This is a genomic window from Paraburkholderia diazotrophica, from assembly GCF_038900755.1.
Classification (GTDB): Bacteria; Pseudomonadota; Gammaproteobacteria; order Burkholderiales; family Burkholderiaceae; genus Paraburkholderia; species Paraburkholderia diazotrophica_A.
Window position 1 is genome coordinate 1 of sequence record NZ_JBBPEN010000013.1, and the last position, 57,671, is coordinate 57,671.

The following is a 57,671-nucleotide window of genomic DNA, read 5'->3' on the forward strand; positions in this document are numbered from 1 at the left end:
CATGACGTTCCATTTCATGCCGGGCCTGTGGCTCGACGACTGGGGACTCGAAATCACGGAGAGCATCCTGATTACGGAGTCGGGTGTCGAGACGTTCTGCAATACGCCGCGCAAGCTGTTCATCAAGCCATAAGGCCGTAGCCCGGATGCCGGCGCGTTTGCGCCGCGCATCCGCCAACGCCAAGAGGAGAACCATGCTTCCAAAGACAATGAAGGCGATCGTGCTGACCGCTCATGGCGGACTCGACAAGCTTGTCTATCGCGACGACGTGCCCGTTCCCGCCTGCAACGCGGGCGAAGTGCTGCTCGAAGTCACTGCTTGCGGGCTCAACAATACTGACGTGTGGGTTCGACAGGGCGCGTATGGCACGGATGACGATCCGCAGGCCGTCTCCACCTGGCGTCGCGGCCGCTCGACGCTGACGTTCCCGCGCATTCAGGGCGCAGACATCGTCGGCCGGGTGGTTGCGGTCGGAAGCGGAGTCAGCGACGCGCGCATCGGTGAACGTGTGATCGTCGATGCGTCGATCTATAACCGCGACGACGACAGCCTCGCCGATATCGACTACATCGGCCACGGCCGCGACGGCGGCTACGCCGAATACGCAGCGGTGCCCGCAGAGAACGCGCATCGCGTCGACTCGCACTACACCGATGCCGAACTCGCGACGTTCTGGTGCGCGTACCACACGGGCGAACAGATGATCGAGCGGGCCGCGGTCAAGAGCGGCGAAACAGTGCTGATTACGGGCGCTTCGGGCGGCGTCGGCTCGGGCATCATTCAACTGTGCCGCGCGCGCGGAGCGATTCCGTATGCCGTCGTCAGCAAGGGCAAGGAAGAGGCCGTGCTCAAGCTCGGCGCAGAAGGCGCGATGCTTCGCGACACCGGGGACTTCGCCGCAGACGTCGCGCGAATGACAGGCGGCCGGCCCATCGATGTAGTGGCCGATCTCGTCGGCGGTGAGCTATTCGGAAAACTGCTGAACGTGCTGCGTCCGGAAGGACGTTACACCACGGCGGGCGCGATTGCGGGGCCCGTCGTGCAACTCGACTTGCGCACGATGTATCTGAAGCAGCTTCAGTTGAACGGCTCTTCGCAAGGCACGCGCGGCGCGTTCAAACGCGTGCTCGACTATATCGAGGCCGGCACGGTCAAGCCGGTTCTGGCCGCGACGTATCCGCTGTCGCAGTTTCATGAAGCGCAAACGCAATTCATGTCGAAGCGTTTCGTGGGCAACATCGTCGTGATTCCCGACACGCACTACGCAAAAGGCGCGTCATAACGCGTGGACGCCGGATAAAAAAGAGGAAGGGCCGCAGCCCCTCCTCTTTCTCGGAACGCACTACTCGAACGCGTTACCGCCGCGCATCAGTCATACAGCACTGCGGAAATCTTCGGGTCGTTCATATTGCTCTTGTCGTACCAGTAGTACCCCGTGTCGACTTTCTTCGGCAGCTTCTCGCCTTTCAGCGCCTTCACCGCCGAGTCGACGACGCATTTGCCGATCCCGATCGGGTTCTGCGTGATCGCGCCCGCCATCAAGCCCGATGTGATGTCCTCTTTCTGCTCCTTGCCCGAGTCGTAGCCGATCAACACGAGCTTCTTGCCCGATTCCTTGACGCCGATTGCCGCGCCTTCCGCCGAGCCTTCGTTCGCGCCGAAAATGCCCTTGATATTCGGGTTGGCCTGAATCATCGCCTTGGCGATTTCCGCCGACTTCAAGTGGTCGCCGCCGCCATACTGGACCGAGACGATCTTGATGCCCGGATGCTTCGTCTTCATCTCGTTGAGAAAGCCGTCGCGGCGATCGATGCCCGTTCGGCTCGTCTGATCGTGCACGATCACGCCGACCTCGCCCGAGTTGCCGATCATCTCGGCCATCTTGTCGGCGGCGAGCGCGGCGGCCGCAAGGTTGTCTGTCGCGCAGGTCGTCAGCGGGATGTTGCTGTCGACGCCCGAGTCGAATGCGATAACGGGGATCTTGCTCGCCTGCGCGCGCTTGAGCAGCGGAATCGCCGCCTTGCTGTCGAGCGCGGCAATGCCGAGCGCCTGTGGTTTCTTCGCGAGCGCGGCCGAGAGCATGTCGATCTGCTTGTCGACCATTGCTTCCGTTTCCGGACCCTCGAAGGTGATCCTGACGTTCTGCTCCTTCGCAGCCTGTTCCGCGCCGGATTTCACGGCCTGCCAGAACTGGTGCTGAAAGCCCTTCGAGATGAGCGGAATATACGGCTCGTCCGCATACGCAAGACTGGTCACGCCAGCCAGCGCTCCGACACCAACCACGATACTGATAAGTCTTCTTTTCAACATGGGGTTTCTCCTCCTAAGGTAGGCCATCAACCTCCAGCCGTTGAGGGAGCCTTTACGTGCTACGTGCTGCGTGCTCCCCTTCTTGATCTTGTTCTGTACTGTGTCAGCCGCCCTTCTTGCGTCGCAGGATATCAGCGTAGACCGCGAGAATGATAATGAGCCCCGTCACCACGATCTGCCATTCCTGGGCAACCGACATGATGCGCAGCCCGTTGGTCAGCACACTCATGATGAACGCGCCGATGATCGTGCCCAGTATCGTGCCCGAGCCGCCGCTAAGCGAAGTGCCGCCGATGACGACAGCCGCAATCGCCTCCAGCTCGTAGCCCTGGCCCAGCGCCGGTTGCGCCGAGTTCAAACGCGACGCGATGAGCAGTCCGGCCACGCCGCAAATCGCGCCGCCCACGCCGTAAATCGCGATCTTCCAGCGGTCCACGTTCACGCCGGAAAGCCGCACGGCTTCTTCATTGCTGCCGAGCGCGAACGTATAGCGGCCGAGCGCCGTGCGATTGAGCGCAATGGAACTCACGATCGCAAGAGCAAAGAGAATCAGCACCGCATTCGGCACGGGCACGCTGGGCAGGAAATAGCCGATCAGCGAGTCCTGCGAGATCATGTAGAAGTTCTCGGTGTCGGTGAAATAGATTGGTTGATCGGAGGACACAACGAGTGACAGGCCTTTCAGCAGCAGCATCATGCCGAGCGTCGCGATGAATGGCGGAATCTTCATTTTCGCCGTCAGCGTGCCCGATACGGTTCCGCAGACGGCACCCGTTGCAATCGCAGCGACCACGCCAATCCACATCGGCAAATGCCAGTACGTGAGAAACACGCCGCAAATGACGGCGGTAAAAGTCATCAACGTGCCGACGGATAGATCGATGCCCCCTGTGATGATGACGAACGTGCTCGCGATCGCCAGCACGCCGTTGACGGCCGTCGCCTGCAAAATGCCGAGGATGTTGTCCATCTGCATGAATGCGGGCGACGCGAAGCTGAAGAAGATCAGCAACAGGATCAAGCTCGTGAAGGCGAGCAGCTTTTGCAGGGCCGTCGGCGAAAAGACACGGGCTCTCAGCCCCGAGGTTCGTCTTTCGTTGGACAGCGCTGCAGTATCCGATGGCTGTGTCATGTACTTGACCTCTTGGGGCTCAGGCTACTTTCAGGGTTTCGCGCTGCGTCGCGAGATGCATGATGCGCTCTTGCGTGGCGTCGCTCGCGGAGAGTTCGCCCGTGATACGGCCTTCGCACATCACCACGATGCGATCGCTCATGCGCAGGATTTCCGGCAATTCCGACGAGATCATGACGATCGCCTTGCCTTGCCCGGCAAGCGAGCGCAGCAGCTTGTAGATTTCGCTCTTGGCGCCGACGTCGATGCCGCGCGTCGGCTCGTCGAAGAAGAGCACGTCGCAGTCCCGTTCGAGCCATTTCGCAATGACGATCTTCTGCTGGTTGCCGCCGGACAGAAGCCGCACGGGTTGGGTCGGCGAAGGCGTGCGGATTGCAAGCAGACTGATGAAGCGGGATGCCGCCTTGCGCATCTGCGCGCGACGCAGGAAAAAGTTGAGCGACAGAAATTTGCCCAGGTCGGACATCACGATGTTCGATTCGACGTCCATCCCGGTTGCAAGGCCGAAACGCTTGCGATCCTCGGACAGATAGCCGATTCCGCGCGCCACGGCATCGCTGGGCCTTTTGATCACCGCCTTCACGCCGTTCACGAAGATATCGCCGGATTCGATCGGATCGGCGCCGAACACGGCGCGCGCGACCTCGGTGCGGCCCGCGCCCATCAGGCCGGCAAAGCCCAATATCTCGCCTTTGCGCAGCGTGAAGCTCACGTCCCTGACGAGCGGGCCGGCGTTCAGGTGTTTCACTTCGAGCGCGACGTCGCCCGTTTCCGTGGTGCCGTGCGTCGGCGTCACGTCGGCGAGCGTGCGGCCCACCATCATGCCGATGATCGCCTGGACGCTGGTGTCGGCCGTGGCCACCGTCGCGACGTATTCGCCGTCGCGAAGCACGGTGACGCGATCGGAAATCTGCTTCAGCTCATCCATCTTGTGCGAGATGTAGATGATGCCCACGCCTCTGTCCTTCAACTGGCGGATGATGCGAAAGAGCTCGGCGATCTCCGTGTCGTTAAGCGCGGAGGTGGGCTCATCCATGATCAGCACGCGCGAATCGAACGACAACGCTTTCGCGATCTCAACCATTTGCTGGCTCGCTACCGTCAGCGTGCCGACCACGGTGCGCGGATCGAGCCGCACATGCATGCGAGCGAGAATATCGGCGGCTTGCGCGTTGAGCCTGTCTTCGTCGAGGAAAAGTCCGAGCCGTCCGCGCGGCTCGCGTCCGATGAAGATGTTCTGCGCGACGGTCAAATGATTCATCAGTTGCAGTTCCTGATGAATGATGCCGACACCCACGGTCTGCGCATCGCGCGGACTCGTGAACTCGACAGGCTTGCCGTCATAGAGAATCTCGCCCGAATCGCGCGTATAGACGCCCGCGAGAATTTTCATCAGCGTCGACTTGCCGGCGCCGTTCTCGCCCATCAGCGCGTGGACTTCCCCCGCCATGAGTTCGAACTGCACCTCGTGCAGCGCCCTTACACCCGGAAAGCTCTTGCTAAGCTTATTGACGGCAATGAGCGGTGTCATGACGCGGACCTGCCGACAAATGGCTGACGGCCGCCGGCTCCGACACGGCAGCCGCTGGCCTCTTCGTGGGAAGCGGATTGCAGAAGCGCTGGTCGTCGTTGTCTTTCAGGACTGGAAACAAAACGAAAAGCCAGACACATTACCGGGACCCCCTTGATCCCATGCAGAGCTTTCGCGCTGCATAAAAGTCGTTCAGGTGCGCGGATTCATTATCGTGTGAGTCGTTACGGCCCGAAAAGATCCGGCCTTTCCTTCGCAGACCGGCGCAATTCGGCAACCACCTGATCGAGATGACCGTGCATCGCTTTCGCCGCCGCGTCGGCCTTTCCGCTACGAATCGCTTCGAAAATGATCTCGTGCTCATCGAGCGTATGCACGAGCCGCTCGGGACTTGCCAGCAATTGCCTCGCGCGATCGAGTGCATTGCGCGACACCGCGACGATTTCCTTCACTCGCGGCAGATTGACTGCATCGAGGAGGACTTCGTGAAAAGCCAGATCGAGTACATGAAACGCGAGGCGCTCGCCACTTTTAACTGCTTTGCGCTGCTCGTCGAGATTGATTGCGAGTGCATCGAGCGTCGCCTTGTCGTGCATCAGCGCGACATCGCGCACGGTCTCGACTTCGAGCGCGCTACGAATGAACAGATGCTGACGGATGTCCTCGAGCGCGATCGGCTTGACGCGCGTGCCGCGCTGCGGAAGGACTTCGACAAGGCCCGCATGCGCGAGCCTCGCCAATGCAGCGGAAACCGGAAAGCGCGACACGCCCATCCGATCGCAGACGGCCATCTTGTCGATCATCATCCCCGGTTCCAGCACCAGCGTCACGATCGCTTCTCTCAGCGCCTGTTCGACTGCGTCGGTCAGGCTGCCCCGCTCGCCGCCCCTGATCTTCGGCAATGCGTCATACGGATTACTGACGGCACTCGCTGCATCGGATGAAGTGCTCACGGCGCGCTTGATTTCGTTAAGACATGCTAGCATGCTAGGAAGTGAATGAAGTGTTGTCAACGCGTGCAAACGCCTAGTAAATGCGCTCGGTGATTTCCCTTATCGGGGCTTACGCCGCGCTTGCACGCACGAGCCGGTCCGTCTTTCTTCGCAGACGGAAGCCGATAGCCATCGCCCCCGGAGGTTGCTCAGATGACCACGATCACCAGGCTGTCCGTTCGAGACATCCGCTTTCCCACTTCGCGTTCTCTCGATGGCTCCGACGCAATGAACGCCGCGCCGGACTACTCCGCCACTTACGTCGCGCTCGAAACCGATTCGCCGAACACGCTCGCGGGTCATGGCCTCACGTTCACGATCGGACGCGGCAATGAAATCTGCGTGGCGGCCGTCAATGCATTGGCGCCGCTCGTGATCGGCAAGCGTCTCGAAGACATCGCCGCGAACATGGGCGCTTTCTGGCGCGAGGTGACATCGGATAGTCAACTGCGCTGGATCGGCCCTGACAAAGGCGCGATTCATCTGGCGACGGCGGCTGTCGTGAACGCGGTGTGGGACCTGTGGGCGAAAGCGGAAGGCAAGCCCGTGTGGAAGCTGCTCGTCGACATGAGCCCGGAAGAACTCGTGCGCTGTCTCGACTTCCGCTATGTGACGGACGCGATCACGCCGCACGAAGCCATTGCGCTGCTGCATCGTCACGCGAGCACGAAAAACGAGCGAGAAAAGGAAATGCTCGCGCACGGCTATCCGGCGTACACGACGTCGGCCGGCTGGCTCGGCTACGACGACGACAAGATTCGCCGGCTCGCGCGCGAAGGCGTCGCGCAGGGTTGGACCCACTTCAAGCAGAAAGTAGGCGGCAATCTCGAAGAGGACGTGCGGCGCGCGAGAATATTGCGCGAGGAGATCGGCGAAAACCTGAAGCTGATGATGGACGCTAACCAGGTGTGGGACGTCGACGAAGCCGTCGCGAACATGCGCCGTCTCGCGGAGTTCGATCCGTGGTGGATCGAGGAGCCGACGAGCCCCGACGACATTCTCGGCCACGCGGCGATCCGCAAGCGCCTTCATCCCATCGGCGTCGCGACGGGCGAGCACTGCCACAATCGCGTGATGTTCAAGCAGTTGCTGCAGGCGCAGGCCATCGACTTCTGTCAGGTGGACAGCTGCCGCCTCGGCGGATTGAACGAGGTCATCGTCGTGCTGCTGATGGCGGCGAAATTCGGCGTGCCCGTGTGTCCGCATGCGGGCGGCGTCGGATTGTGCGAGTACGTCCAGCATATTTCGCTGTTCGACTATGTCTGCGTGTCGGCTTCGCTGGAAAACCGCGTGCTCGAATACGTCGATCATCTGCACGAGCACTTCGTCGATCCCGTCGTGATTCGCAACGGACGCTACATGCCGCCGCAACGCCCGGGCTACAGCATCGAGATGAAGGCCGCGTCGATCGACAAGCACGGCTTTCCTGAAGGCGAGGCGTGGCGCATCTGAGAAAGCGCGTTGACCGAAGCGCGCCGCTCACTGCCGCGGCGCTTCGGCGTGCCCTTTCATGCGCGCGACGACCGCATCGGCGACCTGCCCCGCAACCTCTTTGATGTTCGCCTTTTCGTCGCTGCCCGCCATCACATACCTGGCGGCGGCCACATAGGGATTGAGCTTGACCATCGCACCCGGCGCGTGCTTGCCCGATTGGCCTTCAATCTCCTGATAAAGCGGTTGCGGCGCCGGATTGGGCAACGCATCGATGGCGATCGCGAGTTCGATCTTGCCTTGTCCCGCGCCGAAACCCACCACGGCGCGCCGCACCCGATTGCCCTCGTCCACGCTCAGGAAAACGCCGCGGACCAGCCAGCCTTGCGCAGGCACTTCGGCGCCGCCGGAAAGATGGCGCGCATCGACGCCTTTGCTCCGGAGATCGGCGATCAGCGTATCGGACATCTCGCCTACGAGCTGCTGGGACTTCGCTTGCGGGTCCTGCTGTGCCAGGTGCAGCGGGGACACGCTGCCGGCAAGGCGACGCGCCCTGCTCAGCCGGCTTTGATCCGGTGTCACGTTGGCCGCATCGAGTTCGAAGTCGGAGACATAAACGGCCGTCGCTCCGGATATCACGCGCGCTTCCTGCGCGATTCCCGTCGACGCGAACGCAAAGAGCCACACGGCCGCGAGCGGGCACTTCCACGATCGATTGTTCATCGGCGGCTCTCCTGATCGTCGGGATCGTGACGGAATCGACGCGCCACACGGCGAATATACGCCTCCTGCATCGCGCCGGCCGGCGAGCGGTCCCGCAGGATTAGGCAAGACTTCCAGAGTTTCCGAATAACAGAAAGCGCCCGCTTTGAGCCACACTCCACAGGTTCGCATTGCTTCGCCAGCGCCTACGCGGCGTGGCCGTGAAAGCACGGGCAGCCGCGGCGCGCGCTTCGTCGCAGTGCTCTGGCCGCGCAGTGCTCGCGCCTGATGGCACCGGCCGCGAAACGTCGCGAGCACGAACGATCAGAACCCGACCCACACTCGGAGTCATCGATGTCCACCACTTTGATTCTCAACGGCAAATCCACCACGCTGGACGCCGATCCCAACATGCCGCTGCTATGGGCGATCCGCGAGGTCGCGGGCCTGCATGGAACGAAGTTCGGCTGCGGCATGGCGCAATGCGGCGCATGCACGGTCCATCTCGAAGGGCAGCCGATACGCTCGTGCGTCACGCCGCTGTCGGCTGTCGAAGGCCGCCATGTCACGACGATCGAAGGGCTGCAGGGCAAGCCGGCCAAGGCCGTGCAGGCCGCATGGGTCAAGTTGCAGGTGCCGCAGTGCGGCTACTGCCAGTCGGGGCAGATCATGTCCGCGGCTGCGTTGCTTGCGCAAAACCCGAAGCCCACCGACGCCGACATCGACGCCGCGATGAGCGGCAACATCTGCCGCTGCGCGACGTACACGCGCATACGCGCGGCGATTCACGATGCGGCCGGGGCGATTGGCGGTCAGGTTGCGTCGGACGGGAGCGAGGCGCTGAGTGTGGCCGGACGCGCTGAAGCGCTGACTCTGGTCGACCGCCGCGTGGGGCATGGGACCAAACCAAGCAGTGAAGCGCTAACTCCGGTCGACCGCCGCGTGGGGCATGGGACCAAACCAAGCAGTGAAGCGCTAACTCTGGTCGACCGCCGCGTGGGGCATGGGACCAGAGTAAGCGCTGAAGCGCTAACTCTGGTCGACAGGGGATAAAAGGATGACGACCGATATCGTTGATGTTCAGCGTCCGTCGCGACGCACGTTCCTCAAAGGCGCCGGCGCAGCGGCGGCACTGGCGCTGACCGTCGGCTTCGAATGGGCCGGCACGTCACGGCGCGCGCTCGCCGCTCAAACGGCGAGCGGCACGTTCGCGCCGAACGCGTTTCTGCGCGTCGGCACTGACGACAGCGTGACCGTGATCGCCAAGCACGTCGAGATGGGCCAAGGCGCGTACACGGGCCTCGCGACGATCCTCGCCGACGAGCTCGACGCGGACTGGACCCACGTCCGCGTCGAAAGCGCGCCCGCCGATGCGAAACGCTATGCGAATCTCGCGTTCGGCACGATACAGGGGACGGGCGGCAGCTCGGCAATGGCCAATTCGTGGATGCAACTGCGCGAAGCGGGCGCCAAGGCTCGCGTGATGCTCGTCACAGCGGCCGCGCAGCAATGGAAGGTGCCCGCGTCCGAGTTGCGTACCGAGCGCGGCGTCGTCTATCACGACGCGAGCGGCAAGCACGCGACCTATGGATCGCTGTCGACGGCTGCGGCAAAGCTGCCCGTGCCGGACCAGGTCACGCTCAAGGACCCAAAAGACTTCAAGCTGATCGGCAGCCAGTCGCCGCGCGTCGACGTGCCGCCGAAAACCGACGGCACCGCGCAATTCACGATCGACGTCACGTTCCCCGGCATGCTCGTCGCCGTGATGCAGCGTCCGCCGCAATTCGGCGCGACGGTGAAATCGTTCGATGCATCGGCGGCCAAGGCGGTGTCGGGCGTCGTCGATGTGGTGCAGGTGCCGCGCGGCGTCGCCGTCGTCGGCAAGAGCTTCTGGGCCGCGAAGCAGGGCCGCGATGCGCTGAAGGTCGAATGGGACGACTCGCACGCGGAGAAGCGCAGCTCGGCCGACATCATGGCCGAGTATCGGAAGATTGCCGAGAAGCAGGGCCTGCCCGCGCGCACCGAAGGCGACGCGTCGAAGGCAATCCAGGGCGCGGCACGCAAGATTTCCGCGAGTTACGAGTTCCCGTATCTCGCCCACGCGCCGATGGAGCCGCTCGATGCCGTCGTCAAGCTCACGGCCGATAGCTGCGAAATCTGGGCGGGCGATCAGTTCCAGACCATCGATCAGGCGAACGCCGCGCGCGCGGCGGGCCTGCAGCCGCAGCAGGTCAGCATTCACACGCTGTACGCGGGCGGCAGCTTCGGCCGGCGCGCGAATCCGGGCTCGGACTATATCTCCGAGGCCGTGTCGATCGCGAAGGCGCTCGGCGCGAACGGCACGCCCGTCAAGCTTCAGTGGACGCGCGAGGACGACATCCACGGCGGCCTCTATCGGCCGATGTATTTCCACAAGCTCGAAGCGGGACTCACGCGCGACGGCAAGCTCGTCGGCTGGCAGCACCGGATCGTCGGGCAGTCGATCGTGGCCGACACGCCGTTTGCAGCGATGGTGAAGAACGGCATCGACGCAACATCGGTGGAAGGCGCCGCGAACATCGCGTACGCGATTCCGAACATCTCGGTGCAACTGTCGACGACGCGCACGGGCGTGCCCGTGTTGTGGTGGCGCGTGGTCGGCAGTTCGCATACGGCGTTTGCCGTCGAGGCGTTCATGGACGAAGCGGCGCATGCGGCCGGCAAGGACCCCTACACGTTCCGGCGCGATCTGCTCGAACATCAGCCGCGCATGCGCGCGGTGCTCGATCTCGCCGCGCAGAAGGCGGGCTGGAGCGACAAGCCTTTGCCGCACGGCAAGGGACGCGGAATTGCAGTGGCCGAAGCGTTCCACACGTTCGTCGCGCAAGTCGCCGAAGTCTCGATCGACAAGGACGGCAAGGTCAAGGTGGATCGCGTCGTCTGCGCGGTGGATTGCGGCACGGCGATCAACCCGGACGTGATCGCGGCGCAGATCGAAGGCGGCATCGGCTTCGGTCTGGGCGCGGTGCTGTATGGCGCGATCACGTTGAAGGACGGCCGCATCGAGCAGAACAACTTCGACGGCTACCGTGTGCTGCGCATCGACGCGATGCCGCAAGTCGAAGTGCACATCGTCCCTTCGACGGAAGCGCCGACGGGCATCGGCGAGCCGGGCGTGGCGCCTGTGGGGCCCGCAGTGGCGAATGCGATTTTCGCGGCCACGGGCAAGCGCGTTCATGCGCTGCCGTTGACGACGCAAAGCCTCGCGTGAAGAAAGTGAAGTACGCATATGCGTAAAGAGATCAGCCGGGGCCAGGCATATGCAAATGGCCCCGGCTCTCTCGATGCGTCACGCTGTCATCTGCGCGCCGCCGGCATGAGCGTTAGCGTTGCGAACGCACGCCGTCACGCATGCCCGCGAAACATCGCGCATGTCCTGAATGCCTGCTCCGACAGCGGAATCTGTTTCGCGCGGCAATAGCGCGTGGTCAGCTTCAGCAGTTCCTTGATGTCTCGTCCGCTCGCTCTCGGATAAGCGCACGTCAGCGTTTCGATCAGACCGTCGTCGATGTCCGCGCCCAACTGCTCGGCGAGCAGCTTCCATAGACGGACGGCATCGCGCATCGGCGGCGTCTCGTAGTGGATCTTCGCGATGCAGCGCGACAGGATCGCGTCGTCGACATCGTCGATCCGGTTCGTCGTCATGAACAGCAAGCCGTTGAAGTACTCGAGCGTGCGCAGGAACTCCGCGACGATCGCGTTGTGTTCGAGGTCGTTGTCGCGGCGGCGGATATAGACGTCGGCTTCGTCGAGCAGCAGGATCGCGTCCCAGCGCGTCGCGCGCTGCAAGATGCCGGACAGCGTCGCGCCGACGGATGCCGCCGTCGTGCCGAGCTGCCCCGAATGCACGCGGTACAGCGGCTTGCCGACCACTTCCGAATAGATCTCCGCGGTCAGCGTCTTGCCGAGTCCGGGCGCGCCCTGGCAGAGAATCGTCGTGCCGCCCGACTTGCCCGGCACGAAGTCCTGCACGAACACGTTCAGTTTCGACGTCAGAATGTCGATCAGATCGCGATGATGCTCGGGCAGAACCAGCTTGTCGCGCAGTTCCGGCTGGTACTGGTACTCGGCCATGTTCTGCACATGCACCCAGATGTTCCGGTGCCATTCAAGGTGATACAGGCACACGTAGCAATGCAGCGGAACCGTGTCGAAGCCACCTGTGACATTCGCGCCGCGCCAGAAATCGGCGTCGGCGGTCATCTGAAAGCGCCGCTCCAGCGTCTCCTCATCGTTGACGCACTTCGCGCTCACGCCATCGACAATACGTGTCAATTCCGTGGCGCCCTTCGCATCGACGGTAAAGGCCGCCTTCGACACGACGAACTGCGCACCGAAGCGCGGTTGAAACTCCAGAAAGCGCCGCGCGTACTGCTCGTATTCGCGCTTGAATTCCGGGCACTCCTTGTAAAAGCCGAACTCGGCGAGCAGCTCGGGAATCGTGCGATTCGCGATGTCGAGACGGTTGAACATGAGCGATGTCGTCATGCCGGAGAGGCGCATATGCGGGTCGGCGCGCTCCGAGTTCGCCGATTGCATCGTGTTCGCCAGCATATCGACGACGACGTACGGCATGCCCTGCTCCGGTTCGACGTAACGCATGCGGCGCACGAGCCACGGCAGCAGCGTGCCGTCCTTCGCGCGCTTATAGAGCCAGCCATCGATCGCATCGCGCGACAGATACGCGATCAAGCCCGGCACCAGTTGATCGAGGCCCGGAATCGTGCGTGCCTGCGGCGCGTTGTAGATGTTGTCGAGCGCGAGCATCTGGAACATCAGCGCGCGCTCGTTGTTCGCCTTGCTCAGCGAATACAGCGTATTCAGCGACTTCGAATCGAACAGCTTGCTCGACACCAGCATGTTGCCGTGACACGCACTGTGCTGATTGAGCTGTCGCGCCAGCGGCGATTCGGATTCGATCATCGCGAGCAGGGGATTCACCAGTGATTCCGGAATTTCAAAGTCCATAAACGCACTCGTATCGGTTGGGGTCCGGTGGCGCGGCGCTCGACTTCGCGCAAGCTAACCGAGAAAGAACTGGATTGCCGTGGCGACGACGGCAGGCTGGATCGCGTGCAAGCCGTTGAATTCGACGTATTGCACGTCATAGCCGGCGGACTTCAGTTTCGTTGCGTTCGCGCGGCCGCTGGTTTCGATGGGAAGCTGTTCGTCGCGCAGGCCGTGCGCGATGAATACCTTGGGCACGCCCTCCTGCATGAAGACCGACATGAAGCCACCGGAAAACGCGATCACGTGGCTCGCGATATCGCCGTTCGTGATGCCGATCGACAGCGCATAGCTCGCGCCGTCCGAGAAGCCTGCGAACGCGAGGCGGCCACGGTCGATGTGATAGCGCGTGGTCACTTCGACGAGCGCCCGATTGAGCCGCTCGAGATCTGGACCGCTGCCGCCGATCACGATATCCCAGGTCGGATACATCGAGTGCGGCGCGAGCACGAGGAATTTCTCGCGCTCGGCGTGCTCTTCGATGAACGGCAGCACCTTCTCCGGGAAGCCACCCGCGCCATGAAACATCACGAAGAGCGGCACGGGGCGTTGCGTGCCTTTCGTATCGTATGTATCGAGGTCCGTCGGCACGAACAGAACCGCATCGCGCTCATCGGCGATTCCCAGACGATGACGACCGGGCGGCAACGGGCCCTTGCCCGGCTCGGCGTGGGTGAACGAAAAGCGGCCAAACAGCGAAGGATCGAACATTGCGGGACCTGGCGTGACGATCAACGCGCGTTGCGCGTGGTGAATGTTCCAGGGGACGAAAGCCTCTAGATATTCAATATATCATGATTGATTTGAGTGGGCGGATCGAGCGCCGCCAGATACTCACGCACTGCACGGCTGGGCCCTTCGCCATGACCCCAGTCGATCGCTTCAGTCCCGGCGATGCCTCGAGTGCGATTGGCATCGGCTTCGATGATACGGGCATCGATCGCGAACCCTTCACCACCGGGAGGCCTTCGCTCATGCAGCGGCGTAAAACTGATTCGAATACATGGCGCAGCATATCGCTGTCACGAAACCGGCCGTGGCGATTCTTTGAAAACGTGCAGTGATTGGGAAGCGTATCCTCAAGGCCGAGGCAGCAAAACCAGCGATACACCAGGTTCAGATGGAGCGGATGTCGAAGCAGTAGCCGACGATCAACATGCGAATCATCAACTCTGGATCGATCGAAGGGCGTCCCGTACGACTGCAAAACGACGCCAAGTGGCTGACGGATGTCTCCCGCATCGAAGAACTGATCTATGCCGCGTAGCAGATGGCCCTTCGGAACGTGATCGTCAAGCTTGAGCGCATAAAACAGCTGCTCCTTATCGCGGCTTCGCTGACCCATCATGACGATGCACTCCCATCGATTGATGGATTCCAGGATAGCCAAGAACCAGGCTCTCAGGGGAGTTTTTCAACAAAATAGACCCGTTGCGGACGATCGGGAGATTTGCATCTCGACGTCCCTTTTCGCACGGCGAGCAGTCGTTCGTATCAGGACCGCGGTAGCAGATGATCGTCATCGGCTGTCCGTTATGCGTAACTGGCCAGGCAACTCATCCTGACTTTCGTTAAAGCGCCTGGCGGTCTCGTGTCCATCTAACGAATAAACTGCGCCCGTATAAGCGGACACGTGGAACAACAGCGAAAAAGGAGCATTGCCGGTACCTCACAGCAAGTGATTCACGCCGACAGTCATGCGCGGTGACTGAGACGGACAGCATATCCGTGTCTATCAGGTTGCGCATGACGTCAATCACGCGGGCTGTGCTCGCCGGCTTTTGCCGGACAGCGCACGCCCGCGCATCGGACGAACATGCTCACGTCAAGGTCGTTTTACGACTAATATCCGACGGCCGCCTAGATCACTTACGCCCCTCAACGGTGATCGACACATACCGATCCCGTTGCAGGCACGCGATCAGCGCGCGAGCGCCGCCATCCGGACAGTGCGTTCTCGGCTGGCTCGAACCCACGCCTTCTGCGTGAATGATGCTGCCGTCCAGTCCTTGAGCAACGAGATAATCGCGCACCGTGTTGGCCCGCGCGAGCGACAACGGCTCGTTGATTGATTCTGGACCGAGCCTGTCGGTATGGCCCACGACCGTGATTGCGCTGACCTGCTTATGCTTGCGGATGCGCGCGGCTATTTCGTCGAGTTCGGCTTTCGCAGGCGGCAACATGCTTTCGGGCGCCGACTTGCCGAACGGAAATAGCGCATCGCTTTCCACTGCGAAGTTCTCCAGCGTGGTGGCTTCGCTCGCGACCGCACCGGTTCCGGCCGACGCGAGACTGCCGGCCTCCTGGCCGCAGCTGAACAGCAGAACACGGGGATCATTGCGGTTGTCGTCGGCAGCGCGAACGCGGTCGATTCTGTCGATCGCCTGCACAGCCTTGTCGCCGCAGATGCGTTGCGCCACCTCCATGCAGGTCGACGCGCTCTCGAACAGTCCGTGGCACTCGGCCCGGTATGTCCTGACGCCGTTGCTCGCGTCGACCGAATAGGCGTTGAAGGTTGGACCACTCGCCGCCGTGCATCCCGCCACGACAAGCACGGCGGTAGATAAAAGGCTTGCAAAAAAGAGTCGGTTCATCATGTACTCCATAGACTGTATGTGGCGAAGAACGCGGGACGCGCCGCTGCGGCCCCGCCTTCGTGACTTACCATTGCATGGCCGCGCCGACGCCGACCGTCGTGCCTCCAGGGCTCATGCCCACGCCGGCTTTCATCTTCACGTTTTCCGTCAGGCGCGCCGTGCCGCCGATCGCCACCGCCTGATAACCCCTAAAGCCCGCGGTGCCGATACCGAGTGACAACGTCTTGTCCTTGTCGACTTCCGGGATCATCGTGAGCGCGGTCGCCGCCGCGATGCCTGAATACGCATTGCGCGCGGTCGAATTGATGCCGTTTTGCAGCTCATTCATGCGGGCGTCGGTGTATGCGTTTGCCTCTGATAGCGCGGCGTTCAACTGCTGGACGTTGACTGCATCCGTCGGCGCCGTGCCGGCTGCTACATTGATGACCTGCCGGTTCGCTGCAACCGAGCCGACTGCCACCACATTCGCGCGACCGCCGTCGTTACTGTCCGCGCCGAGGGCCGTCGAGCCGCTACCCGTCGACGTTGCGCCGGCACCCACGGCAGTCGAACCATTGCCCGACGCCGTCGAGCCGTTACCCACCGCCGAGCTGTTATTGCCGGAGGCCACGGCCCCCTGGCCGCCCGCCGACGAATTCGATCCGGAGGTTGTCGGCGGCGTCGGCGTGCCGGGCGAGGACGAGAAGCTGCCGCCGTTATTGGTGGTCTGCTGGTTGATCAGTGTCGTGAGCCGGCTTGCCACCGCATCGAGCTGCGATACGTTCACCGCGTCAGTGCCAGCCTTGCCGGCGGCCAGGCCCGTGATCTGCCGGTTGCCGACGTTGACCTCACCCGCCGACGATTGCGGACTGCTCAATCCGTACGCGATGTAGTTGCTCAACGCGCCGACCGTCGTTACCGATCCGGCGCCTAGCGCGACGCTGTTTGCAGATGTTGCGCTCGCGCCGGCGCCCAACGCGAGCGCATCGATTGCGCTGCTGTGCGAACCCGAGCCGATGGCAATCGACCCGGCATTGGCCGCGCTGGCATTCGCGCCCTGGGCGATCGACTGGGCGCCGCTGGCGACAGAACCGCTGCCCACCGCGATCGCATCCGCCTGTGCCGAACTCGCAGCCTGCCCGATCGCGACGCCACCCGGCGCTGTCGAGTCGACGATTGCGCCATTGCCGACGCCCACGCCGTTGTCGCCGTTGACCACCGTCGTCGGCCCGACCGCGATCGACTCGGCGCCGACCGCCAGCGAATCCGCCGCCGTCGAGTTCGCGTGGAAGTACATCTGCCCGGTCACGGCAAACGACGACAGCGCGCCCGCCAGTTGCCGGATCGTCACGGCATCATGTGCCTGCGTGCCGTCGGCGACATTCGTCAACTGGCGATACGTGTTGCCGCTCGCGCTGCCGAACGACACGGCGCCGAGCAGCGTCTGATCGGCCGTGTTGAATGGAATCGAGTGCGTGCCGTTGGCAATCGAGCCGATACCCGACAGCACGGCGCGGTCGGACACCGAACCCGAGCCGATCGCGACGCCGCCCGCCACCGATGCACTCGACAGCGCGCCAAGCGCCACCGCGTTGTCCGCCAGCGCGGAAGCGCCATTGCCGCCGGCAAAGCTGCTCGCGCCGCTGGCCGCGGCCGCCACGCCCGCCGCCAGCGCGTTGAGGCCCGTCGCACCGTCGTTGTTGTAGTTGCCGCCTTGCGTGCCGCCGTCGTTGACGCTGTAGTAGTGAGTCTTGTCGGCGGCGACGGTCGTCGCCAGGCTGTCGATCGCCTGATTGGTCTGGTAGAGCTGCGAGCCATTCACGGCGTCCGTGCTGCTCGCGCTCAGGCTGCCCGCTGCCACATTCTGGATCTGCCGCTCCGCACCTGCCGCGCCCACGCTCACGACACTCGTCGGATTGCCGCCCGCAAAGCTGTACACCGTCCCGTTGATTGTCGCGCTCGCGGTGGGCGTTGCGGTGCCCGTCTGCGAACCGGAACCCAGCGCGACATCGCCCGTATTGTTGGCGACCGCGTTCGGGCCGATCGCAACGCTATCGGTCCCCAGCGCCTGGCTGTCCGTCGCCGTCGAGTTCGCGTGGAAATACTTGATGCCCGCACCGTTCTGGATGTTGTTGACCGTGGTCGCGAGGTTGGTGACATTCTGATTCGTCGTATAAAGCTGTGAGCCGTTGACGGCATCCGTGCTCGTGGAGCTCAACGTGCCGGGGGCGACATTCGTGATCGTGTTCGGCCCACTGCCGCCATGATCGGCGTTATAGCCACCCGTCCCACCGTTGACCGTCGGGTCCCACTGCAGCGAATTGCTCTGTGCCTGGCTCACCTGGGACTCGACCGACTGCAACTGGCTCACATTGACAGCATCGGTTGGGGCCGCACCTGCCGCGACATTCGTGATCCGCCGTTCATTCCCGGCCGAGCCGACGGAGACCTCGCCAACGGGCGCCGTACCGGACAGGGTGCCCGTGCCCGGGTTATATGCCGCGAGACCGAAGTTCGCCGTCGTCGTCGCATTCGAACCGAGCGCCACGGAGTTCACTGCCGTCGCCTGCGCGTTGCTGCCGATGGCAACCGCGTTTGTGTTGCTCGATGTCGCGCCCGAACCCAGCGCAACGCCGCTGGTGGCTGACGCCGTCGCATTCGGGCCTGCCGCGATTGCATTGGTCCCTGTCGCACCGTTGTTCGTGTAGTTGCCTTGCTGCGTGCCGTTGTCGTTGACGCTGTAGTAGTGGGTCGCACTCGCGGCCACCGTGGAATTGAGCTGGGAGACGTTGACCGCGTCGGTCGGCGCCGTGCCCGCGGCGACGTTGTGGATTTGCGTCGAGGTGCCACCCGGATTCAGCGTGATGCTGTTGTAGTTGACCGTGCCGCCAATCGTGTCGTACTTCACGGCTTGGTTGTTGAGCGTGGTGAACGATGAGGACAAGCCGGTGAGCGTGGTCGATATGCTGTCGACTGCCTGGTTCGTCGCATAGAGCTGAGAGCCGTTGATCGCATCGGTGCTCGACTGGCTGATCCGCCCAGCCGCCACGTTCGTGATCTGTCTCTCCGCATTGAGAGCCCCCACGCTCACGACGCTCGCGGGATTCGCGCCCGCGAAGCTATACGTCGTGCCGGCGATCGGCGCGCTCGGTGTCGGGTTCGGCGCGGCAGTCACCGAACCGGAGCCGAGCGCTACAGCGTTTGCATTGTTTGCTATGGCTGAGGCACCGAGTGCAACGGCGCCCACAGCCCCGGCAGTCGACGTGTTACCGAGCGCCAGCGAACCCTGCCCCTGCGCGTTGTTGCTGTTGCCGATCGCTACCGCACCATTGCCATTCGCCGTGTTGTCCGCACCCATCGCTACGGCGCCATTACCCGTAGCGGTATTGGGATCGCCGATGGCCACCGCCCCGTTGCCGCTCGCCGTCTGGCCTTCGCCGAGCGCGACGGCACCAGTGCCGCCGGCCACCTGAGAGTTATGTCCGCCCGCGATCGAGCCTGTGCCTGCCGTAGCCACTACCTTATTCGTATCGCCGAAAGCAACGGTAGAAGCCGCCGCCGCGGTCGAATTCGGTCCGAGCGCGGACGCGTTGGCGGCGGTCGCTGTCGCCGACAGACCCATCGCAACGGTGGACGCACCATTTGCAAGTGCCGAATCGCCAATCGCCACACTTGACGATCCCGATGCGGTGCTTGAAAGGCCAACTGCAGTACCGTGCAGATCGGCTGTAGTAAACGCACCCAACGCAGTCGCCTCGATGTCGTCCCCGTGCGCCCCCCACCCCATGGCTACCGACCCTTGGCCAAGCGTACGCGCGTTCGAACCCACTGCGGTGGAAAGGCCGCCGCTTGCAATCGCTGCCTGACCAACGGCGAGGTCGTTCTGCTGGCTCGCGTTGGCGCCGTTGCCGATAGCGGTCGTACCCATGTACGAGGCAGTCGCATTATTACCGATTGCAATGGCTTGGTAACAACCCGAGCAATTCGTATTGTTGGCCGTCGCGCCAATCCCGAGAGCCAGATCGGTATTGCCAAGCGCCTTTGCCCCTGCCCCGATCGCGACGGCGCTGCTTCCCGACGCCGTGGAATTCGTACCCATCGCGATGGCATTGGCATTCGCGCCCGTGCCAGCCGAATCGCCTATCGCAATCGATGACGAACCGCCCGAGGTCGCGCCCGAGCCGATCGCAACGGCGCGGATGCCCGAGGCCGCGGCGCCCGCCACTGTCGTCGGCGACGACGAACCGCCTTCCGCGACGGTATCCATCGCACCCAGCGCTATCGCATTCGTGCCGGTGGCCTTCGCGCCGTTCATCATGCCGAGGGAGTTGAGTCCCGAGGCAGACGCTCCCGCGCCCAGCGCGACTGCATCCAGTGCCGACGCTGTGGCCAGTGTGCCGGCAGCGACCGAAGAGGGACCAGAAGCCGTGACGTCCGTGCCTAGACCAACGGCCCCCGCCGCCGTTGCGCCAGTGCCGGCGACGGTACGCGCGCCGAGATACACGGCATTGAGGCCGCTGGCGATCGACTGAAAGCCGACGGCGACGGCGTGGGTCCCCGAACCGTTGGCGATATAGCCCAGCGCGACAGCTGCTGCTCCGCTGCCCACCGACTGGTAGCCGAAGGCGGCGGCGTAGTCGCCAGTAGAGGTAACGTCAGTGCCAATGGCGATAGACGACGTCCCCGTCGAACCGGTACCCGCGGCGGTGCGCGCGCCGAGATACAGCGAATTGACGCCCGTCGCGGAGGCTCCCGAACCCACGGCAACGCCATTGGTTTGCGAACCGACGGCCCCGCTGCCTACTGCCACCGCGCCCGACGCGGCAGCGCTCGCGCTCGAGCCCATGGCGACACCGTTGTCTCCGGTTGCCTTTGCCAAAGGGCCGACAGCCGTCGACAGGTTGCCGCTCGAAACCGAGTCGAGGCCGATACCGATGGCTGCCGATCCGTTAGCGACGACATCCGTACCGATGGCGATCGCCGACTCCGCAGTTGCGCCGGTACCGGGAGCATTCCGCGCACCCAGGTAAATTGCGTTGGTAGCAGCGGCAATGGCTTGATAGCCAAAGGCTGTGGCATTGATTCCCGTGGCGGTAGCCGCATAGCCAACGGCAGTGGCGCCGCCTCCAGTCGCCGTCGACTGAAAGCCCACACACGTGGTGCTGCCACTATAAAAGTTGTAGGGGGCGGAGGCGCAGCTTAGCTGCGCCTGTGCCTGCGCGGACCATCCGCCCAGACCCATCAGCAACAGTACGGTGACGAAACGCGCATTGAAACCGTGCGGCGTCGATGCGCCATATTCACCTCGTTCATCGCTTCTCCCGTCGCAGACAGAGGCGGCCGCCCCTGACTTCCCCTTGCCGCGCGAGCTGTCCAACTCCGACGCCGCGACGAAGGCGCCTAGCGCCTTGTTCCAGATGGTCCGAAATGCCTTGTTCATGTCGTTGCCTCGCTGATTAATTGAAATGCGAAGTTCAATAAGTACGGGCGTGTATACGCCTCCCGTTATTTAGGATATCTATTTACTGCGTTGAAACGTCTCTCAGTGGCGAGGTGCTTTAGCGTCGGGTTTTCTGAAAGTCGCTTATGACCTTGATGGACGAATCGTCAGTGCGCGTGAAGAGCACTTCCCGCACAATGAATTCGCATGCCTTAAGGAAAAGCGAGCCTCAGCGGGATATCCGGTTTCCGACTAGCTGACCGCTGGGACGTTTGATGAATTGCCGCCTTATGAAGGCCCGAACGGGCGCGGCAAAGGGATAGCGATTGAGCGGCGGAGCGCCAATTGTCGGCCTTGTTGTTGTATCGCCGAGTACGCGCCCGGACTCTTTCCGCCTCGGATACTCATCTTGCCTGCCCCTGATGTCGCATCATTTCGTTTCCCCGGCGCTTAATGGCGAAAGGTCTTATGCCATGCGAAAGCGCTGTTTATTCAAATAGTGAGCACTATGTGAGACGAGGGTCGAGCTATTCGCGTTATATGCGGTGCCTCACACGACGTATTGTGTAAAAAAAGATGTACGCTCAGGGGAACTTTCTCATAAGACTTTTAGTTTGTCCACGAAAAGCCCGCGACTATTTCCGGGTATTGAAAGAATTAACAATTAAAGAGGCAGCCACGATTGTGGGTTAATTACGAAATTGCGCTGCAGTTATGCGTTGTGATTCGGTCGCAAACAGAAATGGTGAATAACAACGCGCGATGCGCGATGCATCATTGCTGAAACGCTTCGTCGGATATTCACACAGAGTCATTTAGCCCCCTTACACGTCTTTTTAATGTATTTCGCGTTAATCACTCAAACCGACCAATACTTTTTTGCCGCGAATTTGTGCAAATCTCCACAGTACTTTCGCACTCTCCGTCAATCGTGTCCGTTGCGGCTATGATTGCATCGTCTACCCGGAGCCAGGTGACGGTACAGATCGAGCGCTTACGGGACGGCCGGTGCCTGTGCAAAGCAGTCGTCCAAATGTCCAGGTACGGATTGAGACGACCGACGATTTATGGCCGAGGCTGCGCGACGCAGTCGGCGCTTTAGGCGACATAAATACGGGGACGATGTCGCCGTAGGTGAGCCCCGCCTTGGCGAGCAATTTCAACAGAACGCTTTGTCCGCTGGGTGGCGCGCGCAAAGGCTACCTTCTTGCCCGTGATGTCCGCGAGAGAGCGGATTGCAGATCCTTCTCGCACCTGCATCCCACGGGCCGACGCGGGCATTCATGCCATATGGACAAATTTCACGCCAGCTGACTGCGCATCGATAGCGGGCACGTCGCCAGCGCGAGAAGTCAATGGCACCCGCATCGATGTCTGGGTCGTCCACGACCCCTTTTTGCATTAGCGGAACGCGTCCAGAGGGCGCACGCGATCGCCAGCACGAAGGACATTGTCAATGGCACTTCCGTCTACGTAGCGACTCCTGAGTTCGCCAAAAAATATCCCAACACTCTCGCCGCGGTTTTAGATGAGGTGACGAACGTTACGACGTGGGCGGCGCAAAATCGCGACGAGTTTGCCGAGGCTACTTCGGCCGCCATCGGCATGGACGTCGTGGTCCGTGACGCCGTCTGGCCGATCTCCAGCTGACCGGAGCGGTAAGGTGGCCGCTTTCAGCTATCGGTTGTCAAACTGTCTTGCGGGCGATCCTTGGCAGCAACAGACGTTCGAACGTCCGCCGCAAGCCGCGCGCGACACGCTGCTTCTGGCCGGATAGCGCCCGACGACAGAGCGCGACGAACCAGAACCCGCTGAAATGCGCAGATGTACCTGACGATCGCCGCAAGAAAAATTTCCGCGCAATGGGTCGCACCGTCTCGCAGTCGTAGTGTCTAAATCAGGTGGAAATAAGGAGCGAATCATGCGGACTCGAACCTTGAACATTGCGTTGGCCGCAATGGCCGGCATCTGGGGCATCAGTTCTGCTACAGCGCAACCGAACTACGCGTATACGACCACGGTACGTGTCAGTGACGGTAAAACGCTGAACTGCGCAGTGAATGAGCCACTTCCTGATGCATATTCTTCGGGCCAATTGGTCACCCGGCGCGAGCAACGTGAAGCGGACGTGCTGGCGACACAGCCTTTGCGCATGCTCAGCGGGCCGTCTTCAGAGTATCCGACGCCCTATACTGCGCCGCTCGTGAATTGCAAGTCGGTCGGCTGACGCGATCGCCGCCGTTGCAGGCTTCGCCGCAAACGAGACGGACGGCTCAAGCGTGCGTCCGTTCTGCGGGGGAAGTGCTTGACTGCCCGCAAGCGCATATCCTCCCCCTTTGAACTTACGCTCAGAACCGCGTGCGAATACCCGTCGTCAGTTCGAGCTGATTCGACGCGCCGAACGTGCTCGCGACCGTATAGCCGCCGTGCAGTCTCATGTAGTCGCCCGCCAGATAAAGCTCCGTGCGCTTGGACAGATGATAGAACGCTGACCAGTACAGCGTTTCTTTGTACCCGTCATGCAGGCCCGAAGCAGGATCGAATGTGCCGATGTTGGCATTCGGAATGTCACCGTCCGCGTTATAGGCGGCATTCTTGACACGCATCTGTTGATAGCCGAGTTCGTAATCCAATGGACCTTTCGGCGCGACCTTCAGAGATACCGTCCACGCATCGTCATGTCGTTGTCCGAGCGCGCCCTGATCGCCGAGATAATGGAAGTAGCCTGCATTCAAGCGGACAATGCTGAACGTGTAATTGCCACCGACCGAATAAGACTGGTTAGTATTACCCGCTTTGTTCGCGTGATTGTAGAACGCGGAAACGGCGAACGGTCCACCGTTATAGCCAACGGCTGCCTGGTAATTTGAGTTAGTGGGAAATGTCGTGCTGTTGCCGAACGCATAACCCGCCGCGAGGAACAGACCATTGTCGAAGAGTTTCTTCCACGCTACGCCGTTGTTGTAGCGCGTACCCGTCGCACTCGCCGCATAGAAGATCATCTGCTTGAAGTTGTTCGCGTTCGTCCAGCCGCCTTCCTCCGTGGTCAGCTTCGCGCTGCCATAAGGGTCGCCATAAATCGCGGACGCATCGCGCGCAATGGTGTTCTGGAAGCCGAACGTGAGCTTGCCGAGGCGGTCGTCCTGAAGGCCGACCCATGCATCGCGGTCGAAGATCTGACCGGGGTCTTCCATCTGGCCATCGCTCATGCGGTACTCGCTTTCGAGCCGGAAGATGATCTTCGAGCCGCCGCCGATATCTTCCGCGCCTTTGAGACCCCAGCGGCTTCCGCTGAACCAGGGTTCGCCGTCAATGCCCATCCCAACTACATGATTGCCTTTTTCGTCGGCGTGAGTGACGTAGCTGGGCACACTCAGATCGATCAGGCCGTATAGCTGAACGCTCGACTGTGCATGTGCGCCTGTCGCCGCGATCGCACCGGACGCGAGAGCCAGGGTCAAGTGCCTTTTCTTCAAGATTGTCTCCTCTGTTTGCCGCGTTGAGATTGTGTTTCCTTGTATGGCTCTGGTCTGTTGTCACAACCAGAACTTGTCTCAATGCTAGCGAGGCCAATCCTTCAGGGCGCTATCACGATCATCGCGGATTTATAAGTACATTTACCGATAGAGATGCACTCCTGGTTGATCAAGCTTCCCGTGTCCGCAAAATATAACCAAGTCCTCTCAACGTCATGATCTGCGCGGTCGATGCGGAAAGATGCTTGCGCAGGCGATGGATATAGATATCGATGGCATCGACGCTCGCCTCATCGTCAAGACTGAATACACTTTCCATCAGCGCCGCCTTGGATACTGTCTTTCCCTGCCTCAGCATCAGTGTTTCGAGAATCGCATGTTCCCTCCGGCGCAATGGAAGCGGTGTACCGTTGCGACGAAATTCGCGCGTATTGAACTGATAGTGCAAATCGCCGCAATTCAGCGACACTGCCTTCTCGGAGCACTGGCGCCGGACGAGCGCCTTGATGCGCGCGACAAGTTCACGCGCATCGAACGGCTTGACTACATAGTCGTCCGCACCGGCTCCAAAACAGTCGACCTTGTCGTCGATGGACCCGTGGGCGGTCAGCATCAGGACGGGCACATTGTTGCCGCGCCGTCGCAAGCGTGCCAGCAAATCCTTTCCGCTCATGCATGGCAGGCGCATGTCGAGCAGCACGACGTCGTAGCTTTGATTTCCCGATATCGCCTCGGCCCGCTCGGCATCGGGCACGCTATCCACAATGAAGTTCTCCGCGCGCAACAGATTGACGATCCAGTGCGCCAGGTCCGCGTTGTCTTCCACCAGCAGTAGTTTCATTGCGATATCCTCAACTGCGCCATGCGGGCATTCGCACGGTAACGACAAGACCCTTGTAATCCTGGCCGTGCCCCAGCGTGACCGCACCGCCGTGCAACTGCGCAATCTCTCGCACAATCGACAGACCAAGGCCTGTTCCTGCGACATGCGTCGCGCCGCGATAGAAACGCTCGAACGCATGTGCGCGCGCTTCGGCGGGAATTCCGGGACCGTTGTCGACGACCTGTAGCACGGCGCCGTCGCCTTCGCAGGTGCAACGCGCCGTCACCTGGCCGCCCTCCTGCGTATAGCGGATCGCGTTATCGATGAGATTCGCGACGAGCGCATGCAACAGATTCGCGTTGCCTTCAACGTGCACGTCGTCCGCAAGCTCTGCTCCGAGATCGATGCCACGGCGATGTGCGGCCACGACAAGTTCTTCGAGAACCGATGCGACCACTGCGGACAGGTCAGCCCGCGTATGGGCATGCGACGGTGCAGCTTCTGCCTGTGCCAACAGCAATAGCTGATTCGTCATGTCCGTCATCTTCTGCGTGCTGCGCCGCATGCCGTCGAGCGCAGCGGCAACCTCGAGATCGCGGTGTTCGCGCAGGGTGGCATACTGGATCTGCGTATCGAGCAGCGTCAACGGCGTGCGTAATTGATGCGCGGCGTCCGCGATAAACTGGCGCTGCCTCGCCGTATGGACCTTGAGCTGCGCAATGCATTGATTGATTGCATCGACGATGGGACGCAGTTCCCACGGCAGCCCTTCGGCGCGCATTGGTTCGATTTGCATTGGCTCGCGATCGGTTACGTCGTTCTTGAGCTTCATCAACGGACGCAACTCGACGGTCAAGCCAAGCGGCACCAGCGCCGCTACGAGGGCAAGCATCAGGCATTCGCGGAGAAAATGCGGGCGCCAAAGCTGTTCGACCATTGCGTGACGCGAAGCCTGTGTCTTGCCGACCACGACCGTGACGGGCTCGACCTTGCCGGAGTCGTACAGCTGACGCGTGTAAGCGACCACTCTGATGGCATGTCCGTCTAACGTCGAATCGTAAAAGACGGACTGCGCCGATTCTTGCAACGGCAATGCAAGATCCGGATTGCCGCCGAGCAGTTGATTTCCTGCGGAAATCTTGTAGAACACCTGATCCTGATACGGCGACTCGAATATTTCCAGTGCAGCGGGCGGAACATCGGCGTTCAGCCGGCCTTCGACCCAATCGATATCTTCGCCAATCGTGCGCGCGGACGAAAGCAACAACGCATCCTGAACCACAGTGGCAGTACTGCTGGCCGAGTCGTATGAAATGAGCGCAGTCGCCACGACGAATGCGGCTAACGGCATGACCAACCACAACAGCAATCGCGCGCGCAAACTCAGCGTCAATCTGAACTCCCGGTTTCATTCATCGATGCGCACCGCTGAATATCGTGCGTGTCCGCGTCTATGGCGCGATTCTACGAGGTACAACCCTTCTCATTACTTTCGCTGCATGTCGACTTTTGTACGGGATTTCCACTATTACGACGCTTCTCTTGGTGCGCGCAGACGCGCGCGAGAGGCTTGCACCATTTCGATCAGGTGATTTCTGAAGAACACCTTAAAGCATCGAAATACGAGTCAAAACTACCCGTGCTTTTTTATTCGGCGGCGGCGTGGCGAGCGCAATAATGCGCGACCGGCATCAACCTGCTTTGATGCCGGTCGGAAACTGGCGTCGGCGAATGGGGCATCTCCTGTCATGTACGAGTCTTCCCCACCCGAACCGGCCGGCTTGTGCCCGAATGCGACATAGGAGTTAGCGGTTGAACGGCAACCAGCTTGATTTCATAGATTGCTGACGGCGGCGGCATTCAACAGCCGAACGCACTACACAGATGAAGCAGTCATTTGCACCTCCCGCACTCGAATTTGGGCGTGCCGTCGCTCTACGTCTGCCACAACGACAAAGGGAGCCCGGTACCAATGCACTCGTTGCAAATAGTGAATAGCGCTAGTGGTATTCAGGGGCCAACACCGTAGACCGAATTAATCTATGGTCCGTCCCATTCTCGGAACCACGATTTTTGATCGTGATTGCAGGCTCGCGTAAATCTGTCCGGCGTCGATAGTGGGAAACCCGTCGGGTGCTACGTGAAAAAGAACGCCGGGTGTTCAGTCCAGACCGATCGTTGCGCCTGCTTCATGCGTTGTGTGGTGGCCCGATGCCGAGCAAGCGGGCCTTCCCACCGGTACTGTACTGACCGAGAACGAGACCTTCCGACGCCGCGAAATCGCGGCCGCAACTGTACTGCTTACCGTCGCCAATCTCCGCATCAGCGCCTATACCCGGGCGTTCTTCCTCCCCAAACAGCAGATCCTTGAATTTGCGCCGATATTTATCGGGGCAGTTCGCAAAGCCGCATGTATTCGACATCGCTGTAGCCGGAAAACTGCGCGGAAATCAAGGCGACCCCGCAACGGGCAGCTGGCTGACAACAGTGAGTTTTTCTCCGCATCTCAGGAAAACATTTCGTTTGATGGTAGCCCTGCACGCGCCATATATTTTCGCGGGAGCCCGCACATAGCGCGCATACGATTCACCGCGACGGACGGCCGTCGCCTTACCAGAAGGCAGAAGAATGAACAATGAGACACCTGTGGCGATCGTCACCGGCGCCGCGAGCGGCATCGGCGAAGCGAGCGCCGTGCTGCTTGCCGACCGCGATCATCGCGTCGCGATAGCCGACCTGCGCGAAGAACCCGCGGCGGCGGTGGCCGAAAAGATTCGCGCTCGTGGCGGCGACGCCATCGCCGTCAAGGTCGATGTCGCCGACGAAGCGAGCGTCAAGGCGATGATGGAAACCGTGATCGACCGTTGGGGCCGTCTCGACGTGCTCGTGAACAGCGCGGGACTCGAAAGCGCCAAGCCCTTCCTCGACATCACGCTGGAAGAATTTCATCGTGTGATCGAAGTGAACACGACGGGCACCTGGCTATGCTGCCAGCACGCGATCGCTCGCATGCTCGAACGGAAACGCGGCGCTATCGTCAATCTGAGTTCGATTGCCGGGCAGAAAGGCGGCGGCATGCTCGGCACCGCGGCCTACGCCACGTCGAAGGGCGCGGTCATCGCGATGACGAAGTCGCTCGCGAAAGAGTTTGCGAAGTCGGGCATCCGCGTGAATGCAGTCGCGCCCGCCTTTACGCTCACCGACTTCGTGCGCCGGCAACTCGACACCAAGCCGCCCGGCTTCATCGACACGATCTATGCCGCGACGCCGATGGGCCGAGGCGCGCAACCGGAAGAAATCGCCGCGGTGATCGCGTTTCTGGCTTCACCGGAAGCATCGTTCGTGACGGGGCACGTCTACAACGCCGACGGCGGCACCGCGATCTGAACTCGCGGTGCGCGGATCACGCCGCGCGAATCATCTAGAGCGCTTTGCCTTCGGCTTGTGCAAACTCGTCCTTCAACCATTCGACGAGCGCAATGGTTTGCGGTCGTGCTTCGAGATGCGGTGCGACCCACAGCACGAGCTTGCGCGGCCCGGGCACGAAGCCGAACGGCGCGACGAGCGCGCCTGAGTCCAGTTCGTCGCGCACCATCATGCGCGGCACGGCGGCCACGCCGAGCCCGCATTTCGCGGCCTGAATCAGCAGGTAGAAGTGCTCGAACGACTCGGCGAGGGGCGGACGGCGCGCCGCCGTATGCCCCGCCGCCACGTACCAGTCGTCCCACGCGACAGGACGCGTGTTGGTCGCCAGCAGCCGCGTGCGCTCCAGGTCGCCTACGTTGGTGATGCGCGTCGCGCGCATATACTCGGGCGCGCAGACCGGGCCGACCCATTCGTCGACGAGCGGATGCGGCTCGATCTCTCTTGGCGCCTTAATCGTGTTCAGCCGGATCGCGACGCTGATGTTGTCGCGCATGAAATCCACCTCGTCATAGCCCATGTTGAAGCTGACTTCAAGCGCGGGATGCTTGCGATGCAGCTTCGTGAGCCGCGGCAGCAGCCAGTACATCATGATCGACGCGGAGCACGACAACGTGAGCGGACCGGGCCTCACCTGCTCGACGCTCGTCTGGATCAGATTGAACGCACGCGACAATCCATCGGCGAGCCGCGCGCCTTCGGGTGTCGGCTCCGTCGAATGCGCGTTGCGCAACAGCAGCAGCACCCCGAGGTTGTCTTCAAGCGAGCGAATGTGACGGCTGATCGCGCCGTGCGTGACAGAAAGCTCTTGCGCAGCGTCTCCGAAGCTGCGCAAACGCGCGGTGGCTTCGAACGCGCGCAATGCATTGAGTGAAGGGCGGGGCACGCGCAGATTTCCTCGCTAGAGAGCGCTCGCGCGGTGATGCGCAAGCGCCAGCGTTAAACGGCAGAGAACCGGATAGAGGACCGCGACGATGCGGCGCTATTGTGAGTTTTTCGCATCGCCCGCTGAAATCATATCGTTTGAAGCTTTGGACGGTCAATCTTATAGTCCGTGAACCGGGGACATGCGGCCTTCTCGCGTGCCCGCGCCGCATATCGCGCATATCGGAGACGCGCGGCGCGCTTATTCGCTCTTCCCCCTTCGCGCACAGCAAAACAACGAGCCACAACATGCCCAACTCTTCTCACTCACGCGCGGAATTCACGGCGCGCTATTTCGTCGAAAGTTCGGTTCCGGTCGCGAAGGCCGCCGAGGTCATCGCGGGCGAGCAGTCGAGCGGCACTTTCCTCGCACTGCCCGGCGAAACAGAAGCGCTCAAGGAGCGCGCGCGGGCTCGCGTGCTCAAGGTCGAATCGTTGCCGCCCGCGCTCGACGCATCGCTGCACAGCGCATTCGTCGAGCGCAGGGAGCCGGCGGAGATCTTCTATCGCGGCGAGATCGAGATCGGGTTTCCTGTCGACAACGTTGGCGCGAATCTGCAGCAGCTTCTCGCCACCGTCGCGGGCAATCTGTTCGAACTCGGCGAAATAACAGGCTTGCGCCTGCTCGACATCCAGTTGCCGGAGCATCACGCAGAGCGCTTTGCTGGGCCGCGCTTCGGGATCGAAGGAACACGGCGTGTCGCGCGGGTACATGGGCGTCCGCTGATCGGCACGATCATCAAGCCAAGCATCGGATTGCTGCCCGATCAGACCGCGCAGATCGTCGACGACCTGTGCGCCGCCGATATCGACTTCATCAAGGACGACGAGTTGCTCGCCGATCCCGCTTACGCGAGCTTCGATGCACGGCTCGCCGCCGTCATGCCCGTGCTTCACCGGCACGCGGACCGGATAGGCCGCATGCCGATGTACGCAATCAACATTTCGGGGACCATCGACGAAATGCTGCGCCGTCACGATCAGGTCCTCGATGCAGGCGGCAATTGCGTGATGGTGAGCGTGAACTGGGTGGGCTTTTCCGGCGTCGAGCATCTTCGCCGGCACACGCAATTGCCCATCCACGGACATCGCAACGGCTGGGGCGCGCTGACGCGCTGCCCTCAGCTCGGCTTCTCGTTTGCCGCGTATCAGAAGCTGTGGCGTCTTGCCGGCATCGATCATCTGCACGTGAACGGCATTCGCAGCAAGTTCTGGGAACCCGACGCGTCCGTACTCGATTCAGCGCGCGCCTGCCTCGCGCCTTTCGCCGGTGTCGAACCGCTGATGCCGGTGTTCTCGTCCGGGCAATGGGCCTCGCAGGCACCCGATATGTTCGCCGCGTTGCGCACCGTCGACCTGATGCATCTCGCGGGCGGCGGTATCATCGGCCATCCGCAAGGCATCGCGGCAGGCGTCGCAAGCATGCGCGAAGCGTGGGAGGCAGCCGTCGAAGGCATCGATCTCGACACCTACGCGCGCACGCGCCCCGCACTGCGCGCCGCACTCTCCCACTTCAACGCGATCTGATCGAGACGATGAACGACGCTCCGCTGAACGCGCCACCTTCGCTGCGCCTCGCCTTTTACGGCGACGACTTCACGGGGTCCACCGATGCTCTCGAAGTACTCGCTTTTGCAGGCCTGCGCTGCGCCCTCTTCCTGAAGCCGCCGACGCGTGCGCAACTGGCGAGCCACGACGGCTTCGACGCGATCGGCGTGGCGGGCGACAGCCGCGCGATGACACCCGCCGAAATGGACGCGGCGCTGCCTCCTGTCTTCACGGCGCTGCGCGAACTGCGCGCGCCGATTCTCCACTACAAGGTCTGCTCGACGTTCGACAGCTCGGCGACCATCGGCAGTATCGGACGCGTGATGGAAATCGCGCGCCAGCATGTCACGCAACATACGATTCCGATCATCGCGGGCACGCCTGCGTTACAGCGCTTCTGCGTGTTCGGCAATCTGTTCGCGCGCTCGGGCACCGATGGCCGCATCTACCGGATCGACCGCCATCCGATTATGAGCGCGCATCCCGTCACGCCGATGGACGAAGGCGACCTGCTACGGCATCTCGCGCGCCAGACCGAGCTGCCGATGGCCGGTTTCTTTCTACCGGGCTTCGAAGGCGATCGCGGCGCAGTCGATGCGGCGTGGCAACGCGCGTTGGCCGTCGAGCCCGCCGGCCTGCTGCTCGACACGGCGACACATGCGCATCTGACGGAAGTCGGGCGTCTGCTCGAACGCGAGGCGCAACGTCGCGCGCCTCTATTCGCGGTCGGCTCTTCCGGGCTCGAATATGCGTTGTCGCAATGGTGGACAGCGAGCGGACAGTTGCCCTCTGTTCGTCCTTCGTATGACCGCATCGAACCCGTCTCGCAGATTCTCGTGCTGTCGGGCAGCGCGTCGCCATTGTCCGCTGCGCAAATCGACGCGGCGATTGCGGCGGGTTTCGTCGAGATCGCAATCGATGCGCGCGCCCTGCTCGACGAGCGCGACTGGAAGCAGGCCTTTGCGCAGATCGTCGCGCGTACTGTCGCCGCGCTTCGAGATGGACGCAGCGTCGTCATGCATACCGCGCGCGGTCCGCAAGATCCGCGCATCGCTGCAATGCTCGATGCGCTCGCGGCGGGCGGCATGAGTCACGACGAAGCACGGCATCGCGGCGGACGTCTGCTGGGTCAACGGCTGGGCGCCATTGCGCAAGCCGTGCTCGAAGCGGTGCGGTTGCGGCGACTGGTCCTTTCCGGCGGCGATACGTCGAGCCAGGTCACGCAGGTGCTCGGCCCCGACGCCCTCGAAATCGACGCACGACTGACGCCGGGTGCGCCGCTCTGTCGCGTGATGTCGAACAAGCCGCATCTCAAGCAGTTGCAGGTCGCGCTCAAGGGCGGACAGATGGGCGACGCGAACCTGTTCCTGACCGCGCGAGACGGCAACACGCGTTAGTCGTCAGCGGGAGACGGCAAGCAAGAGGAAAAGGGCGGTGACTTTTCGTCACCGCCCTTTTTCGTTTTTTTCATGGCTCACCAGCGCTTGCGGATTGCGCGGCAAGAGAAAGTGCAAGCCCAATTGCAAATGCAACTGCAAGCGCACAGCGTCATGGCGCTTTCAGGAACCCGGTCGATATCCACGGCACGGCGGCGATCACGACGATGCCGATGAACAACGCGATCATGTAGCCGACGATCGGGTGAATGCCTTCGTCGGGATGAATCTTGCTGACCGCGCACGCACCGTAGTAGCCGACACCGAACGGCGGTGAGAACAGCCCCAGTCCCATCGACAGGATCACGACCATCGCATACTGCACCTCGTGGATGCCCACTTCGCGCGCAATCGGAAACAGCAGCGGCCCGAACAGCACGATCGCGGGAATGCCTTCGAGCACGCTGCCAAGCAGCACGAACATCACGACCGACACCGCCATGAAAGCGGCAGCGCCGCCCGGCAGGTGTTCCATGAATGCGGCCAGGCTGTGCGAGAAGCCGGATTGCGTGAGCGCCCACGCCATCGCCGTCGCGGTCCCGATGATGATCAGAATCGCACCCGACAGCGCAGCTGTTTCGACGAGCATCGGACCGATGCGCTTCCAGTCGAACTGACGGTAGATCAAGAGTCCCGCGAGCAGCGCGTAGACGATGCCGACCGTCGATACTTCAGTGGCCGTGGCAATGCCCTCGACGACCGCGAAGCGGATCACAACGGGCAGCGCGAGCGCCGGCACGGCGACCAGCAGCGCCCTGCCGACCTCCCGCAGCGGAGCGCGCGTCGCCGACGCGGGCTGCGCACGGCGCGCGCGCCACCAGACCAGCGCGCACAGCGCCAGCGCGAGCACGAAGCCCGGCAGCAGACCGCCCGTGAAGAGCGCCGAAATGGATACGCCCGTCACCGAGCCGATCGTGATAAGCACGATGCTGGGCGGCACGGTCTCGGTTTGCGCACCCGTCGCCGACAGCAACGCCACCAGTTCGCCCGGACGCTCGCCGCGCTTTTTCATCTCAGGAAACAGGATCGGCGCGACGGCGGCCATATCGGCCGCCTTCGAGCCCGAGATCCCCGAGATCAGGTACATCGCGCCGACCAGCACATATGACAGGCCGCCTCGGACATGCCCGAGCAACGACGCGAGAAAGCCGATCATCGCGCGCGCCATGCCCGTCATTTCGATCAGCAAGCCGAGGAAGATGAACATCGGCACCGCGAGCAGCAGCAGTTGCGACATGCCCTCGTCCATCCGGCTCACGACGATTTCCAGCGGCATCGACGTCGACAGCGACAGATACGAAAACACTGCGAGCCCGAACGAGAACGCGATCGGCATGCCGCTCAGCACGGTGAAGCCGACGACCCCGACGAAGAAGATCAGCAGGTTCAGATTGCCGAGCGACTGGAGTAGCGGACCGGCTGTGTCCAGCCCGACCACGACGGCCGCCGACACCACCACGCCGATCAATGCGGGCTTCCAGCCGATCGCCAGCAGCTTCACCACGCACATCAGCAGCATGCAGCTGACGCCGTAGACGATCGCGGCGACCCTCAGCCCGTCGTTGAATTCGAGCGCGGGCGTCACGATCATCCATTGCTGCTGGATATACGAATACGCGGGCGCCGCGATCAAACCAAGAAAGAGCAGGCTCGCGACGAGTGCAACCGTATCCCAGATCGGGCCCCACTCGCGGCCCGCGCGGTTGACGATGGCCGTCATCCGCATATGCGCGCCGCGATGCAGCGCCGTCGCCGCGCCCGTCATCGCGAGCCACAGGAACAGGATCGACGCCAGTTCGTCACCCCATACCAATGGCCTGTGAAGCACGTAGCGCGCGCATACGCCGCTAAAGAGCAGCACGATTTCCGCAAGCACGAGCAGCGCCGCCGGAATCGCGACGATCAACCCGAGCACGCGGTCGACGCGCGCGAGCCAGTCCGGCATCGACGGCAACGCGAGCACACGTCCGTCGTGCGGCGGCTGCGAGAAGTCTTCGGCGATGTGCGTTCTCATGCTAGCTTCCCGGTGACTTTTTCGAGCAGCGCCCACTCCTCTTCGCCGAAAAACTGCTTCTGCTCGGCGTAAAAGCCGGATTTGCGCAGCACGTCGCGGAACGCCGTCATATCCGGCGAGTTGATCACGAGTCCCTTGCCTTCCAGCGTCTTCTGCAGCGACGAATTCAGTTGCGCCACATCCTTGCGCTGCTGCAACGCGTACGAGTTGAGATTCTTCGACACGATGTCGCGGATGTTCGCTGGCAGCTTGTCCCACGCTGCGCGATTGCCGAGGAACCAGAAGCCGTCCCACATGTGGCTCGTCATCGAACAGTACTTCTGCACTTCGTACAGCTTTGCCGTATCGACGACGGCGAGCGCATTTTCCTGACCTTCGACGACCTTCGTTTGCAACGCGGAATACACCTCGTTGAAGCTGATCGAAGTAGGCGCGGCGGACAGCCCGCGAAAGAGCGAAATCCACAGGCGGCCAGGCGGCACGCGAATCTTCATCCCTTGCAGGTCTGCGGGCGTACTGATCGGCTTGGTGCTGCTGGTGATCTGCCGGAAGCCGTTGTCCCAAACCTTGTCCTGCACGACGAGACCCGCTTTCGTGATCAGGCCGCGCAGATGCGCGCCCAGTTCGCCGTCGAGCGCCGCGAATACCTGGTCGTAATCCTTGAACGCGAAGCCGACACCGGAGATGGCCGTCTTCGGCACGAGAGCGGAAAGCGCATTCGCGCCCGAGAGCGTAAAGAACTCTAACGCCCCAGCACGCAGTTGCGCGAACATGTCCGGATCGCCGCCGAGCTGATTGTTCGGAAACACGCGGATTTCCATGCGTCCGTCGGTTTCCTTTTTGATCGCGTTCGCGGCTTCCTGAATCCGCACGTTCAGCGGATGCGATGCGGGGAGATCGGTGCCGACCTTGTATGTGAACTCCGCTGCCTGCGCGCGGCGAATCCAGGGCGCGCCGAGCATGCCCGATGCGGCAACCGCCACTGAACCTGCACCCGTGACGAGAAAGTTGCGACGATTGATAGCCATCTGTTGTCTCCTTTTATGTTCTGCCGGATTGGTCCGGCATGATGTCCGCGCGTTGGAAATGCCCGGTGTGCCGCACCCGCCCATCCGTTCCGGCGAGCGAGCCGTCCATCGTCAATCGACTGTGATGACCGGCTTGATCTCTTCGAAATTCTTCATGCGCGTCAGCGCGACGTTCACCTCGTCGAGCGTATAGCGGCCAGAAATCATTTCGTGGAATGGAAACGCATGCTGATGCCGCTCGAGAAATTGCAGCGCGAGCGAATAGCTGCGCGCGTCGCCCGAGAACGAGCCGATCACCTGCAAGTTCTTCTTGACGATCATCGACGGCTGCATCGACGTGGCAGCCTCGCCAAGCTGGCCGACCACGAGATACCGCCCGCCTTTGCGCGCAAGGGCAAGGCCCTCGGCGAACGCAGCTGGCACGCCCGTGAACTCCATCACGATGTCGGCGCCGCGTCCTTCCGTATGCGACAGCACCTTGTCGAGCCGCTCGGCGGGCGTCGTGCCTTCGACGGGAATGCACACGTCCGCGCCAAAACGCTCCGCCATCTTGAGGCGCGGCTCCGGCGAACCCACCACGATGATCTTCTTCGCGCCGCGCACGCGCGCATTCGCCGTCGCCAGCAGGCCGAGCGGACCTGCGCCCTGGATCAGCACGGTCTCGGTCGGCTCGATGTCGCCGATCTGCGAGAAAGCATTCATCACCGAGCGCAGCGCGCAACTGGACAAACTCGCCAGCTCGTTCGGTACCGAATCCGGCACGCGCAGACGCCCCGCCTGCGGCAGGATATAGCCGTACTGCGAGAAGCCGCCGAGCAGATAGGGCGATTCCTCGATGTTCTCGTACATGTACGCGCGGCGGTTCGTGCATAGCGTCGGCTTGCGCGCCGTCGTGCAGAAGTAACAGCCGCCGCATGACGTGTGCGTGTAGACGACGCGATCGCCCACCTTCAGCGGCGTGCCCACCGAATCGGTGCTCACGCCCGCACCCGCGCGAATCACGCGGCCCACCATCTCGTGCCCGATGATCACAGGCAGATTCACCTTGAGCGACAGCGAGCCTTGCCACAAATGCACGTCCGTGCCGCAGATCGAGCACATCTCGATCTTGACGAGGGCTGCGTTGGGCTCGGTATCGCGCGGCACCGGGACTTCTTCGATTGCGAGAGGCGCCTTGAATTCGCGCAACACCGCAGCGCGGGAAAATTCAGGTACTGCCGTCATACGGACTGTCTCCTGATGATGTCCATTCGGATCATTGTCATTGGCGGTGTCGTGCGCGATCAGTCGTGACGCAGCACGATGGTCTTCGCTACCGTGTATTCCTTCAACGCTTCGAGGCCTTTCTCGCGGCCGTGGCCGCTGCGCTTCACGCCGCCGAACGGCAATTCGATGCCGCCGCCAGCGCCATAGTTGTTGATGAACACCTGCCCCACGCGCAGCTTCTTCGCGACTCGCATCTGACGCGCGCCGTTCTCCGTCCACAAGCCGGCGACGAGACCATAGGCCGTACCGTTCGCGATACGGATCGCGTCCGCTTCGTCTTCGAACGGAATCGCTGCGAGCACCGGCCCAAACACTTCTTCCTGCGCGAGTTCATGTGTGGTCGGAACCGGACCGAACAATGTCGGCAGCACGAAGTAGCCCGTCTTGACCGCGCTGCCGTCGAGCGAGCCTTGTGCGATCACTTCGATACCGTCAGCGCGCGCACGATCGAGAAAGCCCTGCACCTTCTTCGCCTGCGTGCTGTTGATCACCGGCCCGCACTGCAGATCGGCTGCGGGCGCGCCGACTCTCACGGCCGACATGCGCGCCTTGAGCATCGCAATGAAGCGCTCGTAGGCAGAGCGCTGGATCAACACGCGGCTGCCTGCCGAGCAGGTCTGCCCCGCGTTTTGCGTGATCACGCCGACGATGGTCTGCGCAGCGCGTTCGAGATCCGCGTCGTCGAACACGATCTGCGGCGACTTGCCGCCGAGTTCGAGCACGCAAGGCACGTGATTTTTAGCGGCCGCCGTCTGGATCAGCGTGCCGACTTCGGGCGAACCCGTGAAGGACAGGAAATCGACGTCAGGGTGCTGCGAAAGGGCCGCGCCCGCTTCTTCGCCTAATCCTGTGACCAGATTGAGCACGCCAGTGGGCACGCCCGCCTCGTGCGCAAGCGCAGCGAGACGGATGCAGCTCATGCTCGCGTCTTCTGCCGGTTTCAGTACGACCGTGTTGCCCGTGGCAAGCGCGGGCGCCACCGTGCGGCCGAACATCGACGCCGGGTAGTTCCACGGAATGATCAGTCCGCACACGCCGCGCGGCTCGCGCTGCACGGTGACCTGATAGCCGTCGAGAAAAGGCAGCACGTCGCCGAGTATCTTGTCGGCGGCACCCGCGTAGAACTCGAAGTAGCGCGCCGTCGCGCGGATGTCGGTGCGCGCCTGCGTGATCGGCTTGCCCGTGTCGCGCGCTTCCGTCTGCGCAAGCTCCTCGGCATTCGCGAGAATCAGATCGGAGAGCTTCGACATGATGCGGCCGCGTTCGAAACCCGCCATCGTCGCCCACGCCCCTTCCAGCGCGCGGCGTGCCGCGCCGACAGCACGCTCGACATCGGCCTTGTCGCCGCGCGAAATCGCGCTGAAGGTCTCGCCGTCAGTCGGCGAACGCACGTCGAGCGCGGCCGCCGAAGCGGCGCTGGTCCATACGCCGTCAATGAAAAGGGTTTGCGCCTCGAGTGGCATGCTGTGTCTCCTGTTCTGTTCAGTTCCGCGAATGTGATACCAGGCTCAGCAAGCGCAACGGCCTGGGCAAAAAAAGTATAGGGAGATCGATGTAACGGCAACAAATACGAATTGGCGATAGAGCATATAATCGTCGCCTATACCTCGTCGCGGCACATCAAGGAGACTCGGGCGATGGATATCCGGCAGATGCGTTATTTCGTGGCCTGCGTCGATGCGGGCAGTCTTTCGAAGGCGGCGCTCGCGTTGTCCGTTTCGCAGCCGTCGCTCAGCCAGCAAATCGCGGAAATGGAAGACGATCTGGGCGTGCCGCTGCTGTTGCGCAGCTATTCGGGCGTCGCGCCCACCGACGCCGGAACGACGCTGTATCGTCATGCCAGGTCCATCATCAAGCAGATCGAGCAGATGCGCGGCGACGTCAGACGCGGCGAGCATGCGCTCTCGGGCCAGGTCGCGATCGGCCTTCCGACCAGCGTTGCCTCGACGCTCGCCGTACCGTTGATCGAGCGGATGCGGGCGGCTCACCCCGGCATCCATTTGCAGATATTCGAAAGCATGAGCGGATACCTGAACGAACTGCTCGCGAATGGACGGCTCGACTTCGCGGTGCTGTTTCGTGAGACCGAAACGCGCGGCGTCTCCGCCGTTCCGCTTTTTCACGAGCGTCTTTGCGTGCACGGCGCGGCATGGATCGGCAATCCGCACGCGAAGTCCGTATCGCTCGAACTGATGTCGGGCGTACCGCTGGTGCTGCCCGGCAAATCGCACGGCCTGCGGCTGCTCGTCGAGCGCGCATTCGCCAGCGCGGGGCTGGATCTGAACGTCGTCGCCGACGTCGACTCGTTGCCCACGATGCTCGAACTCGCACGGCGCGGCGAAGTCGCGACGATTCTCTCGGGCTTCCTCAACATGGGCCGCAAGACGGATCTGCTCACTCGCTGCCTCGTGAAGCCGACGCTCGAACGCTCCGTAGCGCTGTGCCGGCTCAACGCCGTGCCGCAAACGGCCGCATCGCGCGCCGTGCAGGACTGCGTGCAGCAGATCGTCGAAGAGATCGCGCCCACGCTCTCGAACGAGCCGTCCTGACGACGGACCGTATGCTTCGTCGCGCTCGCAGGCGTCGTTTTCGACGGATATATTAGACATGCCTATACCCCGTAGTTCCAAACAGTATTTCCTCCTGAAGACCTTCGCGAGCTAGCATTTTTGTGCGACGGCAACGCTTGCCGTCATCGTGATCCGCACAATCAGGAGACAACGCATGTCCCTTCCGCTTTCGGGCATCACCGTGGTGTCGCTCGAACAGGCCATCGCCGCGCCGCTCGCTTCGCGCCATCTCGCCGACTGGGGCGCGCGCATCATGAAGATCGAACGTCCGGGCAGCGGCGACTTCTGCCGCGACTACGACAACGTGATGAACGGCATGTCGAGCCAGTTCGTCTGGACCAACCGCTCGAAGGAAAGCGTCGTGCTCGACATCAAGAGCGCCGATGGTGCAGCGGCACTCGACGCGCTGCTTGAAACAGCCGACGTCTTCCTGCAAAACCTCGCGCCCGGCGCCGCCGCGAAGCTCGGACTCGACGCACAGTCGCTCGTTGCGCGCCATCCGCGTCTCATCGCGTGCGATATCTCCGGCTATGGCAGCGGCGGCCCATACAGCAGCAAGAAGGCGTACGACTTGTTGGTCCAATGCGAATCCGGCTTTCTCGCGATCAACGGCAGCGAAGCCGAGCCCGCGAAATGCGGACTCGCCATTGCCGATATCGCGACGGGCATGTACACGCTCAATGGCGTGTTGATGGCGCTCTATCAGCGTGAGCGCACCGGGCGCGGCACGGCGTTCGAGGTCTCGCTGTTCGACTCGATGACGGAATGGATGAGCTATCCCGCCTACTATGCGACGGGCCGCGGCGAGCCGCTCAAGCGCAACGGCATGCGCCACGCGACGATCGCGCCATATGGCCCGTTTAGAACAGGTGACGGCCGCAGCATATTCTTCGGCATCCAGAATCAGCGGGAGTGGGTATCGTTCTGCGACGTCGTGCTCGGCGACAACGCAATCGCCACCGATCCGCGCTTTGCCACGAATCCCGAACGCCTTGCGAATCGCGACGCGCTTGAAGCGCTGATCGTCGCCCGCTTCGCGCAATGGGACAGTGACGAAGTACTGCGCCGCCTCGACACGGCCGCCATCGCGAACGCACGCATGAACTCGGTTGAGGAATTCGTCGATCATCCGCAGATTCGCGAACGCAAGCGAACGCGCGAAGTGCAATCGCCGACGGGCATGCAGACCATGTTTCTCCCCGCGATCACGATTGCAGGCGTCGAACCCGTGATGAATCCCGTGCCCGCAGTCGGCGAACATACGGAACGCGTGCTTGCCGAACTTGCAGCCCGCAAGAGGAGCGCCGCATGAACCGCGCCGCCAGCCGCCTGACGCGCACCGTGCTCGCGGTGCCCGCGCATCGAACGCGTCTCGTCGAATCCGCCGCGCGCTCGGCTGCGGATGCCGTGTTTCTGGATCTCGAAGATGCCGTGCCGGAGCAGGAAAAACGCGAGGCACTGCAATGCGCCCGTAGCGCGCTGCAAGATCTCGACTGGGGCGACAAGACGGTGTTAGTGCGTGTGAATGCATACGGCAGCCGTTTTATCGAAGATGAAGTGCGCACACTCGCGCCGCTCGCGCGGCTCGATTCGATACTGGTGCCGAAGTCGGAATGCCCCGCGCAGATCGCTGACATCGCGCGCTGGATCGACGCAGCCGAAGGCGCGGCCCGCGCCGCACCCCTCGAAATCGATTTGCTGATCGAGACCGCGCTCGGCCTCGTCATGGTCGAGATGCTGGCTCAGAGCGCGCCTCGCATCGCGGCACTGCATCTTGGCGTTGGCGATTTCGCGGGCTCGATCGGCGCGCGCAGCGCGGAAATCGGCGGCTCGCCGGACGGCTATCGCCACACGTCGCTCTCGCCGGACGCGCGCTATGTCGAAACACCGCTCGACCTGTTTGCCTATCCGATGATGCGCGTGCTGGTCGCCGCGCGCGCCTTCGGCTTGCGGGCGATCGACGGCCCATGCGGCGCATACCGCGACGCGACGCTGGCGCGGGCCTGGGCAGAAAAGGCAGCGGCACTTGGTTTCGACGGCAAGCAAGTGATTCACCCCTCACAAGTTGACGCAACGCGCGACGCGTTCACGCCATCGGCGGACGAACTCGCATTCGCAGCACGCGTCGTCGATGCGATGCGTCAAGCCGAGGCGGAAGGCAAAGGCGCCGTATCCGTCGACGGCAAGATGATCGACTACGCAAATCTGCGCATGGCGCAACGCATCCTGATGCTAGGCGGAGCAGGCTGACGAAGCACGCGCCTCGCGGCGTCGATACCGCGAGGCGCGCACCGCCTGTGCTCAAACCGCGCCCGCGCCCCACGCGAGGAAACCGCCATCCACGGGCAGCACCACGCCGTTCGTGTACGCAGCCTCTTCGGAAGCCAGATAACAGACAGCCGCTGCGATCTCCGATGTCTTGCCATAGCGCTTCATCGGAATCGCGCGCGAATACTCGTCGCGGAACTGGTCGGAATGCAGCGCCTTCGTCATCGGCGTGTCGATGGGTCCGGGCGCAATCGCATTCGCGGTGATGCCGTAGTCGCACAGTTCGACCGCCATCTGACGCGTCAGCGCGATTACCGCGCCTTTCGACGTACCGTACGCAGTGCGCCCTTTGCCGACCGCGCGCATGCCCGCCACGGATGCGATATTGACGATGCGGCCCCACCCGTTCCTGACCATCAGACGCGCCGCATGTTGCGCGCACAGCAGCGTGCCCGTGACGTTGACCTGCATCGTTTTGACGAAGACATCGAGCGGATAGTCGATGAACGGGACCAGCGTCGCTATTCCGGCGCAGTTGACGAGCACATCGCAACGTCCGTGCGTGCCGGCGATCGAATCGAACGCGGCGGCAATCGACTCGGGACTCGCGACGTCCATCTGCACAGCCGATACGGACAGCTCTTCGCGCCCGAACGTTGCCGCCGTCTCTTCGGCGGCGCCCTTGTTGATGTCTGCCAGCACGACGTGATAGCCGCGTCTCGCGAGCTGCTCCGCAGTGTCCGCACCTATGCCCATTGCACCACCCGTCACGACTGCCACGCGGCGTGCGCTGCTTTCGCTCGTCTGCTCCACGTTGTCTCCTGGTTGTCTGCGGCCCGCTCTTCACGACTGTGCTTCGAGCAACCTACGGCGGGCGGATTCGACAGGCGCTGCGCGCCATTATCGTGAGCAGATTATCGAAGACGCGTCGATGCGGCTCAATGGATATTAAGGCTGGTTATTGTGAGAAAAAGTCAACGCACTCGCACGGCTGTCATCGCCGTCTTGTGAAAGCACGGTTGCGATTTTCCGCGCGCCATCGCAATGGACACCGCAAGTCGAACGCCGCTGAAGCCACTTCCCGAGCGCGCCGCCGAGATGAGAGGTGTAGGTGTAGGCCCAGTTGACGACCCGGCCGCGACCGCCGCGCCGCGCGCGGTATCAGGCCAGTGGGAACAGCGTGCGGGTTATGTGCGAGTCGCGCAGTTTGAGCTACGATCTTTGCCGGAACGCGCCCACCGTCAGCGACTGGCTCGTAGAAAAAACGGGCAGCGCATTGTTTCCCACGTACTACGTGATGAGCGCGTGCGTGGTTGGGCCGCTCGCTCTGCACTTCGTCATCGAAACAAAACGATGTTCGCTGCGCGGAGCAGGATTGCCGGAGCAATCGCGATGATGTTTCCTAACGCCGTCCAAGCTCGTGCACGGCGCAAAAATCATAAAGACGGTCGGACGCGGCGCAGACGGGGAGGCGGATCTTATTGCGTCGGTTGCAAAGCATTTTAAAGAAGCCGGCAGCGCTACTGCGTCGCCGGCTTCATCACCAGGCTCGAAACAGGATCAGTTCGTCGCCACTAGCGGACTGGACGGCACGATCCGCACTGCGGCAGGGCTCTGAACCAGCGGGTTCCACCACGACAGGTGCATGTTCGCCGCGCCCGTGCCATGCACGTACTCGACCTTGATCGACGTCGGCTGCTTCGCGGTCAGGAACACGATACCGCTCGCCGTCGAACGCGTCGAAGTCTTCTTGTTGATGATCTGCACGCCATTGATCCACAGACGCGCGACGTTGTCGCTGTCGATTGAGAACGTGTAGAGGCCCGTCGTCGACGCTTCGATCGCACCCGTCCAGCGAATGCCGTAGTTCGTCGCGTTGATGCCCGCCGACGCATCCGGCGAATCGGTGCCGCGCTCCGTGTTCAGATCGAAATCAACAAGCGGCGTCACCGATGTTTTCACGGGCGCACTGGCGAAGGTCGGATCGTTGTAGTACCCGACGTTCAGCACCGGGAGCTTCACATCGAATCCGCCCGTCAGCGCCTGCACTTCCGACGTCTGCCACGGATGGCCATCCGGATAGATCGTGCCCTGGAACGGCGTCGCGGGTTCGACCGTCGCCGGTGCGCTCGGCGTCTGCCCCCAGTGGAAACGCGTATTCGTGCGTCCAATCATCAGTTCCCAGATGATGAAGCCCGTCGTGCCGCCGTAGTTCGACACGATGCCCGGCATCGTCTGCCCGGTCGTGCCGGGGAAGCCGCGTTGCAGGGTTTCCGAATTCAGCGCGTTCACGTAACTGCCGTTCACCGGCCCCGTGTACGGGTTGTTATACGGATGGAACGCGTAGAAGTCCGAGAAGTACGTGCCTTCGTCTTCCTGCACCTGCGGCGAATTGATCGGCTGCGTTGCGCCCGCATTGAGAATCGCGATGCGCGCATCGTTCATCATCACTGCGCGCGTCTGCTGCAATGCGCCGTTGCCGCTGCACCCCGGCTCGTTCATCGGCTCCCAGAAGATGATGCGCGAGTCATTACGATGCGGCGCGACGAAGTCGGTGATGTAGTTCGCGAGGCTCGCCTTGTACGTGACGGCCGCGTTCGATGCGCTCGGCTTGAAGTACGCCTGTTCGATCGGCGCGCCCGGCGACTGCACCCACTGGCTGTTGTGCACGCCCCAGACAGGCGCGGGCTGCGGTCCGTACGCAGGCGTCGGGTTCCAGCAGTCGTCATAGAAGATCGGCGACACCTTTATTCCATGCCGCGCCGCAATTTCCAGCAGGTTCTCGAACTTGCTGAGGAACGCGACGCGGTCGTTGGCCCACACGAGGTAGTGTAGATATACGGCTATCGTGTTGATGCCGTAGGTCTGCGCATACGTCAGCTCGCGGTTCACGATCGCGGGATCGTAGTTCTCCCAGAAGTCGATTGCGTTGACGGCCGTCGATGGCGTGTAGACCATGCCGACCACCTTCGAGAAATCGAAGCTCGGCGAAGTAACAGTGGGATACGTCTTGATCGTGACGTTGCTGAACGTCGCGCCGACACCGAACCGGCGCACGCCGAAGGTGCCCTTTGCGAACGCGGCGGGCAGCGCATTGGTCGCGTCGTTCGCGCTGATCACGCGCTGCTGGTCGAGATCGACGGTGATCGCGGTGCCGCTCGTCGTCACTTTCAGATGGTGCGTGCTGCCACCTGTGATCGTGCTGTTCGGATACTGGATGAACTGCGTCCAGTTGTTGTTCTGACGGCCCACGACCAGCGTGTGCGTGCCGGTATCGAGGCCGACGTAATAGCCCGTCAGGCTGTCCGGGCCGCCCGCCGTCGGGTTGGTCGTGCGCACGATAAAGCCCGCGTTCGCTGGGCCCGTGCCCACGGGGTTCGTCACCGTGACGTCTGCTTCGTAGGACGCAGTCGCATACGTGCTGCCGAGGGCGACGGCCTTGTCCCCGGCGCCTGTGCCATTGGTTGCAGGCGCGGGAATCGTGATGCTCGACGGGGTCGCGCCCGCCACCCAGCCGTTTGTCGAACCCGGCGCGAGATAGCTCGTGAAGTCGCCATAGCTGAGCGTCGTCGTAGTAAGCGCGGCGGGCGGTGTGGGCGGCGTGTAGGGTGGAAGCGCTTTGTCCGGATCGCTGATGACGACAGCGGGCGTGGTGGTTCGCATGCCGAGTGGCGTGGATCCCGCCAGTCTGAATTCGCTCTGCACGGCGGCTGCCGATGCCGCGTTCGCGGCGGGCGTCTGTGTGTCCGCCACCGCTGTGGGGTTCGATGGATCGCTATTGCCACCGCACGCGGCCAGAATCACCGCGCTTGCCGAAAGCACGAAGAAGTTGCGCACCTGTCTCTCCTGTGATCCCCGCGTTTATAAAGGTCGAAGATTATTATTAATTTATCGTGCATAGCTCTTCCTTTTACCTACGCACGGTGATCCTGATACCTGGTAGAAACGGAAACGACACGGCGAAATTAATAATATTATTAGTCATCGATTACTGTATCGGGAGTTACCCTGGCGGAGTGCAAGCGTGGAAGTCATCCACGAAGCTCGACGGCGCTCGTGTTTCGAGCGGGGTACAGGTTGACGTGAGGCAGATGGAGAAACGCCTGGAAAGCCCGGCGTCGTTCGCCACGGAGTCGACAGCCGGGTTCGGGAATGGCGACGGTTGCGCCGCGACCCGACGAACCGCTTTAACAATTCCGTCGCCCCGGCCAACGCCACTCAGCGCGCTGTTGCGTCGCGACCGGGAGCCGCCTGACTGGAACGTGTATCTAAACGATCTATAAAGGCTGAGAACTTGCCGGCGAATTCCCGACGAGGATGGCCGCCTCCGAAGCACGCCACATGGTTTCTGCCGTCGCTATCAAGTTTGAGGCAGCCTCTATCTGGCACACTAACGGAACCGCGTGGTCCGTGACTCAAAGACTGGCCGTGTCGCGACCGGGCGCCCGTCGCCGTTGTCTTTTTCGCGTTCCATCTGATGGCTGGTTCTCGCTTGTGACCGTATGCGGCGCCGCCGCACGTCGCGCTATGGGACGCGGCATCGTCGCAAGGGTCATCGGAATTTCTGTCGACCGGCACGATGTTCATTCTGCCGATCCAGCTGACGTACGTGTACTGGTCGTACCGGGTGTTCCGCGGCAAGATGCGCTGTGGTGGCTATCGCTGAGCAGGCGGCGAACGCGATAGTCTGTGTGACTGTTCCTCGCTCATACTTTTACGACGCACTGAGTCAATCTCGACCTGCGCCGACCGGTAATACGAGCTTCGCGCGCCAAGGAGGCCGATCGCGCGCTGTCAGACGAATAATGCACAGGTGTCTCGATAACTACCCGGCAAGGCCATGCGGACGGCCTTTCAACTCCCCTTGAGCATTCGCCCGGATAATCGACTTCATGGCGCGATTCCTGCGTAATGCGTGAATCTGGATGACATAGCCGACATGCGAAACTCGCCATACCTCAAATTCCGCTTGCTGATCGTCGCAGTGTTCGCGTTGCCCACGTTCGCATTGACCAATGGCTGCAAGTCGACGGCGGCGCCGCCCGTGACAGCCGGGGAGATGGTCACTGACGACGCGACGCTCGCCATCCGCGTGAAGCAGGCGCTCGTTGGTGACCCGGGGCTGAGATCGTTACCGATAAGCGTCGCGACGTATCGAGGCACCGTGCAGTTGTCGGGATACGTCGATTCTGAAGTACAGCTTCAGAAAGCGCTTGCCGTAACGCGCGGTGTGTCGGGCGTGCAATCCGTGAGCAGCGAACTGCGCCTCAGGTCGCAATGACGCGTTCACCTCGACGGGAACGTTCTTAACTACGCATGCCGGTGCCCGCTTGCGAATTCGGGCGTGGCCCATATCGCACTCCCGATCGATATTCACGCGATGCGCGGCATCGAAAGAGAATCGCTTCAAACGTAACGTAAAGAGCCACACATCGACGGCCTGTGAGGTGCCGACACGCCGACGGGAGCCCGGCCTGATCGCAGCAGCAGGCGATGCACTTGCGGGATGCAAGAAAGTCGTGATCCTCGTGGGCGCCGGCGCGGGGCTGCCGTCATGCCTGCTCATCTCCGCTGAACATCGTCGCTATGTATTCGCGTACCGTCGCAACCGTCGCCCGGTCAGAAAGACATTCCGCAAAGGCCTCCGCTAAACCTGCCGGTACATGTCAGGACCAAAGATCAGGCAGACCGCTGCGATCTCGCGCGGCCCGAAATGGCGTGGCTCCTTGCGCACCTCGTACCCGTCTTCGAATCGCACATCATTGCGACACGGTATTCAGGCCATGCTAACGGTCGCCGGCGGAGTGTTGCTCATATCAATGCGCAAGAATGCCCATCGCGCGCTTTTTCAGTTCCAGAAAGTGCGGTTCGAAGGCGACCTTCGGGGTGCGAGGCCGTTCCAGTTCGATGGGCACGTCGAGCGCGACTCGCCCTGGCCGCGCCGACAGCACGACAAGACGCGTACCGAGAAAGATCGCTTCGTCGATGTCGTGAGTGATGAACACGACCGTGCAGTGAAGTTGCTCCCACAGTTCCGTCAGGAAGGTCTGCATGGAACTACGGGTCTGCGCATCCAGTGCGCCAAAGGGTTCGTCCATCAGCAGCACCTTCGGCTTCATGACGAGTGCCCGCGCAATAGCCACGCGCTGCTGCATGCCGCCCGACAGTTCATAGGTCTTGTGCCGGGCGAAAGACTCGAGGCCGATGATCCGCAGAATGTCGGCCGAGTCCTTTCGGCGTTGCGCCTTGGGCACCGAATGCAGTGACGGCCCGAACTCGATGTTTTCTTGCACGCTGAGCCACGGGAATAAACCGGCCTGCTGGAACACGACGACACGGTCGGCACCGGGCTGGTCCTTGATCTCGCCATCGATATAGATGTTGCCCCGCGTGGGTGACGTCAAACCCGCGAGCAGGTGCAGCAAGGTGGTCTTTCCGCAGCCGGAGGCGCCGAGCACGGTGACGAATTCGCCGCCCCGAAACTGCAGATTGATGTTTTCCAGTGCCGATGTCGCACCGAATGTCTTGTACAGGGAATCGATGACGATGTTCAAGTTCGTCTCCTGCTTGATGGTCGGACGGTCAATGGATCAATGGGTCAATGTGCGAAAGATCTGGAGTACTGTGGCGCGACATTCGAGTCGAAGTTCGCCGGTACCGACGGAATGCGGCCTATCATGTTGAGCACCTTGGCTGTATTCACCAGTGTCAGATAAGTTGCGGAGGTTTTGACGCCTGCGTCGAGGCCCATGACTTTCGGCGTGGTCTGGTCGGCGCCTGAGAACAGTTCGTAACCGGCGAGTTCGCTCTTCGCAACGGGCACGGTCACGCCTGTCGCGCGCGCCATTTCAGCAAGCGCCTGGTCCCGATTCTTCATCGTCACCTGATAGCCCTGGTCGAGAGCCGCGACGAAACCGCGGACCAGGTCGGGATGCGCCTTCGCCCACTCCGAATTGGCAATACAGACGTTATAGCTCGAGGCTTCTCGCGGCAGATCGCCATCGGTCTTGATTGCCTTGCCGCCGGCCGAGCGCAGCGCGCTGAATACCGGGTCCCAGACGATCGCCGCGTCGATCGCGCCCGTCACCCAGGACGTGCGCATCTGCGGAGGCGCCATGTTGATCTGCGTGACCGATGAATACGGCACGTGCGCAGCCGCGAGGAAGGTCGCCAGTTCGAAGGAGGCCTGCGAGCCAGCCACGATCGCGATCTTCTTGCCTTGCAGGGAAGCGACGTCATGGATGCCGCTGTCGGGCTTGACCACGATGCCAGCCGCATCCGTGTAGCGCTCCTGGTTGTACACGATCGTCATCGGCAAGCCCTGCGCGATGGCAGTGACGAGCGGTGGAACGCCGAGGCCGCACATGAACGTGAGACTGTTCGACGCCAACGCGCTCATCGCCGCCGGGCCAGAACTAAAGAGCTTGTACTGAACGTCAGCGTTCATCTGGTGTTCGAACATATGCTCAGCCATCGACACCATGTAAGGATCCGCGCCGTTATCCTCATAGCCGATGATGACCTCGGGCTTGTTCTGTGAGTAAGCGACGCCCGGAACAATACAGCTGCCGGCAAGCATAGCTGCGGTGACGCCAAAGACCCATTGCATCTTTTTCATTTTTCGTCTCCTCCAGTAACCCGATCAGTTATGTCCGCGCCAGGGAACGACCAGATTTTCGACCTTGCGAATCACCAGTTCCATTGCGTACCCGATCAACCCGATGATCACGATACCAACGATCACAATGCCAACCTGCAGCGCCTGTCCTGCGAACTGCACGAGCCAGCCCAGCCCGCTGCTCGCCGCGATCAGTTCCGCTGCAACAAGACACGTCCACGCTACGCCGATCCCCACGCGCATCGCGGTGAAGATCTCCGGCAGCGCCGAAGGCAGCACGACCCTGCGGAAGATTTGCGCATTGGTCGCACCGAGCGTGCGAGCGACCGAGATGCGTAAAGGCGGCGTGCTTTTCACGCCCGACATGGTGCCGATGATGATGACGGGAATCGTGCCGACGAGAATCAGGATGGCTTTAGGTAATTCGCCAATGCCGAACCACACCACCAGCAGCGGAATATAGGCAAGCGGTGGCACCGGCCGTACGAATTGCAGCAACGGATCGATGATGTCGAACACGATCTTGTTCCTCGACATCAGGAGTCCGATGGGAACGCCGATCGCAATCGCGCCAACGAAGCCGATAACGATGCGAAAGCAACTAATCAGAACGTCGCTAACGAGCGTCTGCCCGCCATATCCATTGTGGACGATTTCGACGAAGGCCTGCCACACGGCCACCGGCGAAGGTAGCGCGAACGCGGGGAAGATTCCCGCCATCGATATCGCCTGCCAAAGCACGACGGATATCACGAGTACGGCGGTCGTCAACCAGTACGAATTCCACTTCCCGCGGACGCGGCGGATTTTGATCACCGGCTCGATCGTCGAGTCAGCGGGATGCTTCATCGTCTTTGCTAGTCTGGGTAAGGCTCTCACCGCCACCTCCTCAAGTTGAAAAACAATGAGCACGCCAAGGAACGCCCTTTGTTACCTGATTCGCACGCGCGGCGCACGGATTGCAGCGTTGAACTGCTGCTCGGCAAGGTGAAGTTCCGCGTCCTGTAGTGGTTCCGTCTCAAGTATAGTCAGCGGCTACCAGGACGGATTTCAGCTTCTCGCACTTGCAATCTCGCGCGTTTCATCAAGCATTCTCAATCAATAAAGCGACGGGTAGTACCAGGCGAGAATATCCGATGGAGCCAGTGCGGGACGAGCATTGTTCTTCTGTTTTTCGCGGTGTCGCGGGAACACCCAGGCTGATTTCTTCCGACTATTTCAACGGTCGCGCTGTCCACAGCAAGCGCTCGACGCCGAGCTCGCGTCGAGCCTGCGCCCGAAAGCGTTGTGCGGACCGTCTCATAGCGAGCAGTCGCTCCGGGGATTCACTTGATCGACCCGGGGTCCGGCTTGACTGCGAGATAAGTGCCGATAACGGGTCTCACAACCGCCATTTCGTCTGCGTCTCAATCGCAGGAGGGAACATGCCGACCCGTCCGCCGTCCGCGCTTCGGACCAGCAAGGCTCGCGGTCGCAGGAGTCAAAGATAGGCCCGCAGCGCCAGATTCCTGCGCCGCTAGTGGCGGTCATCCATCGATCGCGCCAATTTGCAGAACTACGCATATTTCCTATCTACAGCCTGATTCGATCGATCGCGACGAGTCCGTACAGAGGCGCGATCCCGTTATCACGGTCCCTGCGTGCATGTGCGCAGGACGTGCGCCAGCAGCAACCTTCCTGCGCCCTTCAGGTTCGCGCGCTGGCCCAGGCGAAAGCTCCTCACTGGTGCTACCGCCCTCGACGGGCAAACCGTAACGTGGCGATATGCCATTTCCCGACGCGCACAAGGAACAGGGACGCATCGGCTGAAGGTGTCGGCCGTTTTGAAACAGAACGTTCCATTTCATTTCAAATTCATCCAATGCGGACGGAATCCCTTGACCCGTATGGGGCACCGAATAGCATTCGAAATACGGCATTCCGTCAAACGATAACCGGAGACAGTTGATGAGCGAAAAGACCCCACCCCAGACGGCCAGCGGTCCACAGGACATGACGCCGTCCGAAGCCTTTGTCGAAACCCTGGCCGCCAACGGCGTGACCGAGATGTTCGGCATCATGGGCTCCGCCTTCATGGATGCGATGGACATCTTCGCGCCCGCCGGCATCCGCCTGATTCCCGTCGTCCACGAACAGGGCGCCGGTCACATGGCCGACGGCTATGCGCGCGTCTCGGGCCGCCATGGCGTGGTCATCGGCCAGAACGGGCCCGGCATCAGCAACGCCGTCACCGCGATTGCCGCCGCCTACTGGGCGCACAGTCCCGTGGTCATCGTCACGCCCGAGGCGGGCACCATGGGCATCGGACTGGGCGGCTTCCAGGAAGCGAAGCAGCTGCCGATGTTCCAGGAGTTCACCAGATACCAGGGCCACGTCACGCATCCGGCGCGCATGGCCGAGTTCACGGGACGCTGCTTCGACCGCGCGATGGCCGAGATGGGACCCACGCAGCTCAACATCCCGCGCGACTACTTCTACGGCCAGATCAGGGCCGAGATCCCGCAGCCGCAACGGCTCGATCGCGGCGCGGGCGGCGAGCAGCGCCTGGACGAAGCGGCCGGACTGCTCGCGCAGGCGAAGTTCCCCGTGATCATCTCCGGCGGCGGCGTGGTGATGGCCGACGCCCTGGACGAATGCCAGGCGCTCGCCGAGCGGCTCGGCGCGCCCGTCGTCAACAGCTATCTGCATAACGACTCGTTCCCGGCAAGGCACCCGCTGTGGTGCGGCCCGCTCGGCTACCAGGGCTCGAAGGCCGCGATGAAGCTGCTCGCGCAGGCCGACGTCGTGCTCGCGCTGGGCTCGCGTCTGGGCCCGTTCGGCACGCTGCCGCAGCACGGCCTCGACTACTGGCCGAAGAACGCGAAGATCATCCAGATCGATGCCGATCACAGGATGCTCGGGCTGGTGAAGAAGATTTCCGTGGGCATCTGCGGCGATGCAAAGGCCGCGGCCAGTGCGCTCACCGCGCGCCTCGCGCAGCGCACGCTCGCCTGCGATGCCACGCGCGAGGCGCGCGCCAGCCAGATCGCCGAAGAGAAGGCGGCATGGGAGAAGGAGCTCGACGGCTGGACGCATGAGCGCGACCCGTACAGCCTCGACATGATCGAGGAGCAGAAGAACGAGCGCCCCTTCAGCGGCGGCGAGTATCTGCATCCGCGCCAGGTGCTGCGCGAGCTGGAAAAGGCAATGCCCGACGATGTGATGGTGTCCACCGATATCGGCAACATCAACTCGGTGGCCAACAGCTATCTGCGCTTCAACAAGCCGCGCAGCTTCTTCGCGGCAATGAGCTGGGGCAACTGCGGCTACGCGTTCCCCACCATCATCGGCGCGAAGGTCGCGGCGCCGCATCGTCCCGCGATCTCCTATGCGGGCGATGGCGCGTGGGGCATGAGCATGATGGAGACGCTCACCTGCGTGCGGCACAACATCCCCGTGACGGCCGTGGTGTTCCACAACCGCCAGTGGGGCGCGGAAAAGAAGAACCAGGTGGACTTCTACAACCGCCGCTTCGTCGCCGGCGAGCTGGACAATCCGAGCTTCGCGGGCATCGCGAAGGCCATGGGCGCCGAGGGCATCGTCGTCGACCGGCTCGAGGACGTCGGCCCGGCGCTGAAGAAGGCGATCGACCTGCAGATGAATCACGGCAAGACCACGATCGTCGAGATCATGTGCACGCGCGAACTGGGCGATCCGTTCCGCCGCGACGCGCTGTCCCGCCCCGTGCGCCTGCTCGACAAGTACAAGGACTACGTCTGATCGAGCCCTCCCGCAGCGCGGCGTTCCCCGACACCTTCCGGCTGTGCCGGGAACGCCGCCTGTACCATTACAGGCCATCGCCGCCATGAAACCCATCTATCGCATCATCGAAAGCGCGCGTCAGTTGCCGATGCGCATCGTGCTGTGCGAGTCCGAGGACGCGCGCGTGCTGCGCGCCGCGCAACGCGCGACGCAGGAAGGCATCGCCCGTATCGTGCTGGTCGGCGACACTGGGCCCACCCGGCAAGCCGCCGGGAAAGAAGGCATCGATCTCACCGGCATCGAGCTTGTCACGCCCGCGACCTCCCCCCTTTCCCGGCAGTTCGCCGAAGAACTGTTCGCGCTGCGCAGCAAGAAAGGCATGACACGCGACGAAGCGCAGCGCGAAGTGCTCAATCCGCTTTGCTTCGCGAACCTGATGGTGCGCCTCGGGTACGCTGACGGCTCCGTTGCGGGCGCAGTCAACACCACGGCCGACGTCGTGCGCAACGCGATCCAGATCATCGGCATTCGCCCGTCGTTCAAGCTCGTGTCGAGCTTCTTCCTGATGATGCTCTGCGAGCCCTTCCATACGATGAAGGGCGGACTGATCTTTTCGGACTGCGCGCTCGTCGTCGAACCCGACGCCGCGCAGCTCTCCGAAATCGCGATGGCCGCTGCGGACAGCACCCGGGCCCTATTGATGGAAGAGCCCAAAGTGGCGATGCTGTCGTTCTCCACCAGCGGCAGCGCGCACCATGCCGCTGTCGACAAGGTCGTCGAGGCGACACGACTCGTCAAGGAAGCACGCCCGCATCTGGCCATCGACGGCGACGTGCAGCTCGACGCCGCGATCGTCGCCGAGATCGCGATGCGCAAGGTTCATCATTCGCAGGTCGAGGGCCACGCCAACACGCTGATCTTTCCGGGCCTCGAAGCGGGCAATATCGGCTACAAGCTCGCGGAGCGCATCGGCGGTGCGAAGGCCATCGGCCCCTTGCTGCAAGGCCTGCAAAAACCCGCCAACGACCTTTCGCGCGGGTGCAGCGAAGATGATATTTACTACGTGATTGCAGTAACCTGCGTACAGGCACATGCAGCACTCGGAGTCCTGCCCGCAGATGAACACGCATCATCATGATTCGAAACCGGGTGTCAGGGAGGCCATGCCTCCATCATGACCCCGGACAAGCTGATACCTCTTCTGGCGCTGATGGGCGCCGCAAGCTATTTCCAGACGGTGACGGGCTTCGGGCTCGGCATGATCGTAATCGGCATCGCGAGCGGAACGAACCTCGCGCCCGTTGCGAGCGTGGCCGCGCTCGTCAGCGTCGTGACGCTCGCGAACTGTTCGATCGCCCTGCCCGGCAAGCTGCATCATGTCGATTGGCGCGCGGTGGGCGCTGCCACGCTCGGCATCGTCCCTTCCGTGATGGCGGGCGTCGCGCTACTCGATTATCTGAGCGCGGCCGCATCGACGGTGCTACATCTGCTGCTGGGCATCGTCGTGCTGTATGGCGGCATCGGCTCCGCGTTACGGCCCGAGCCACTCGAACAGCGCTCGGGTAATCGCGGCTTCTTCGTAAGCGGAGTGTTCGGCGGTCTGCTGAGCGGCATGTTCGGCATATCGGGGCCGCCGCTCATCTATCAGTTCTATAGACAGCCGTTGTCTGTCACGCAGATCCGCTGCGCGCTGATTGTTCTGTTCGGTGAGACTGCCGCGATCCGAACGGCGTTCAGCGCATCGACGGGCCAGTTGAACTCCGCCGTCTGGATACAGGCAGCGATCGCGCTGCCCGTCGTCAGCCTGGCGACACTGGCCGCGCGTCATCGACCGCCGCCGCTGTCGGGCATGGCGACGCGGCGCGTCGCGTTCGGCGTGCTGATGATCATCGGCGGACAGCTCGTGTTGACCTCCGTCTGGCGGCTTGTCGCGTAGTGCTTATCTGGCGCTACCGGCCGCGCCGTCCGCCTGCACCGATAAAGCCCACGACCTCGGCAAGCAGGATCATGTCAGGCGGCGCCGAAAGGTCCACGGCCAGCGAATGCCGATAGTACGGACTGAGATCGAGCCCGATACCGAGCCCCAGCACTTCGATATCGCCTGCCGCCTGCTGCTCGCGGATCACCTGCTTCAGATGATTGTCGAGGTAGTAGGTGTCGTTGGCCTGGTGGGTCGCGGCGTCCATCGGGCTGCCGTCCGATACGACGATCAGGATGCGCCGGTTCACGGAATGCGCGCGCAATCTGTTGCACGCCCACGCGACAGCTTCGCCGTCGACGCCCTCGCGAAAGAGATCGCCCTTGAGCAGAGCGGCGATATCGGTGCGCGCGCGTCGCCAGCCCGTTTCGACATCCTTGAACACGAGATGGCTCACTTCGTTCAGCCGCCCCGGATGACGCGGCCGCCCCTGCGCCAGCCAGTCGAGCCGCGCGCGGCCGCCGTTCCATGCGCCTGTCGTGAAGCCCAGCACTTCGCTTGCGATGCCCGCTGAGTCGAGCGCTCGCGTCAGCACATCGATCAGCATCGTGACGGGTTCGATCTGCGCTCGCATGGAGCCCGAGCAGTCGATCAGAAAGGTCACCATCGATTCGGCGATCAACTTGTGATGTTCGAGGCGAAACAGACGCCGCTCGGCGGGCGAGCTGACGAGTTGCGCGAGCCGCCTTCCGTCGATGCGTCCATGTTCTTCGCCAAACGACCAACCGTCGCGCTGCGGCGCAGCGAGCGCGGCCTTCAACGCGCGCGCGAGACGCGGCACATTGAGCGCCTGTGCACCGATGCGTTGGTCGAGGCGCTCGCGATACTCCGCAAGCAACGCCTTGCGCACGAGCGTTGCCGCATAGCATTCGCGATCGTAGCGGGTGGTGAAGACGCGATAGCCCTGCTCCGACGCCCGCAGCACGCGGCTCTCGCCCGTGTGCGCGAGCGTGATGCCTTCCTCGTCGCCGTCTTCGAAGTCGAGAAAGAGCGAGAACGCATTGCGCGCCGCCTCGTCGTCCTGTTGATCGTCGGGTTCGTCGGGCAGACGCGCGGCGCGTTCGGCGTCGATCATCTCGCTGATCTGCCGCGCCAGTTCGAGCGCATGTACCGCGAACGCGCGCTGGTCGTGACGCATGCGCCGCATGCCGGCAAGCGACGCGCCGATCACAGGTGCAATGGAGGCCCGCGTTGCTTCAATGAGACCTTCCGTTTCCTCGAGCGCAGGCCAACCCGACAGACGCGACCAGCACATCTGGGCGACCGTATAGAGCAGCAGCCCCATATGGCCATCGACAATCCCCGAGCGATGCATGCCGCGCGACCAGGCTTCGAAGCGGCTCCGCAGATTCAGCGCCAGTCCAGGCATGCCTTTGGGCAACAACGATTCGCAGCGCAGCTGTTCGAGCAGTTCGAATAGCAGACGCTCGACGGAACCCTCCGGTAGCAGCCGACGATGCAGTTCCGCATCGGAATGCCGTATCCGCAATGCCGCCCCGTCCGCCGCGCCGCGCGACGACGCCAACGTGTCTTCCGCGGCGGCCGTCCGCAGATGCGGCGCAAGAATGGGCAACGGCTTCATGTTCCGGCATAGACGGCCATTGCTGTAATGCAACGCGGCGTCGCCCGTGAGCGCGCGCGCGGCCGCTGCACGCAGCGCGTCGGCGCGTGCCGCGCGCCGGGCCGCTTCGCGATCGGACGACTTCATGGCGTTGTCGCGTCGAGCGCGCGGCCGCTTTCGAATGAGGCCAGTTCCTTGCCGAACGCGCGCTGGAAGTATTCGGCGACGACCGGCCGCTCGGCTTCGTCGCACTTGTTCAGGAACGTCAGGCAAAACGCGAGGCCCGGGTCCCGAAAGATCCTGATGTTCTCCGCCCAGTTGATCACGGTGCGCGGCGACATCAGCGTCGACAGGTCACCTGCCGCAAAGCCTTTGCGAGTCAGTTCGGCGACGCTGACCATCGATTCGACGAGCGCGCGGCCTGCTGCGTCGTCGAGCTCGGGCGCACGCGCGAGCACGATCGCCCGCTCGTCCTCGCGCGACAGATAGTTCAGTGTCGCGACGACGTTCCAGCGGTCGATCTGCGCATGATTCAGCGTCTGCGTGCCGTGATAGAGCCCGTTGAGATTGCCGAGTCCGACGGTGTTGGTTGTCGCGAACAGCCGGAAACATGGATGCGGACGAATCACGCGGTTCTGGTCGAGCAGCGTGAACTTGCCGTCGGTTTCGAGGATGCGCTGGATGACGAACATCACGTCGGGGCGACCCGCATCGTATTCGTCGAAGATCAGTGCGACAGGCCGCTGCAAGGCCCAGGGCACGATCCCTTCCTGAAACTCAGTGACCTGATGATCGCCGCGCACGACGATCGCATCCTTGCCGACGAGATCGAGCCG

39 protein-coding genes and 4 pseudogenes (1 of these 43 running past the window's edge) are annotated in these 57,671 nt (G+C 62.4%); 17 read left to right on the plus strand and 26 right to left on the minus strand.

All coding sequences use genetic code 11. The annotated features are described in order from the left end of the window. Together AABE10_RS30080 and AABE10_RS30085 are read left to right on the plus strand one after the other, a co-directional pair. Positions 1-133 (plus strand): annotated as a pseudogene (locus tag AABE10_RS30080) (ectoine hydrolase DoeA); the annotation flags it as partial. Between the two features lie 61 nt (positions 134-194). Beyond that, positions 195-1,283, plus strand: coding sequence for an alcohol dehydrogenase family protein (locus AABE10_RS30085; RefSeq protein WP_342936800.1), 1,089 nt, complete (start codon positions 195-197; stop codon positions 1,281-1,283). Positions 1,284-1,369: 86 nt separating this feature from the next. On the opposite strand, the gene AABE10_RS30090 is transcribed toward AABE10_RS30085, so the two are convergent. From AABE10_RS30090 to AABE10_RS30105, 4 genes are all read right to left on the minus strand, one after another. Continuing rightward, positions 1,370-2,311, minus strand: a complete 942-nt coding sequence (locus tag AABE10_RS30090) for an ABC transporter substrate-binding protein (RefSeq protein WP_342936801.1) — start codon at positions 2,309-2,311, stop codon at positions 1,370-1,372. Between the two features lie 103 nt (positions 2,312-2,414). Continuing rightward, a complete protein-coding gene (locus tag AABE10_RS30095; protein ID WP_342936802.1) occupies positions 2,415-3,443 on the minus strand; it encodes an ABC transporter permease in 1,029 nt (342 codons plus the stop codon). 19 nt (positions 3,444-3,462) lie between these two features. Continuing rightward, on the minus strand, positions 3,463-4,974 hold the full coding sequence (locus AABE10_RS30100) for a sugar ABC transporter ATP-binding protein (RefSeq protein ID WP_342936803.1): 1,512 nt from the start codon (positions 4,972-4,974) through the stop codon (positions 3,463-3,465). A 224-nt stretch (positions 4,975-5,198) separates the two neighbouring features. Next, positions 5,199-5,960 (minus strand): GntR family transcriptional regulator, encoded by a 762-nt coding sequence (locus AABE10_RS30105; protein ID WP_342936804.1) that lies wholly within the window; start codon positions 5,958-5,960, stop codon positions 5,199-5,201. 159 nt (positions 5,961-6,119) lie between these two features. Here AABE10_RS30105 and AABE10_RS30110 point away from each other — a divergent pair, with 159 nt between their 5' ends. Then, a complete protein-coding gene (locus AABE10_RS30110) occupies positions 6,120-7,418 on the plus strand; it encodes an L-fuconate dehydratase (protein WP_342936805.1) in 1,299 nt (432 codons plus the stop codon). 27 nt (positions 7,419-7,445) lie between these two features. On the opposite strand, the gene AABE10_RS30115 is transcribed toward AABE10_RS30110, so the two are convergent. Next, entirely contained in the window at positions 7,446-8,120 is a 675-nt protein-coding gene (locus AABE10_RS30115; RefSeq protein ID WP_342936806.1) for a DUF4410 domain-containing protein, read from the minus strand. A 333-nt stretch (positions 8,121-8,453) separates the two neighbouring features. Here AABE10_RS30115 and AABE10_RS30120 point away from each other — a divergent pair. Together AABE10_RS30120 and AABE10_RS30125 are read left to right on the plus strand one after the other, a co-directional pair. Further along, a pseudogene (locus AABE10_RS30120) lies at positions 8,454-8,906 on the plus strand ((2Fe-2S)-binding protein); the annotation flags it as partial. A gap of 250 nt (positions 8,907-9,156) precedes the next feature. After that, positions 9,157-11,349, plus strand: coding sequence for a xanthine dehydrogenase family protein molybdopterin-binding subunit (locus AABE10_RS30125; protein WP_342936807.1), 2,193 nt, complete (start codon positions 9,157-9,159; stop codon positions 11,347-11,349). Positions 11,350-11,483: 134 nt separating this feature from the next. Here the strand turns inward: AABE10_RS30125 and AABE10_RS30130 are convergent, their stop codons facing one another. The 5 genes and pseudogenes from AABE10_RS30130 to AABE10_RS30150 form a co-directional block, all read right to left on the minus strand. After that, positions 11,484-13,106: an ATP-binding protein gene (locus AABE10_RS30130; RefSeq protein ID WP_342936808.1), complete on the minus strand. Its 1,623-nt coding sequence runs from the start codon at positions 13,104-13,106 to the stop codon at positions 11,484-11,486. 54 nt (positions 13,107-13,160) lie between these two features. Then, complete coding sequence (locus tag AABE10_RS30135; RefSeq protein WP_342936809.1) at positions 13,161-13,856, minus strand: esterase; 696 nt, start codon at positions 13,854-13,856, stop codon at positions 13,161-13,163. A 104-nt stretch (positions 13,857-13,960) separates the two neighbouring features. Next, positions 13,961-14,493 (minus strand): annotated as a pseudogene (locus AABE10_RS30140) (transposase); the annotation flags it as partial. Positions 14,494-15,010: 517 nt separating this feature from the next. Beyond that, positions 15,011-15,751, minus strand: coding sequence for an OmpA family protein (locus AABE10_RS30145; protein ID WP_342936810.1), 741 nt, complete (start codon positions 15,749-15,751; stop codon positions 15,011-15,013). 55 nt (positions 15,752-15,806) lie between these two features. Continuing rightward, positions 15,807-21,161, minus strand: a complete 5,355-nt coding sequence (locus AABE10_RS30150) for a YadA-like family protein (protein ID WP_342936811.1) — start codon at positions 21,159-21,161, stop codon at positions 15,807-15,809. A 1,921-nt stretch (positions 21,162-23,082) separates the two neighbouring features. On the opposite strand from AABE10_RS30150, the gene AABE10_RS30155 reads away from it, so the two are divergent. Next, entirely contained in the window at positions 23,083-23,388 is a 306-nt protein-coding gene (locus tag AABE10_RS30155) for a hypothetical protein (RefSeq protein WP_342936812.1), read from the plus strand. Positions 23,389-23,509: 121 nt separating this feature from the next. Here AABE10_RS30155 and AABE10_RS30160 read toward each other — a convergent pair whose 3' ends face one another. The 4 genes and pseudogenes from AABE10_RS30160 to AABE10_RS30175 form a co-directional block, all read right to left on the minus strand. Then, positions 23,510-24,682: a porin gene (locus AABE10_RS30160; protein WP_342936893.1), complete on the minus strand. Its 1,173-nt coding sequence runs from the start codon at positions 24,680-24,682 to the stop codon at positions 23,510-23,512. 124 nt (positions 24,683-24,806) lie between these two features. After that, entirely contained in the window at positions 24,807-25,478 is a 672-nt protein-coding gene (locus AABE10_RS30165) for a response regulator (protein ID WP_342936813.1), read from the minus strand. Positions 25,479-25,488: 10 nt separating this feature from the next. Further along, positions 25,489-26,853, minus strand: coding sequence for a sensor histidine kinase (locus tag AABE10_RS30170; RefSeq protein WP_342936814.1), 1,365 nt, complete (start codon positions 26,851-26,853; stop codon positions 25,489-25,491). A gap of 817 nt (positions 26,854-27,670) precedes the next feature. After that, positions 27,671-27,781: pseudogene (locus tag AABE10_RS30175) on the minus strand (IS110 family transposase); the annotation flags it as partial. Between the two features lie 307 nt (positions 27,782-28,088). Here AABE10_RS30175 and AABE10_RS30180 point away from each other — a divergent pair. Beyond that, positions 28,089-28,847, plus strand: coding sequence for a glucose 1-dehydrogenase (locus AABE10_RS30180; RefSeq protein WP_342936815.1), 759 nt, complete (start codon positions 28,089-28,091; stop codon positions 28,845-28,847). A gap of 34 nt (positions 28,848-28,881) precedes the next feature. Here the strand turns inward: AABE10_RS30180 and AABE10_RS30185 are convergent, their stop codons facing one another. After that, entirely contained in the window at positions 28,882-29,769 is an 888-nt protein-coding gene (locus tag AABE10_RS30185; RefSeq protein ID WP_342936816.1) for a LysR substrate-binding domain-containing protein, read from the minus strand. A gap of 287 nt (positions 29,770-30,056) precedes the next feature. On the opposite strand from AABE10_RS30185, the gene AABE10_RS30190 reads away from it, so the two are divergent. Then, the gene (locus AABE10_RS30190) at positions 30,057-31,334 is read left to right on the plus strand and encodes a ribulose-bisphosphate carboxylase large subunit family protein (protein WP_342936817.1); all 1,278 of its coding nucleotides are present in this window, start codon (positions 30,057-30,059) and stop codon (positions 31,332-31,334) included. 8 nt (positions 31,335-31,342) lie between these two features. Further along, positions 31,343-32,752 (plus strand): four-carbon acid sugar kinase family protein, encoded by a 1,410-nt coding sequence (locus tag AABE10_RS30195; protein ID WP_342936818.1) that lies wholly within the window; start codon positions 31,343-31,345, stop codon positions 32,750-32,752. A gap of 151 nt (positions 32,753-32,903) precedes the next feature. Here the strand turns inward: AABE10_RS30195 and AABE10_RS30200 are convergent, their stop codons facing one another. The 4 genes from AABE10_RS30200 to AABE10_RS30215 all read right to left on the minus strand — a co-directional run bounded on the left by AABE10_RS30200 (position 32,904) and on the right by AABE10_RS30215 (position 38,562). Next, positions 32,904-34,736, minus strand: a complete 1,833-nt coding sequence (locus AABE10_RS30200; RefSeq protein WP_342936894.1) for a TRAP transporter large permease subunit — start codon at positions 34,734-34,736, stop codon at positions 32,904-32,906. A 65-nt stretch (positions 34,737-34,801) separates the two neighbouring features. Further along, positions 34,802-35,833 carry a TRAP transporter substrate-binding protein gene (locus AABE10_RS30205; protein ID WP_342936819.1) on the minus strand — a complete coding sequence of 344 codons (1,032 nt, stop codon included), beginning with the start codon at positions 35,831-35,833 and terminating at the stop codon, positions 34,802-34,804. 111 nt (positions 35,834-35,944) lie between these two features. Next, positions 35,945-37,057 carry a zinc-binding dehydrogenase gene (locus AABE10_RS30210; RefSeq protein ID WP_342936820.1) on the minus strand — a complete coding sequence of 371 codons (1,113 nt, stop codon included), beginning with the start codon at positions 37,055-37,057 and terminating at the stop codon, positions 35,945-35,947. A 59-nt stretch (positions 37,058-37,116) separates the two neighbouring features. After that, a complete protein-coding gene (locus AABE10_RS30215; RefSeq protein ID WP_342936821.1) occupies positions 37,117-38,562 on the minus strand; it encodes an aldehyde dehydrogenase family protein in 1,446 nt (481 codons plus the stop codon). A 174-nt stretch (positions 38,563-38,736) separates the two neighbouring features. On the opposite strand from AABE10_RS30215, the gene AABE10_RS30220 reads away from it, so the two are divergent. The 3 genes from AABE10_RS30220 to AABE10_RS30230 all read left to right on the plus strand — a co-directional run bounded on the left by AABE10_RS30220 (position 38,737) and on the right by AABE10_RS30230 (position 41,919). Then, the gene (locus AABE10_RS30220; protein ID WP_342936822.1) at positions 38,737-39,648 is read left to right on the plus strand and encodes a LysR substrate-binding domain-containing protein; all 912 of its coding nucleotides are present in this window, start codon (positions 38,737-38,739) and stop codon (positions 39,646-39,648) included. Between the two features lie 175 nt (positions 39,649-39,823). Continuing rightward, positions 39,824-40,981, plus strand: a complete 1,158-nt coding sequence (locus AABE10_RS30225) for a CaiB/BaiF CoA-transferase family protein (RefSeq protein WP_342936823.1) — start codon at positions 39,824-39,826, stop codon at positions 40,979-40,981. Next, complete coding sequence (locus tag AABE10_RS30230; protein ID WP_342936824.1) at positions 40,978-41,919, plus strand: CoA ester lyase; 942 nt, start codon at positions 40,978-40,980, stop codon at positions 41,917-41,919. The genes AABE10_RS30225 and AABE10_RS30230 overlap by 4 nt, the downstream gene beginning before the upstream one ends. A 51-nt stretch (positions 41,920-41,970) precedes the next feature. Here the strand turns inward: AABE10_RS30230 and AABE10_RS30235 are convergent, their stop codons facing one another. Both AABE10_RS30235 and AABE10_RS30245 read right to left on the minus strand, forming a co-directional pair. Beyond that, positions 41,971-42,750, minus strand: a complete 780-nt coding sequence (locus tag AABE10_RS30235; RefSeq protein WP_342936825.1) for an SDR family NAD(P)-dependent oxidoreductase — start codon at positions 42,748-42,750, stop codon at positions 41,971-41,973. 747 nt (positions 42,751-43,497) lie between these two features. Beyond that, positions 43,498-45,774, minus strand: coding sequence for a PA14 domain-containing protein (locus AABE10_RS30245; protein WP_342936826.1), 2,277 nt, complete (start codon positions 45,772-45,774; stop codon positions 43,498-43,500). Positions 45,775-46,876: 1,102 nt separating this feature from the next. On the opposite strand from AABE10_RS30245, the gene AABE10_RS30255 reads away from it, so the two are divergent. Next, the gene (locus AABE10_RS30255) at positions 46,877-47,218 is read left to right on the plus strand and encodes a BON domain-containing protein (RefSeq protein ID WP_342936827.1); all 342 of its coding nucleotides are present in this window, start codon (positions 46,877-46,879) and stop codon (positions 47,216-47,218) included. A 535-nt stretch (positions 47,219-47,753) separates the two neighbouring features. On the opposite strand, the gene AABE10_RS30260 is transcribed toward AABE10_RS30255, so the two are convergent. The 3 genes from AABE10_RS30260 to AABE10_RS30270 are packed head-to-tail and all read right to left on the minus strand — an operon-like array spanning position 47,754 to position 50,074. Beyond that, positions 47,754-48,491 (minus strand): ABC transporter ATP-binding protein, encoded by a 738-nt coding sequence (locus AABE10_RS30260; RefSeq protein ID WP_342936828.1) that lies wholly within the window; start codon positions 48,489-48,491, stop codon positions 47,754-47,756. 44 nt (positions 48,492-48,535) lie between these two features. Then, positions 48,536-49,555, minus strand: coding sequence for an ABC transporter substrate-binding protein (locus tag AABE10_RS30265; protein WP_342936829.1), 1,020 nt, complete (start codon positions 49,553-49,555; stop codon positions 48,536-48,538). Positions 49,556-49,579: 24 nt separating this feature from the next. Next, the gene (locus AABE10_RS30270; RefSeq protein ID WP_342936830.1) at positions 49,580-50,074 is read right to left on the minus strand and encodes an ABC transporter permease; all 495 of its coding nucleotides are present in this window, start codon (positions 50,072-50,074) and stop codon (positions 49,580-49,582) included. A 28-nt stretch (positions 50,075-50,102) separates the two neighbouring features. Between AABE10_RS30270 and AABE10_RS30275 the strand changes: the two genes are divergently transcribed. The 4 genes from AABE10_RS30275 to AABE10_RS30290 all read left to right on the plus strand — a co-directional run bounded on the left by AABE10_RS30275 (position 50,103) and on the right by AABE10_RS30290 (position 55,232). After that, the gene (locus tag AABE10_RS30275) at positions 50,103-50,453 is read left to right on the plus strand and encodes a hypothetical protein (RefSeq protein ID WP_342936831.1); all 351 of its coding nucleotides are present in this window, start codon (positions 50,103-50,105) and stop codon (positions 50,451-50,453) included. Between the two features lie 1,049 nt (positions 50,454-51,502). Beyond that, positions 51,503-53,314 (plus strand): sulfoacetaldehyde acetyltransferase, encoded by a 1,812-nt coding sequence (xsc, locus tag AABE10_RS30280; RefSeq protein WP_342936832.1) that lies wholly within the window; start codon positions 51,503-51,505, stop codon positions 53,312-53,314. Between the two features lie 85 nt (positions 53,315-53,399). Continuing rightward, positions 53,400-54,434 carry a phosphate acetyltransferase gene (gene pta, locus AABE10_RS30285; RefSeq protein WP_342936833.1) on the plus strand — a complete coding sequence of 345 codons (1,035 nt, stop codon included), beginning with the start codon at positions 53,400-53,402 and terminating at the stop codon, positions 54,432-54,434. A gap of 36 nt (positions 54,435-54,470) precedes the next feature. Next, entirely contained in the window at positions 54,471-55,232 is a 762-nt protein-coding gene (locus AABE10_RS30290) for a sulfite exporter TauE/SafE family protein (RefSeq protein WP_342936834.1), read from the plus strand. A 13-nt stretch (positions 55,233-55,245) separates the two neighbouring features. Here AABE10_RS30290 and AABE10_RS30295 read toward each other — a convergent pair whose 3' ends face one another. Together AABE10_RS30295 and AABE10_RS30300 are read right to left on the minus strand one after the other, a co-directional pair. Beyond that, a complete protein-coding gene (locus AABE10_RS30295) occupies positions 55,246-56,982 on the minus strand; it encodes a cobaltochelatase CobT-related protein (protein WP_342936835.1) in 1,737 nt (578 codons plus the stop codon). Beyond that, on the minus strand, positions 56,979-57,671 hold the 3' portion of the coding sequence (locus AABE10_RS30300) for an AAA family ATPase (protein ID WP_342936836.1). 303 nt of this gene lie beyond the right edge of the window; 693 of the gene's 996 nt are visible here — the last part of the coding sequence; the start codon falls outside the window, past its right edge; it ends in the stop codon at positions 56,979-56,981. The genes AABE10_RS30295 and AABE10_RS30300 overlap by 4 nt, the downstream gene beginning before the upstream one ends.

What these genes read in the sequence shown, in the direction of transcription:
- AABE10_RS30085 (WP_342936800.1), top strand. Translation starts at nt 195, where the DNA reads ATGCTTCCAAAGACAATGAAGGCGATCGTGCTGACCGCTCATGGCGGA.
- AABE10_RS30090 (WP_342936801.1), bottom strand. Translation starts at nt 2,311, where the DNA reads ATGTTGAAAAGAAGACTTATCAGTATCGTGGTTGGTGTCGGAGCGCTG.
- AABE10_RS30095 (WP_342936802.1), bottom strand. Translation starts at nt 3,443, where the DNA reads ATGACACAGCCATCGGATACTGCAGCGCTGTCCAACGAAAGACGAACC.
- AABE10_RS30100 (WP_342936803.1), bottom strand. Translation starts at nt 4,974, where the DNA reads ATGACACCGCTCATTGCCGTCAATAAGCTTAGCAAGAGCTTTCCGGGT.
- AABE10_RS30105 (WP_342936804.1), bottom strand. Translation starts at nt 5,960, where the DNA reads ATGCTAGCATGTCTTAACGAAATCAAGCGCGCCGTGAGCACTTCATCC.
- AABE10_RS30110 (WP_342936805.1), top strand. Translation starts at nt 6,120, where the DNA reads ATGACCACGATCACCAGGCTGTCCGTTCGAGACATCCGCTTTCCCACT.
- AABE10_RS30115 (WP_342936806.1), bottom strand. Translation starts at nt 8,120, where the DNA reads ATGAACAATCGATCGTGGAAGTGCCCGCTCGCGGCCGTGTGGCTCTTT.
- AABE10_RS30125 (WP_342936807.1), top strand. Translation starts at nt 9,157, where the DNA reads ATGACGACCGATATCGTTGATGTTCAGCGTCCGTCGCGACGCACGTTC.
- AABE10_RS30130 (WP_342936808.1), bottom strand. Translation starts at nt 13,106, where the DNA reads ATGGACTTTGAAATTCCGGAATCACTGGTGAATCCCCTGCTCGCGATG.
- AABE10_RS30135 (WP_342936809.1), bottom strand. Translation starts at nt 13,856, where the DNA reads ATGTTCGATCCTTCGCTGTTTGGCCGCTTTTCGTTCACCCACGCCGAG.
- AABE10_RS30145 (WP_342936810.1), bottom strand. Translation starts at nt 15,751, where the DNA reads ATGGAGTACATGATGAACCGACTCTTTTTTGCAAGCCTTTTATCTACC.
- AABE10_RS30150 (WP_342936811.1), bottom strand. Translation starts at nt 21,161, where the DNA reads ATGAACAAGGCATTTCGGACCATCTGGAACAAGGCGCTAGGCGCCTTC.
- AABE10_RS30155 (WP_342936812.1), top strand. Translation starts at nt 23,083, where the DNA reads ATGCGGACTCGAACCTTGAACATTGCGTTGGCCGCAATGGCCGGCATC.
- AABE10_RS30165 (WP_342936813.1), bottom strand. Translation starts at nt 25,478, where the DNA reads ATGAAACTACTGCTGGTGGAAGACAACGCGGACCTGGCGCACTGGATC.
- AABE10_RS30180 (WP_342936815.1), top strand. Translation starts at nt 28,089, where the DNA reads ATGAACAATGAGACACCTGTGGCGATCGTCACCGGCGCCGCGAGCGGC.
- AABE10_RS30190 (WP_342936817.1), top strand. Translation starts at nt 30,057, where the DNA reads ATGCCCAACTCTTCTCACTCACGCGCGGAATTCACGGCGCGCTATTTC.
- AABE10_RS30195 (WP_342936818.1), top strand. Translation starts at nt 31,343, where the DNA reads ATGAACGACGCTCCGCTGAACGCGCCACCTTCGCTGCGCCTCGCCTTT.
- AABE10_RS30200 (WP_342936894.1), bottom strand. Translation starts at nt 34,736, where the DNA reads ATGCCGGACTGGCTCGCGCGCGTCGACCGCGTGCTCGGGTTGATCGTC.
- AABE10_RS30205 (WP_342936819.1), bottom strand. Translation starts at nt 35,833, where the DNA reads ATGGCTATCAATCGTCGCAACTTTCTCGTCACGGGTGCAGGTTCAGTG.
- AABE10_RS30210 (WP_342936820.1), bottom strand. Translation starts at nt 37,057, where the DNA reads ATGACGGCAGTACCTGAATTTTCCCGCGCTGCGGTGTTGCGCGAATTC.
- AABE10_RS30215 (WP_342936821.1), bottom strand. Translation starts at nt 38,562, where the DNA reads ATGCCACTCGAGGCGCAAACCCTTTTCATTGACGGCGTATGGACCAGC.
- AABE10_RS30220 (WP_342936822.1), top strand. Translation starts at nt 38,737, where the DNA reads ATGGATATCCGGCAGATGCGTTATTTCGTGGCCTGCGTCGATGCGGGC.
- AABE10_RS30225 (WP_342936823.1), top strand. Translation starts at nt 39,824, where the DNA reads ATGTCCCTTCCGCTTTCGGGCATCACCGTGGTGTCGCTCGAACAGGCC.
- AABE10_RS30230 (WP_342936824.1), top strand. Translation starts at nt 40,978, where the DNA reads ATGAACCGCGCCGCCAGCCGCCTGACGCGCACCGTGCTCGCGGTGCCC.
- AABE10_RS30255 (WP_342936827.1), top strand. Translation starts at nt 46,877, where the DNA reads ATGCGAAACTCGCCATACCTCAAATTCCGCTTGCTGATCGTCGCAGTG.
- AABE10_RS30265 (WP_342936829.1), bottom strand. Translation starts at nt 49,555, where the DNA reads ATGAAAAAGATGCAATGGGTCTTTGGCGTCACCGCAGCTATGCTTGCC.
- AABE10_RS30275 (WP_342936831.1), top strand. Translation starts at nt 50,103, where the DNA reads ATGGGAACGCCGATCGCAATCGCGCCAACGAAGCCGATAACGATGCGA.
- xsc (WP_342936832.1), top strand. Translation starts at nt 51,503, where the DNA reads ATGAGCGAAAAGACCCCACCCCAGACGGCCAGCGGTCCACAGGACATG.
- pta (WP_342936833.1), top strand. Translation starts at nt 53,400, where the DNA reads ATGAAACCCATCTATCGCATCATCGAAAGCGCGCGTCAGTTGCCGATG.
- AABE10_RS30290 (WP_342936834.1), top strand. Translation starts at nt 54,471, where the DNA reads ATGACCCCGGACAAGCTGATACCTCTTCTGGCGCTGATGGGCGCCGCA.
- AABE10_RS30295 (WP_342936835.1), bottom strand. Translation starts at nt 56,982, where the DNA reads ATGAAGTCGTCCGATCGCGAAGCGGCCCGGCGCGCGGCACGCGCCGAC.